General features: G+C 65.6%; 56 protein-coding genes and 2 pseudogenes (1 of these 58 only partly in view). 17 read left to right on the forward strand and 41 right to left on the reverse strand.

Features of this window, described 5'->3' with window-relative positions:
* Positions 1-52 precede the first annotated feature (52 nt).
* From LWC34_RS33500 to rpsB, 6 genes are all read right to left on the reverse strand, one after another.
* Positions 53-1510 carry an IS1380 family transposase gene (locus LWC34_RS33500; RefSeq protein WP_233722402.1) on the reverse strand — a complete coding sequence of 486 codons (1458 nt, stop codon included), beginning with the start codon at positions 1508-1510 and terminating at the stop codon, positions 53-55.
* 100 nt (positions 1511-1610) lie between these two features.
* Positions 1611-2477, reverse strand: coding sequence for a phosphatidate cytidylyltransferase (locus LWC34_RS33505; protein WP_372496678.1), 867 nt, complete (start codon positions 2475-2477; stop codon positions 1611-1613).
* Positions 2478-2489: 12 nt separating this feature from the next.
* Positions 2490-3047: a ribosome recycling factor gene (gene frr, locus LWC34_RS33510; RefSeq protein WP_233729280.1), complete on the reverse strand. Its 558-nt coding sequence runs from the start codon at positions 3045-3047 to the stop codon at positions 2490-2492.
* Positions 3048-3118: 71 nt separating this feature from the next.
* Positions 3119-3862, reverse strand: a complete 744-nt coding sequence (pyrH, locus tag LWC34_RS33515) for a UMP kinase (protein ID WP_308200177.1) — start codon at positions 3860-3862, stop codon at positions 3119-3121.
* A 105-nt stretch (positions 3863-3967) separates the two neighbouring features.
* Positions 3968-4783, reverse strand: coding sequence for a translation elongation factor Ts (tsf, locus tag LWC34_RS33520; protein ID WP_233729281.1), 816 nt, complete (start codon positions 4781-4783; stop codon positions 3968-3970).
* Between the two features lie 78 nt (positions 4784-4861).
* Positions 4862-5689, reverse strand: a complete 828-nt coding sequence (gene rpsB / locus LWC34_RS33525) for a 30S ribosomal protein S2 (RefSeq protein ID WP_233729282.1) — start codon at positions 5687-5689, stop codon at positions 4862-4864.
* A 380-nt stretch (positions 5690-6069) separates the two neighbouring features.
* Here rpsB and LWC34_RS57260 point away from each other — a divergent pair.
* Positions 6070-6477, forward strand: a pseudogene (locus LWC34_RS57260) (peptidoglycan DD-metalloendopeptidase family protein); the annotation flags it as partial.
* A 123-nt stretch (positions 6478-6600) separates the two neighbouring features.
* On the opposite strand, the gene LWC34_RS33535 reads toward LWC34_RS57260, so the two are convergent.
* The 3 genes and pseudogenes from LWC34_RS33535 to LWC34_RS59340 form a co-directional block, all read right to left on the reverse strand.
* Positions 6601-7482 carry a FliA/WhiG family RNA polymerase sigma factor gene (locus tag LWC34_RS33535; protein ID WP_233729283.1) on the reverse strand — a complete coding sequence of 294 codons (882 nt, stop codon included), beginning with the start codon at positions 7480-7482 and terminating at the stop codon, positions 6601-6603.
* 178 nt (positions 7483-7660) lie between these two features.
* Positions 7661-8503, reverse strand: coding sequence for a tyrosine recombinase XerC (locus LWC34_RS33540; protein ID WP_372496745.1), 843 nt, complete (start codon positions 8501-8503; stop codon positions 7661-7663).
* Between the two features lie 581 nt (positions 8504-9084).
* Positions 9085-9184 (reverse strand): annotated as a pseudogene (locus LWC34_RS59340) (site-specific integrase); the annotation flags it as partial.
* A gap of 540 nt (positions 9185-9724) precedes the next feature.
* Here LWC34_RS59340 and LWC34_RS33550 point away from each other — a divergent pair.
* Both LWC34_RS33550 and LWC34_RS33555 read left to right on the forward strand, forming a co-directional pair.
* Complete coding sequence (locus LWC34_RS33550) at positions 9725-10069, forward strand: YciI family protein (RefSeq protein ID WP_233730925.1); 345 nt, start codon at positions 9725-9727, stop codon at positions 10067-10069.
* Positions 10066-11211, forward strand: coding sequence for an RNA polymerase sigma factor (locus tag LWC34_RS33555; protein ID WP_233729284.1), 1146 nt, complete (start codon positions 10066-10068; stop codon positions 11209-11211). Before LWC34_RS33550 ends, LWC34_RS33555 begins: the two co-directional genes overlap by 4 nt.
* A 185-nt stretch (positions 11212-11396) precedes the next feature.
* Here LWC34_RS33555 and LWC34_RS33560 read toward each other — a convergent pair whose 3' ends face one another.
* Positions 11397-12629 carry an IS110 family RNA-guided transposase gene (locus tag LWC34_RS33560; protein ID WP_233723301.1) on the reverse strand — a complete coding sequence of 411 codons (1233 nt, stop codon included), beginning with the start codon at positions 12627-12629 and terminating at the stop codon, positions 11397-11399.
* 204 nt (positions 12630-12833) lie between these two features.
* On the opposite strand from LWC34_RS33560, the gene LWC34_RS33565 reads away from it, so the two are divergent.
* On the forward strand, positions 12834-14018 hold the full coding sequence (locus LWC34_RS33565; protein WP_233729285.1) for a S8 family serine peptidase: 1185 nt from the start codon (positions 12834-12836) through the stop codon (positions 14016-14018).
* A 36-nt stretch (positions 14019-14054) separates the two neighbouring features.
* Positions 14055-14282: a hypothetical protein gene (locus LWC34_RS33570; RefSeq protein WP_233729286.1), complete on the forward strand. Its 228-nt coding sequence runs from the start codon at positions 14055-14057 to the stop codon at positions 14280-14282.
* Between the two features lie 178 nt (positions 14283-14460).
* Here the strand turns inward: LWC34_RS33570 and LWC34_RS33575 are convergent, their stop codons facing one another.
* Positions 14461-15183: a TetR/AcrR family transcriptional regulator gene (locus LWC34_RS33575; protein ID WP_233729287.1), complete on the reverse strand. Its 723-nt coding sequence runs from the start codon at positions 15181-15183 to the stop codon at positions 14461-14463.
* A 95-nt stretch (positions 15184-15278) separates the two neighbouring features.
* On the opposite strand from LWC34_RS33575, the gene LWC34_RS33580 reads away from it, so the two are divergent.
* A complete protein-coding gene (locus LWC34_RS33580; RefSeq protein ID WP_233729288.1) occupies positions 15279-15962 on the forward strand; it encodes an NAD(P)-dependent oxidoreductase in 684 nt (227 codons plus the stop codon).
* A gap of 25 nt (positions 15963-15987) precedes the next feature.
* Here the strand turns inward: LWC34_RS33580 and dprA are convergent, their stop codons facing one another.
* From dprA to LWC34_RS33595, 3 genes are all read right to left on the reverse strand, one after another.
* On the reverse strand, positions 15988-17046 hold the full coding sequence (gene dprA, locus LWC34_RS33585; protein WP_308200178.1) for a DNA-processing protein DprA: 1059 nt from the start codon (positions 17044-17046) through the stop codon (positions 15988-15990).
* Between the two features lie 82 nt (positions 17047-17128).
* On the reverse strand, positions 17129-18643 hold the full coding sequence (locus LWC34_RS33590) for a YifB family Mg chelatase-like AAA ATPase (RefSeq protein WP_233729290.1): 1515 nt from the start codon (positions 18641-18643) through the stop codon (positions 17129-17131).
* Entirely contained in the window at positions 18643-19011 is a 369-nt protein-coding gene (locus LWC34_RS33595) for a YraN family protein (protein WP_233729291.1), read from the reverse strand. Before LWC34_RS33595 ends, LWC34_RS33590 begins: the two co-directional genes overlap by 1 nt.
* Positions 19012-19382: 371 nt before the next feature.
* On the opposite strand from LWC34_RS33595, the gene pcaD reads away from it, so the two are divergent.
* Entirely contained in the window at positions 19383-20144 is a 762-nt protein-coding gene (pcaD, locus tag LWC34_RS33600; protein WP_233729292.1) for a 3-oxoadipate enol-lactonase, read from the forward strand.
* On the opposite strand, the gene LWC34_RS33605 is transcribed toward pcaD, so the two are convergent.
* From LWC34_RS33605 to LWC34_RS33680, 16 genes are all read right to left on the reverse strand, one after another.
* The gene (locus LWC34_RS33605; protein WP_033391514.1) at positions 20141-20461 is read right to left on the reverse strand and encodes a DUF2469 domain-containing protein; all 321 of its coding nucleotides are present in this window, start codon (positions 20459-20461) and stop codon (positions 20141-20143) included. The genes pcaD and LWC34_RS33605 overlap by 4 nt on opposite strands.
* Entirely contained in the window at positions 20458-21174 is a 717-nt protein-coding gene (locus tag LWC34_RS33610; RefSeq protein ID WP_233729293.1) for a ribonuclease HII, read from the reverse strand. Before LWC34_RS33610 ends, LWC34_RS33605 begins: the two co-directional genes overlap by 4 nt.
* A gap of 70 nt (positions 21175-21244) precedes the next feature.
* The gene (gene lepB, locus LWC34_RS33615; RefSeq protein WP_233729294.1) at positions 21245-22225 is read right to left on the reverse strand and encodes a signal peptidase I; all 981 of its coding nucleotides are present in this window, start codon (positions 22223-22225) and stop codon (positions 21245-21247) included.
* Positions 22226-22258: 33 nt separating this feature from the next.
* Entirely contained in the window at positions 22259-22618 is a 360-nt protein-coding gene (gene rplS, locus LWC34_RS33620; RefSeq protein ID WP_233729295.1) for a 50S ribosomal protein L19, read from the reverse strand.
* A gap of 145 nt (positions 22619-22763) precedes the next feature.
* On the reverse strand, positions 22764-23525 hold the full coding sequence (gene trmD, locus LWC34_RS33625) for a tRNA (guanosine(37)-N1)-methyltransferase TrmD (RefSeq protein ID WP_233729296.1): 762 nt from the start codon (positions 23523-23525) through the stop codon (positions 22764-22766).
* Positions 23526-23527: 2 nt separating this feature from the next.
* Complete coding sequence (gene rimM, locus LWC34_RS33630; protein WP_233729297.1) at positions 23528-24037, reverse strand: ribosome maturation factor RimM; 510 nt, start codon at positions 24035-24037, stop codon at positions 23528-23530.
* A gap of 5 nt (positions 24038-24042) precedes the next feature.
* Entirely contained in the window at positions 24043-24282 is a 240-nt protein-coding gene (locus tag LWC34_RS33635; RefSeq protein WP_033391510.1) for an RNA-binding protein, read from the reverse strand.
* A complete protein-coding gene (gene rpsP / locus LWC34_RS33640) occupies positions 24279-24728 on the reverse strand; it encodes a 30S ribosomal protein S16 (RefSeq protein WP_233729298.1) in 450 nt (149 codons plus the stop codon). Before rpsP ends, LWC34_RS33635 begins: the two co-directional genes overlap by 4 nt.
* Positions 24729-24980: 252 nt before the next feature.
* Positions 24981-25706, reverse strand: a complete 726-nt coding sequence (locus tag LWC34_RS33645) for a hypothetical protein (RefSeq protein WP_233729299.1) — start codon at positions 25704-25706, stop codon at positions 24981-24983.
* A gap of 111 nt (positions 25707-25817) precedes the next feature.
* Entirely contained in the window at positions 25818-26564 is a 747-nt protein-coding gene (locus tag LWC34_RS33650) for a LamB/YcsF family protein (protein WP_233729300.1), read from the reverse strand.
* The gene (locus tag LWC34_RS33655) at positions 26564-27301 is read right to left on the reverse strand and encodes a CPBP family intramembrane glutamic endopeptidase (RefSeq protein ID WP_233729301.1); all 738 of its coding nucleotides are present in this window, start codon (positions 27299-27301) and stop codon (positions 26564-26566) included. The genes LWC34_RS33650 and LWC34_RS33655 overlap by 1 nt, the downstream gene beginning before the upstream one ends.
* Positions 27302-27436: 135 nt before the next feature.
* Positions 27437-28510 (reverse strand): amidohydrolase family protein, encoded by a 1074-nt coding sequence (locus LWC34_RS33660; protein ID WP_233729302.1) that lies wholly within the window; start codon positions 28508-28510, stop codon positions 27437-27439.
* On the reverse strand, positions 28507-30054 hold the full coding sequence (gene ffh / locus LWC34_RS33665) for a signal recognition particle protein (protein WP_233729303.1): 1548 nt from the start codon (positions 30052-30054) through the stop codon (positions 28507-28509). The genes LWC34_RS33660 and ffh overlap by 4 nt, the downstream gene beginning before the upstream one ends.
* 551 nt (positions 30055-30605) lie before the next feature.
* Positions 30606-32969 (reverse strand): [protein-PII] uridylyltransferase, encoded by a 2364-nt coding sequence (locus tag LWC34_RS33670; protein ID WP_233729304.1) that lies wholly within the window; start codon positions 32967-32969, stop codon positions 30606-30608.
* On the reverse strand, positions 32966-33304 hold the full coding sequence (locus LWC34_RS33675; protein WP_233729305.1) for a P-II family nitrogen regulator: 339 nt from the start codon (positions 33302-33304) through the stop codon (positions 32966-32968). Before LWC34_RS33675 ends, LWC34_RS33670 begins: the two co-directional genes overlap by 4 nt.
* Positions 33301-34614, reverse strand: a complete 1314-nt coding sequence (locus LWC34_RS33680) for an ammonium transporter (protein WP_235730426.1) — start codon at positions 34612-34614, stop codon at positions 33301-33303. Before LWC34_RS33680 ends, LWC34_RS33675 begins: the two co-directional genes overlap by 4 nt.
* Positions 34615-34860: 246 nt before the next feature.
* Here LWC34_RS33680 and LWC34_RS33685 point away from each other — a divergent pair, with 246 nt between their 5' ends.
* Genes LWC34_RS33685 through LWC34_RS33700 form a run of 4 tightly spaced genes read left to right on the forward strand, consistent with a single transcriptional unit; the run spans position 34861 to position 36978 of the window.
* The gene (locus LWC34_RS33685) at positions 34861-35721 is read left to right on the forward strand and encodes a putative RNA methyltransferase (protein ID WP_233729307.1); all 861 of its coding nucleotides are present in this window, start codon (positions 34861-34863) and stop codon (positions 35719-35721) included.
* Positions 35718-36290 carry a (2Fe-2S)-binding protein gene (locus LWC34_RS33690; RefSeq protein ID WP_233729308.1) on the forward strand — a complete coding sequence of 191 codons (573 nt, stop codon included), beginning with the start codon at positions 35718-35720 and terminating at the stop codon, positions 36288-36290. The genes LWC34_RS33685 and LWC34_RS33690 overlap by 4 nt, the downstream gene beginning before the upstream one ends.
* A 35-nt stretch (positions 36291-36325) precedes the next feature.
* A complete protein-coding gene (locus LWC34_RS33695; RefSeq protein WP_233730926.1) occupies positions 36326-36583 on the forward strand; it encodes a type II toxin-antitoxin system Phd/YefM family antitoxin in 258 nt (85 codons plus the stop codon).
* Positions 36571-36978, forward strand: a complete 408-nt coding sequence (locus LWC34_RS33700; protein ID WP_233729309.1) for a PIN domain-containing protein — start codon at positions 36571-36573, stop codon at positions 36976-36978. Before LWC34_RS33695 ends, LWC34_RS33700 begins: the two co-directional genes overlap by 13 nt.
* Positions 36979-37019: 41 nt before the next feature.
* Here the strand turns inward: LWC34_RS33700 and LWC34_RS33705 are convergent, their stop codons facing one another.
* The 4 genes from LWC34_RS33705 to allB all read right to left on the reverse strand — a co-directional run bounded on the left by LWC34_RS33705 (position 37020) and on the right by allB (position 40505).
* Positions 37020-37238: a hypothetical protein gene (locus tag LWC34_RS33705; RefSeq protein WP_233729310.1), complete on the reverse strand. Its 219-nt coding sequence runs from the start codon at positions 37236-37238 to the stop codon at positions 37020-37022.
* A gap of 53 nt (positions 37239-37291) precedes the next feature.
* A complete protein-coding gene (locus LWC34_RS33710) occupies positions 37292-38077 on the reverse strand; it encodes a DUF1206 domain-containing protein (protein WP_233729311.1) in 786 nt (261 codons plus the stop codon).
* Positions 38078-38202: 125 nt separating this feature from the next.
* Positions 38203-39189: an allantoicase gene (gene alc / locus LWC34_RS33715; protein WP_233729312.1), complete on the reverse strand. Its 987-nt coding sequence runs from the start codon at positions 39187-39189 to the stop codon at positions 38203-38205.
* On the reverse strand, positions 39186-40505 hold the full coding sequence (gene allB, locus LWC34_RS33720; protein WP_233730927.1) for an allantoinase AllB: 1320 nt from the start codon (positions 40503-40505) through the stop codon (positions 39186-39188). The genes alc and allB overlap by 4 nt, the downstream gene beginning before the upstream one ends.
* A 70-nt stretch (positions 40506-40575) precedes the next feature.
* Here allB and uraD point away from each other — a divergent pair, with 70 nt between their 5' ends.
* From uraD to pucL, 3 genes are read left to right on the forward strand one after another with little or no spacing between them, the layout of a single operon-like run.
* Positions 40576-41058: a 2-oxo-4-hydroxy-4-carboxy-5-ureidoimidazoline decarboxylase gene (uraD, locus tag LWC34_RS33725; protein ID WP_308200179.1), complete on the forward strand. Its 483-nt coding sequence runs from the start codon at positions 40576-40578 to the stop codon at positions 41056-41058.
* Between the two features lie 4 nt (positions 41059-41062).
* The gene (gene uraH, locus LWC34_RS33730; protein ID WP_233729313.1) at positions 41063-41362 is read left to right on the forward strand and encodes a hydroxyisourate hydrolase; all 300 of its coding nucleotides are present in this window, start codon (positions 41063-41065) and stop codon (positions 41360-41362) included.
* 1 nt (position 41363) lies between these two features.
* Positions 41364-42236: a factor-independent urate hydroxylase gene (gene pucL / locus LWC34_RS33735; RefSeq protein ID WP_233729314.1), complete on the forward strand. Its 873-nt coding sequence runs from the start codon at positions 41364-41366 to the stop codon at positions 42234-42236.
* A gap of 120 nt (positions 42237-42356) precedes the next feature.
* Here pucL and LWC34_RS33740 read toward each other — a convergent pair whose 3' ends face one another.
* From LWC34_RS33740 to aceB, 6 genes are read right to left on the reverse strand one after another with little or no spacing between them, the layout of a single operon-like run.
* On the reverse strand, positions 42357-42821 hold the full coding sequence (locus LWC34_RS33740; RefSeq protein WP_233729315.1) for a nucleoside deaminase: 465 nt from the start codon (positions 42819-42821) through the stop codon (positions 42357-42359).
* On the reverse strand, positions 42821-45025 hold the full coding sequence (locus tag LWC34_RS33745; RefSeq protein ID WP_233729316.1) for a xanthine dehydrogenase family protein molybdopterin-binding subunit: 2205 nt from the start codon (positions 45023-45025) through the stop codon (positions 42821-42823). Before LWC34_RS33745 ends, LWC34_RS33740 begins: the two co-directional genes overlap by 1 nt.
* On the reverse strand, positions 45022-45480 hold the full coding sequence (locus tag LWC34_RS33750) for a (2Fe-2S)-binding protein (RefSeq protein ID WP_233729317.1): 459 nt from the start codon (positions 45478-45480) through the stop codon (positions 45022-45024). Before LWC34_RS33750 ends, LWC34_RS33745 begins: the two co-directional genes overlap by 4 nt.
* A complete protein-coding gene (locus tag LWC34_RS33755; RefSeq protein ID WP_233729318.1) occupies positions 45480-46334 on the reverse strand; it encodes an FAD binding domain-containing protein in 855 nt (284 codons plus the stop codon). Before LWC34_RS33755 ends, LWC34_RS33750 begins: the two co-directional genes overlap by 1 nt.
* A gap of 27 nt (positions 46335-46361) precedes the next feature.
* Complete coding sequence (locus LWC34_RS33760) at positions 46362-47576, reverse strand: DUF6986 family protein (RefSeq protein ID WP_233729319.1); 1215 nt, start codon at positions 47574-47576, stop codon at positions 46362-46364.
* A complete protein-coding gene (gene aceB / locus LWC34_RS33765) occupies positions 47576-49114 on the reverse strand; it encodes a malate synthase A (RefSeq protein WP_233729320.1) in 1539 nt (512 codons plus the stop codon). The genes LWC34_RS33760 and aceB overlap by 1 nt, the downstream gene beginning before the upstream one ends.
* A 78-nt stretch (positions 49115-49192) precedes the next feature.
* On the opposite strand from aceB, the gene LWC34_RS33770 reads away from it, so the two are divergent.
* From LWC34_RS33770 to LWC34_RS33780, 3 genes are all read left to right on the forward strand, one after another.
* Positions 49193-49957, forward strand: coding sequence for an IclR family transcriptional regulator (locus LWC34_RS33770; protein ID WP_233729321.1), 765 nt, complete (start codon positions 49193-49195; stop codon positions 49955-49957).
* 285 nt (positions 49958-50242) lie between these two features.
* On the forward strand, positions 50243-56386 hold the full coding sequence (locus LWC34_RS33775; protein ID WP_233729322.1) for an RHS repeat domain-containing protein: 6144 nt from the start codon (positions 50243-50245) through the stop codon (positions 56384-56386).
* Positions 56383-56865 carry a hypothetical protein gene (locus LWC34_RS33780; protein ID WP_233729323.1) on the forward strand — a complete coding sequence of 161 codons (483 nt, stop codon included), beginning with the start codon at positions 56383-56385 and terminating at the stop codon, positions 56863-56865. The genes LWC34_RS33775 and LWC34_RS33780 overlap by 4 nt, the downstream gene beginning before the upstream one ends.
* Positions 56866-56925: 60 nt before the next feature.
* Here the strand turns inward: LWC34_RS33780 and LWC34_RS33785 are convergent, their stop codons facing one another.
* Positions 56926-57671: the 3' portion of an RICIN domain-containing protein gene (locus LWC34_RS33785; RefSeq protein WP_233729324.1), read on the reverse strand. The gene runs 2725 nt beyond the window's last position; 746 of the gene's 3471 nt are visible here — the last part of the coding sequence; the start codon falls outside the window, past its right edge; the stop codon is at positions 56926-56928.

Consider the following 57671-nt stretch of genomic DNA (forward strand, 5'->3'; position numbering starts at 1 on the left):
TGGGCGCCGGGTTGGGGGGCGGGCCTTTCAGGTCGAGGGGCAGGGACAGGGGTCATCGAGTTGGTGGTGGCAGGGCCAGCGCTGCCCGGAGGCAGGCGGCGAGAGGGTCGGCCCAGGGCCAGGTTTCCGGGATTTTGATCTTGCGTTTGCGTTGGCCGCGGACGATGCGGGCGGCGGTGTGCAGTAGCCGGTAGCGCAGGGTTTTGGGTTCGGCTTTGGCGAGGGTGCCCTCAAGGCAGAGCAGGCGCAGCCAGGCGAGCAGGTCGATGGCGATGGTGGCGGCCAGACACCAGGCCCGGTTGATCTCGATCTTGGTGGAGGGCAGGTGACCGAGGCCGGTTTGCTTGCCGCAGCGGACGTGGTCCTCGACTCGGGCGTGCGGGCGGTGACGGGCTTCCAGGAACTGGACGGTGGCGCCCGAACCGCTGCCCGGGGTGTTGGTGGCCACCAGTTGGTAGCGCCAGCCGTCGGCTTCTTCGAACAGGGACAACTGTGCGCCGGGGTGGGGTTTCTCACGACGACAGATGATCCGCAGATCGGCCGGCCAGTTCTCCAGTTGGTCCCCGTCGGGGTGGTGACGTAGTAGCGCGGTCAGTTCCACCACGCCGGCTTTGTCCAGCGGCCGAGGATCGCCGTGGTGATCGAGCACTGCCTGCCATGCCTTCGCGGGGACACGGCCGATCGCGGCTCGTTCCCGCGCACCGAGTTCCCAGCCGACGCTGTAGTGCGCCTGCCTGCCTGGCTTGGCGTTCAGCGCGGTGATGTACTTGATGAGACCGTGGGAGGCGCCCGCGCCGTCCACGGTGACTAGAAGGTTCCTTCGATGTTTCGCCGGGATCTGGGCGATCGCGGCGTCGAGGACCTCGAGGTGATCAGCTGTCGTGTTGGATCCGGCGCTTCCTGTGCGCAGCAACAGGGCCAGCGATTCGCCGGTGTTGTCACACATGGCCAGCAGCGGATGATGACCGAAGCTGCCCTTGTAGGTTCCCGCGGCGAGTTGTTTGTCCGAGTGCGCGATCACCAGCGAACCATCCAACCGGACCACCACGGTCGTGCCCAGATCACGGTCGGCCACCCGCGACGGCGGAATCCGGCCGTGCCGTCGCTCGATCAACGACCACACATGCTCGCGGATCCGGGCACGCACACGGGCGATCTTGTTGCGCTGCACCTGACCGACCGCGTCCAACGTGCGCCACAACGTCGGATCTGAGGCGACCGGCCCGAACAGTTCGGCCTGATCGCGCAGGACAGCCAGATCCGACAGGACCCGCCCGCCGTCAGCGATCAACACCGCGGTGTCGGCGAACACCCGGCCACGGTCATGCACCGGCATGAACCCACGCCGCGCCATCGCCCGCGACAAGCCTTCCGTCAACCCGGTGCGGTCGGCCAGCAACCGCACCGCCGCGGTCCCGGCATGACTGACCACGCCACGCCCACCGACTTCTACCGCCAGATCCCGCGACCACCCAGTAACATCCACGTCGAAAGTGCTCCAGAGCTTCATGGGTAAGAACAGGCATTAGCAACCTCATCTTCCCAGCTCAGGAGCACTTTTCCCTGTTCCGACACGGCGCCCGAATCAAGATCGCCATGAATACTCAGGGCTAGCTTGGGACAAACAGGCGCAGCAGCAACCAGGACACCACCGCGGAAGGCAGCAGGGAGTCCATCCGGTCCATCAGGCCACCGTGGCCCGGCAGCAGATTGCCCATGTCCTTGATCCCGAGATCACGCTTGATCAGCGACTCCACCAAGTCGCCGAGCGTCGCGGTGAGCACGATCGCGGCACCGAAAAGCGCGCCCTGCCACCACTGCGCGCCGAGCATCAGGTTCAGCGACAGCCAGCCGCCGACCACACCGGCGATCATCGAACCGGCGAAGCCTTCCCATGACTTCTTCGGACTGATCACCTTTGCCATGGGGTGCTTGCCGAACAGCACACCCGCCGCGTAGCCGCCCGTGTCAGAGGCGACAACCGCGATCAGGAAGCACAGCACGCGCGCGACGCCGTCGTCCGGCACCACGAGCATCGCGGCGAACGACGCGAACATCGGCACGTACGCGGCCGTGAACACCGACGCCGAGACGTCCCGCAGGTAGTCCTCAATGCCACCACGGAAGCGCCACAACAAGCACGCCAGGATCGTCACCACGAACGCCGACACGACGCCGTTGCGCTCGAATGGCCACGCGAGCCAGACCATCGCCTGGCCACCGACGAACACCGGCCAGAACGCAACCTGGATGCCAGCGCTGCGCTTGAGCGCGCTGGACAGTTCGTACGTGGCGACACCGACAGCGATCGCCACGATCCCGATGAAGATCTCCTTCACGGTCACCAGCGAAACGATGACCGCAGCGCCGAGCAGCAACCCGACCCCGATGGCGGCCGGCAGGTTACGGCCGGCCCGGGACTTCTTCGGTTCGTCCCCGGCCGGCTCGCCCTTGTCAGTTTCGGCTGTGCTGCCCATCTCCGTAGTCAACTAGACCTCGAGCAGCTCTGCCTCTTTGTGCTTCACCAGTTCGTCCACCTGGGCGACGTACCGGTCCGTGACGTGCTGCAGCTCCTTCTCGGCGCGTGCCACGTCGTCCTCGCCAGCCTCGCCGTCCTTGGCGATCCGGTGCAGCTCCTCGTTGGCCTTGCGGCGCACGTTGCGGATCGCCACCTTGGCGTCCTCGCCCTTGCCCTTGGCCTGCTTCACCATCTCGCGGCGGCGCTCCTCAGACAGCTGCGGGATGACGATGCGGATGATCGTGCCGTCGTTGCTCGGGTTGACACCGAGGTCCGAGTCCCTGATCGCCTTCTCGATCGCACCGAGCTGGCTGACGTCGTACGGCTTGACGACGGCCATTCTGGCCTCGGGGATGGTGATGCCGGCAAGCTGGTTCAACGGCGTGGGTGAACCGTAGTATTCGACGACGATGCGGGAGAACATGGTCGGGGTTGCCCGGCCGGTGCGCACCGCTGCCAGGTCCTCCTTGGCGTGCGTCACCGCCTTTTCCATTTTCTCCTCGGCGTCGAGAAGTGTCTCGTCGATCACGGCTGCTCCTTGCTCGTGCCGTTCGTGTGACTGCGATTTACCAGCGAACCCGTCAGTACGGACATAACCGCCTATACCGGAACCGTACTCCCGGGCGTGCTCACCAGCGTGCCGATCCTCTCACCACGGACCGCCCGTGCGATGTTGCCCTCGGTCAGCAGATTGAAAACCACGATCGGCATGTTGTTGTCCATGCAGAGGCTGAACGCGGTCGTGTCGGCCACCTGCAGCCCGCGCTCGAGAACCTCGCGGTGCGTGATGTGGTCGAACATGGTCGCGTCCGGGTTGGTCTTCGGGTCGGCCGTGAAGACCCCGTCGACCGCCTTGGCCATCAGCACGACCTCGCAACCGATCTCCAGCGCGCGCTGCGCCGCCGTGGTGTCGGTGGAGAAGTACGGCATGCCGGTACCGCCACCGAAAATGACCACACGGCCCTTCTCGAGGTGACGGATGGCGCGACGCGGGATGTACGCCTCGGCGACCTGGCTCATCGTGATCGCGGTCTGCACCCGCGTCTCGACACCCTCGGCCTGCTCGAGAAAGTCCTGCAGCGCAAGGCAGTTCATCACCGTGCCGAGCATCGCCATGTAGTCGGCACGCGCCCGGTCCATGCCCCGCTGCTGCAACTCGGCGCCACGGAAGAAGTTCCCACCGCCGATCACGATCGCGACCTGGGTGCCCGCGCGGACCACCTCGGCGATCTGCCTTGCCACTGTTTGCACGACATCCGGATCGACTCCGACGGCACCACCGCCGAACATCTCACCACCGAGCTTGAGCAGCACTCTGCGGAACGGCTTGGGGGCTTCGGTCACATCTCCTCCTGCGGCCTTGCATGCGACGGCGGGGCCGCGAGCGTCTCACCGACGCGCCGCGACCCCGCCCATGCTGTCATCGCTCGTTCTACCCGAAATTTCGGGTCAGGCCTGGCCGACCTCGAAGCGGGCGAAGCGGGTGACCGTCACGCCTGCCTCGTCCAGCAGAGCCTTGACGGTCTTCTTGGAGTCGGTGACCGACGGCTGGTCGAGCAGCACGACGTCCTTGAAGAAGCCGTTGACGCGGCCTTCGACGATCTTGGGCAGTGCCGCCTCCGGCTTGCCCTCCTCGCGAGCGGTCTCCTCGGCGATCCGGCGCTCGTTGGCGACCAGGTCCTCGGGCACCTCGTCCCGGTTGACCCACTTGGCTTTCAGCGCAGCGACCTGCATCGCGGCGCCACGAGCGGCCTCCGCGTCGTCACCCTGGTACTCCACCAGCACGCCAACGGCGGGCGGCAGGTCAGCGGAACGCTTGTGCAGGTAGAGCGCGACCGGGCCGTCGAGCACGACAACCCTGGCCAGCTCCAGCTTCTCACCGATCTTGGCCGACAGCGCCTGCACGGCGTCGGCGACCGACTGGCCGTCGAGGTCAGCGGCCTTGAGCACCTCGACGTCGGCGGGCTTGGTGGCCTTGGCGACCTCGAGGATCCGGTTGGCCAGCTCCTGGAACTCGGTGTTCTTGGCGACGAAGTCGGTCTCGCAGCGCAGCTCGACCATCACGCCGCCGTCCGCGACGACGAGGCCGTTCGCGGTGGCGCGCTCGGCGCGCTTGCCTACGTCCTTCGCACCCTTGATGCGGAGGAACTCGACGGCCTTGTCGAAGTCGCCGTCCGACTCCTCGAGGGCCTTCTTACAGTCCATCATTCCGGCGCCGGTGAGCTTACGCAGCCGCGCGACGTCCGCGGCGGTGTAGTTCGCCATCGTGCGTGTTTCCATCCTTGTTCGGGGTGGTGCCCGCTCCCCTTCATGTGGGGAACGGGCACCGTTACGAGAGCTTCGTCAGGAGTCGGTCTTCGCCGGGGCTTCGCCGGCGTCGGCGGTCGCGCTGACCAGCAGGTCGCGCTCCCACTCGGGCAGCGGCTCGGCGGCCGCACCCGGCTCAGGCTTGTCCTCGCCCTCGACCGCGGCACCGTTGCGGCCGGAGCGCGCGATCAGGCCTGCGGCTGCGGCCTCGGCCACAACGCGGGTCAGCAGCGCGGCCGACCGGATGGCGTCGTCGTTGCCCGGGATCGGGTAGTCGACCTCGTCCGGGTCGCAGTTCGTGTCAAGGATGGCCACGACCGGGATGTTGAGCTTGCGGGCCTCGCCGACGGCGATGTGCTCCTTCTTGGTGTCCACGATCCACACGGCGCTGGGCACCTTGGACATGTCGCGGATACCGCCGAGGGTGCGCTCCAGCTTGTCCTTCTCGCGGGTCAGCATCAGGATCTCTTTCTTGGTGAGACCCTGGAAGCCACCGGTCTGCTCCATCGACTCCAGCTCCTTGAGGCGCTGGAGACGCTTGTGCACGGTGGAGAAGTTGGTCAGCATGCCGCCGAGCCAGCGCTGGTTGACGAAGGGCATGCCGACGCGCTGCGCCTGCTCGGCGATGGCCTCCTGCGCCTGCTTCTTCGTGCCGACGAAGAGGATCGACCCACCGTGCGCGACCGTCTCCTTGACGAACTCGTACGCGCGGTCGATGTAGGTCAGCGTCTGCTGCAGGTCAATGATGTAGATGCCGTTGCGCTCGGTGAAGATGAAGCGCTTCATCTTCGGGTTCCAGCGGCGGGTCTGGTGCCCGAAGTGCACGCCGGAATCGAGCAACTGCCTCATGGTGACGACGGCCATGGCCGGATTCGCACCTCTTCTGATCGGGCATACCGGTCTTGTCGTCAAGGCCGGCACGCTAGTCGGTTCTCGCGGCATACCGGGTGGTCTGCCGCCCTGGTGGCAGTACCGGCGCCCGAACCCACTCCTGGAGTGGGACCGACGGGCGTCGTCACCGATCAGATCGACCGGTCGTACTGGCACGCGAAGTCGCCCCGTGAACACACGGGCCGCGTGAGCAGTGTACGCCGCCGAACCGACAAACCATTAACCGCTCTACCCCTTCCCAACCGACTTGTCCACAGCCATCCAGTTACCCACAACTTGATCTTGCCGGGGTGGTTCCCCCTCTGCGATCAAGGCAGCCTTGAACCGTGCGCCTCTTCCTGCAGCTCACCGCCATGATCGTGGCCCTGCTGATCGCCGCCCCTGCGACGGCGGCGGCGCCACTTTCTTCTCGAACGCGCACGCACTTTTCCTGGCCGCTGCCACCGCCGCACCCGGTCGTTCGCCCGTTCATCCCACCGGTCAATCCGTATGGACCGGGCCATCGCGGGGTGGATATCGGAGGCGTCGCCGGGCAGGAGGTGATGGCGGCCGCGGACGGCTTGGTGATCCATGCGGGCGCGGTCGTGGACCGATCCCTTGTCTCGCTCGAGCACTCAGGTGGTCTCCGGACGACCTATGAGCCGGTCACCCCAGCAGTTGCCCGAGGTCAGCGCGTGCGAAGAGGCGATGTGATCGGGCATCTGCTCGACGGCCACTGCCCGGTCGCCTGTTTGCATTGGGGCGCCCGCCGGGGCGAGGACTACCTGAATCCGTTGAGACTGCTGTCGCGCGGCCGGGTCCGTCTGCTGCCGTACTCAGCCGATCCGCCACCGTCCGGCTGGAGTTCGCCCGGCTGGAGTTCGCCCGGCTGGAGTTCGCGCGGTTCAGACGTCGGACTGCTCGACCAGCTTTGCCCGCAGCCGCAGCACTGCCCGGGTGTGCAGCTGACAGACGCGGGACTCGGTGACGCCAAGGACTTTGCCGATCTCGGCGAGGGTCAGGTTTTCGAAGTAGTACAGCGTTACGACGATCCGGTCGCGTTCGTTCAACTGCTCGATCGCTCCGGCGAGCTGTCGACGGTTGTCCAGGTCGACCAGCGTCGCCACTGGGTCTTCGGCGCCCTCGTCCGGCAGCGTCTCGGCGAGCGAAGCGGTGCCCCGGCCCGCGGCAACCAGTTCGTCCAGCGCGACAACGCTCGTGAGCTGCAGCTGGGCGTAGAGTTCGTGCAGGTCCCGGACGCTGATGTCGAGCTCAGCGGCGAGTTCGGCGTCGCTGGGCTGCCGCTGCAGCTTGGCGCCAAGCCGTTCAAGGGCCCGCTCCACCTCACGGGCGCGGCCACGCACCGATCGCGGGACCCAGTCCTGCTGGCGAAGGTCGTCGAGGATGGCGCCGCGGATGCGCTGCATCGCGTAGGTCTCGAACTTCAGGCCGCGTTCCGGCTCGAACTTCTCGATCGCGTCGACAAGCCCGAAGATGCCGGACTGGATGAGGTCACCGACGTCGACGTGGGCGGGAAGACCGGTGCCGACGCGGCCGGCGACGTACTTGACCAGCGGGGCGTAGTGCAGGACGAGCCGGTCGCGCAGCGGCTGGTCACGCTCTTTGCCGTACTCGGTCCAGAGGGCGACGATGCCGGCCTCGACATCGTCGGCGGTGCGATGGTCACCAGGCAGGACACCGTTGGGCTGGCCAATGCCGTAAGGGGTGCTGCCGCGTCCGTTGGTACTCGGTTTCGCGGGCTCGGATTCGGGCTCGGGTACGGCCACGGTACGAGAACCTCTCCCTGCGTTATCCGATCTCGTTGGATCGGGGGTGACCTGATCCAGCCTGGAGCCGCGCGACATGCCGTCCAGCTTAGGAGCTTTCCGTGCTCATCTCGCCCCCTACCGCGTTCAAATTGTCACGGCGAGTCGCGCCGTACCGCTGTCCGGAACACGTTTACCGCTACGACCTGGGATGAGCCTGGTCGTGTACAGCGCGTAGCCGCTCAACTGTCACGTGTGTATACAACTGAGTGGTCGCGAGCGTGGCGTGTCCGAGCAATTCCTGAACGCTCCGGAGATCGGCTCCACCCTCCAGCAGATGCGTGGCGGCCGTATGGCGTAGCCCGTGGGGACCGAGGTCCGGCGCCCCGGGCACCGCCGTGAGCGCGTCATGAACGATCCGCCGAACGCTGCTGGGCTGAAGCCTGCCGCCGCGCGCACCGATGAGAAGAGCCGGTGGCGAGTGCGCGGCGGCAAGCAGAGGCCGCCCATCCGTCAGCCAGTCCCGCACAGCGCGTTGCGCGGGCAAGCCGAAAGGAACGGTCCTTTCCTTGTCACCCTTGCCGATCACTCGCACCACACGAAGATCCATGTCCACGTCGTCAACGTCAAGACCGCAGAGTTCAGAAACTCGAATTCCGGTGGCATACAACAACTCGAGAATGACGAGATCCCGCATTGATACGGGATCTCGTTCCGCGGCCCCGGATTGAGAAGCCCGCATGAGCTCCGCAGCCTGATCCTGACGCAAGACAGAAGGAAGCGTCCGTTGCCGCCGAGGAGCAACCAGCCGAGCCCCAGGATCGGAGGAGAGATACCCCCGCCTATGCGCCCAAGCAGTGAAAGTCCGCGCAGCGGCCGAACGCCTCGCCAACGTAGTCCGCCCAGTCCCAGCAGCCCGCTGAGCAGCAAGCCACCCCCGAATCCCCGCCAAATCAAGCCCCGCATGAACAGGCCTGCCAGACTCCGACTCCCCCAACCCAGACCTGCCAAGCCCGGCCTCTCCCGCCCCGACCGCTCCCAGCGGAAGCTCTCCCCGCTCGGCCACTCCCGACCCGGTCCCCCGCAGTGCAAGTTCCCCCAGCTCAGCGTTCCCTTGCACAGGCACACCCTGCCCAGGACTTCCCAGCTCTGCCCCTCCCAGTCCGGGCTCTCCCGGCTCAGCGTTCCCTGGCACAGCCACACCCTGCCCAGGACTTCCCAGCTCGACCCCTCCCAGCGCGGATTCTCCCAACTCGACCACTCCTGGCTCGGGCCCTCCCAGCGCGAGTTCCCCCAGCTCAACGTTCCCCTGCGCAAGCAGGCCCTGCCCAAGCCTTCTTAGCTCGGGCTCTCCCCGCTCGACCACTCCCGACCCGACCCCTCCCAGCGCGAGTTCCCCCAACCCGACGCTCCCTTGCCCAGGCGCGACCTGCCCAGGCTTTCCTACCGCGTGGGCTCCCAGCTCAGGTTTGCCCAGTTCAGGTTCTCCTGGCGCGGACCTGCCTGCCCCAGCCTCTTCCAGCTCAGCCTTCCCACGCATCGGCTTGCCTGGCATCGCCTTTCCCTGTGCGGATTTCCCTTGCGCAGGCGGCGATCCCGAACCAACAACATCAAGTCCGTACACATGGCCAAGAAGCGAGACCACATCGCCCACATAGGCACGCACAGTGTGCGAAGAAAGCCCCCGCTCAGCCCGAAGATGACGTTCATAGGCGGCCAGCATCTCCTGATCGGAGGCTGGCAATCCGTCCCGAACCTTCAGCAGGTCGACCCGGCGACGAGCAGTCGACGACACAACACACAACGCTGCGCGACCACAGCGACGAGGTCAAGCACCACACCCCCAGCGTGTCGACCCGCCTCCACCGCGCCACGCCCTCACCCACCCGCCCCTCCGATCCCAGCCCACCGTGCAAATCCCAGCCTGTTCCACCGACCCAGCCCAGCATGTCGACCCCAGCCCGCTCCACCGACCCAGCCCACCACGCCACGCCTTCACCCACCCGACCTGCCAACCCCACCCCAGCGTTCCGATCCCAGCCCAGCGTTCCGATCCCAGCCCAACCGGCAGGCGGGGATCATTGTCGGCGAACTCGCGAGCAAAATTTCCTGAAGTCGGGGTCTCTGGGTGTCGAGAATGTGGCGCTGACTCCGTCCCTGGAGCACGAGCGGATGTGCGGCCTCGCGATCGTCAAGGAGAACTACCGTGAAGTACTTGCTGCTGAAGCACTATCGAGGTGGCCCGGCCAGTGACTACGCGCCAATGGACCAGTGGACACCGGCTGAGGTCGACGCGCATGTCCAGTACATGCGCGACTTCGCGGCTCGCTTGGTGGAGACGGGCGAGTTCGTCGACGAACTGGCACTGTCGCCTGAAGGCACGTTCGTTCGGTACGACGGCGAAGGTCGCCCGCCGGTGACCGATGGGCCCTTCGCCGAGACCAAGGACCTCATCGCTGGCGGGATGATCATCGATGTGGAGTCATGGGACCGTGCGCTTGAGTTGGCTGGAGAGTTGTCTGCCGCTCCGGGAGCAGGTGGCGAGCCGGTTCGCGAATGGCTTGAGGTGCGGCCGTTTTACGGCCAGCCGCTCGTGGTGACCGAGTGAACGAGTCGCACCTGCGGGAGCTTGTGCCGACGGTGATGAGTGTTCTCGTCCGGCGCGGGGCTGACTTCGCGTCGGCTGAGGATGCCGTGCAGGAAGCTTTGATCCGGGCGTTGGAGACGTGGTCGGACGATCCTCCGCGCGATCCGAAGGCTTGGTTGGTCACGGTCGCATGGCGCAAGTTTCTCGACGCCACCCGTTCTGAGGCGTCGCGGCGCGGGCGGGAGCTCGCCGTGGACGCTGAGCCTCCGGCCGGTCCTGTGCCTGCCACGGACGACTCGTTGCGGCTCTACTTCCTGTGCACGCATCCCAGTCTTCCGGCGAGTTCGGCCGTTGCCCTCACACTCCGGGCAGTTGGCGGGCTGACAACACGGCAGATCGCGAACGCCTACCTCGTGCCCGAGGCGACCATGGCGCAGCGGATCACTCGGGCCAAGCGGCGGATCGCGGAGTTGCAGCTTGATCAGACCGGCGATCTCGGGACGGTGCTGCGGGTGCTGTACCTCGTGTTCAACGAGGGGTACAGCGGCGACGTCGACCTGGCGGCCGAGGCGATCCGTCTCACGCGCCAACTCGTCGTCCTGACCGATGAGCCTGAGGTCGCGGGTCTGCTCGCGCTCATGCTTCTGCATCATGCTCGTCGTGCGTCTCGTACTGGGCCAGGTGGTCGGTTGGTGCCGCTTGCCGAGCAGGACCGATCGCGTTGGGACACCGGTCTGATCGCCGAAGGGGTGATGATCCTGCAGGCCGCGCTCCTCCGCGATCGGTTGGGCGAATACCAGGCGCAGGCCGCGATCGCCGCTCTGCACGCGGATGCACCGAGCACGTCTGAGACGGACTGGGCGCAGATCGTGGAGTGGTACGACGAACTGCTACTCCTCACCGACAGCCCAGTTGTGCGACTCAACCGTGCGGTGGCCGTCTGCGAAGCCAACGGACCGCAGGCAGGTCTCGCAGAGGTGGCTGACCTGGATCCGAGCTTGCCTCGTTACGCCGCAGTGCTGGCGTACCTGCGCGAACGCATCGGTGACCTTGAGCAAGCCGCCAAGTTGTACGCCGAGGCATCTCGCCTCGCGACAAGCGTTCCAGAGCGGGATCACCTCACGCGCGAAGCGGCCCGCGTACGGCAGTTGTTGCGGGCGTAAGCACCCACAGTGCTCTCTGCTGCATCACGTGTCCCGGCTATCGAGAAATAGCCCGAAAGGACCAACGGCCTGCCCGTTACGTCTCCCTTGATCGTCTCGATCCTGCGTAAACCTGGGGACGGAAATGGAAGAGGGGGATTCCCAATGAAGTTGTCAAGTAGTTGGGAGCTGCGGTGGTGAGGGGGTCACGCTGCCGTTGCGGCGGGGGTTGCTTGGTAGGTGGTGCCGTCGCGCAGCAGTGCCCACAAGACGTTCAGCCGGCGGCGTGCCAGGGCGAGGACGGCCTGGGTGTGTCGTTTGCCTTCGGCTCGTTTGCGGTCGTAGTAGGTCCGCGAGGCGGGGCAACAGCGGATGCTGACCATGGCGGAAAGGTAGAACACGCGCAGCAGGCGTCTGCTGTAGCGGCGGGGGCGGTGCAGGTTGCCGTTGACCCGGCCGGAATCGCGGGGTACTGGTGCGAGTCCGGCGACGCCGGCCAGCCGGTTGGGACTGCCGAAAGCGGTCATGTCGCCGCCGGTGTAGGCGAGGAACTCGGCGGCGAGCTGGATGCCGAAGCCGGGCAGGCTGAGGATCACGTCGGCGTGTTTGTGCTGGCGAAACCGGCTCTCGATCAAGGTGTCGATCTCGCTGATCTCCTCGTCGAGAGTCATCACCCCCTTCGCCAGCCGCGCGACCATCGCGGCGGCCAGGTCTTGTCCGGTGATGGTGGTGTGTTGCGCGTTGGCGGCGTTCAGCGCGGTCTGGGCGACGGTGCTGGGGTTGCGGACTTTTCGGTTGCGCAGCCAGGTTTCCAAGCGGTTGGCACCGATTCGTCGCAATGCCGCAGGGGTTTGGTAGGCGGTCAGCAGCACCAGGGCGGCTTTGGAGGTGCTGTAGTCGAAGGCGCGTTCCAGGGCCGGGAAGTAGTCCAGCAGTTGCGCGCGCAGCCGGTTGATGGTGCGGGTGCGGTCGGCGACCAGATCGGCCCGGCGGCTGGTCAGGATCCGCAGTTCGACGCTGACCGGGTCGCCGGTGTGCACGACGTGCAGATCGTGGCGCATCCGGGCCTGGTCGGCGATCACGGCGGCGTCCTTGGCGTCGGTTTTGCCGTCTCCGCGGTACATGCCGGCCGCGTAGTGGACGGTGCGCCCGGGGATGTAAAGCAACCGCTGGTCGTGGTTGACCAGCAAGGCGATCAGCAACGCCGCCCCGCCGGAGTTGAGATCGACCGCCCAGGTCAGCTCTCCATCCAACTCGTCTGCCAGCGCGGTGACCTCGCCGACCAACTCCAGCAGCGGAGCCTCGTCGTTGGCCACCCGCCGCGACAACAGCCGCTTGCCGGCGGCGTCGATCACCACGCAGTGGTGATGGGTCTTGCCGGCATCGATGCCTGCCCATACTCCGGGCACGAGCGTCACCTTCCTGTTCGTCAGGTTCATGGTCCCAGCAAACGACCACGCCGTCGTGTCCTTACACAGCGATTTGTTCGCGCATCCCAATTAGCGGTCGGGTCGTCGTGGGGTGCTGGGCGGCCAATCCCCCTGGGCCATCCACGGCGGACGCATGGAAGCCATACCCAGCACCCCTGGGTCGTCGGAACCCTACGACCAGCCCCGATCGACACAGGAAGAAGGTAAGGAGGCATGACGAACCCACAAGACGCCGGTCTGACCGGCCGTTATCTGGTCCTGCTCGAAGATGACGCGGTGGCTGCGGGCGCTCGCGCGATGTCACGGGTGGCCGGTCTTCGGATGGCCAGCACGGCCGATTCGGCGGGTGCGTCGGTCACGTCGATGTTCGACGAAGCAGACGGTCTGATCCTGCACGAGCTCGGTGTGGCAGTGGTGACCGCAGCCGAGGATCAGGCGAGCAGGCTCGCCGTCGCAGCGGCTGAGCCCGGCCCGATCGCGACAGTCGAAGCTGAGCGGATCGTGCACGCGATCACGGCCGAAGCTCCGGCGGAACCGACGGCAAGCGCCGACGAAAGCGCCTTCACCTGGGGCTTGCAAGCAGTTCGCGCCGTTGCCTGTCCCCTTGACGCGACCGGTATTCGCGTCGCGGTGCTCGACACCGGTTTCGACGTGAGTCACGCCGACTTCGCCGGACGCAACGTCACAACCGCGTCATTCATCAAGGGCGAGGACGTGCAAGACGGCCATGGCCATGGCACCCACTGCATCGGCACTGCCTGCGGTCCGCGCAAGCCTGCAGCCGGACCTGGCTACGGCGTGGCGTTCAACTCGGACATCTACGCGGGCAAGGTGTTGAGCAATCGCGGCTCCGGCTCCGACGGCGGCATCCTGTCCGGGATCTCGTGGGCGATCGCGAACGGTTGCCGCGTGGTCTCGATGTCCCTTGGCGCGCCGACACAGCCAGGCACACCGCATTCGACAGTGTTCGAGCAGGCCGCCAAGCGCGCGATGAACGCGGGAACCCTCATCATCGCCGCGGCAGGCAACGAAAGTTCCCGCTCGGCTGGCCACATCGCGTCGGTCAGCCACCCTGCGAACTGCCCGTCGATCATGTCGGTCGGCGCCGTGAACGAAGCACAGGCGATCGCGGACTTCTCCTGCGGCACCATGGACGCGATCGGACAGGTCGACATCGTCGCGCCGGGCGAAGACGTCCTGTCGAGCTGGAAGGGCGGCACACACAAGCGACTGCGCGGTACAAGCATGGCCACCCCGCACGTCGCAGGCATCGCAGCGCTGATCTCGGCCCAGTACGACGCCAAGTCGTGGGAGCTGTGGGCACGCCTCGTGCAGACCGCCTCCCGGCTCAAGCTGCCGTCAACCGACGTCGGAGCAGGGCTGGTTCAGGCTCCGTAGGCTAGCGTCAGTCTCCTGGACTGCTAGGAGGCTGACGTGCCCAAGATCATGGTCTCCATCGAGGACGAGAGCATGACCGACATGCCCCGGTTGGTCGAGGACCTGCGCCGGGCAGGCTTGCTGGTCGACGAGGTCTTCGAAGCGCTCGGCACGGTCACCGGCTCGATCGCCCCAGAAGCGGTCGACACCCTGATGGCCGTGCCCGGCGTCGCCGCGGTCGAGTGGCAACGCGACAACTACTGCCCCGCCGACCCCAGCCTGTAGCGGTTTGTCTGAGAACGTTGACGGCAGAGAAAGCGTGAACCGCACAGGCGACGGCGATGATCGCCAGGCCAATCTGGCGACGTCGTGGCCTGTTCAACACCAGTTCACCGGCGTGCGGATGGCGCTCGGCGACCGGCAACTGGTTGCAGTACACCTAAGCAGCTTCTGACGCCGGCCACTAGCTCCGCTTTGCTGAGACTGGGACGGACAAGGCTGCCAGCAGATCGAGCAACTCGGCACGGTAGAGCTTCGCGGGCTGATGGGTCTGGGCTGCCAGGTGGCCGTAGATCTCCAAGGCGACTGGTCCGTGCATCCGCCCCCAAACACGCAGGGAAAGCGCCACGGCAGCGGGCGGTAGACCAGGGAACGACTCCCGAAACACCGCGACCAACGATGGATCGAAGTCCGACCAACGATGGTTCCCGAATGACTGCGTGGCTTCTGCTTCGGGCCATACGGCAGCCACCAGCGCGGCAAGGCCAAGGCACGCGCGCCGTTCAGCCTCGGGCGCGGCACCGTCCCCCGGAGACTGGTAGCCGTTGACTGGGTCGCCATAGATCAGCCGGAACCCTTGCGGATTGGCCACGGCCCATTCACGGAACGCCTCGCCCCAGGCGAGTAGCCGCCCGCCTGCGTCGTCCTCGCGTTTCGAGTCGCGAGCGGCCTCCATCTGATCGACCAGATCGGTGTAGACGTCCGAGATCAGCGTGGTGATCAGGTCGTCGCGCGTGGCGAAGTAGCCGTAGATCGCCCCGGCTGTCATGCCCATTTCCCTGGCGATCGCCCGCAGCGAAATACCGTCCGGTCCGTTGTCGGCCATGAGCTTCAGTGCGATCGCCTTGATCTCACGGGATGTCTCGGCCCGCAGTCGTTCCCGTCTTGTGGACACCGCCTCTTTCACGGTTGACACCGTACAGCGTTGGAATACTACCTGCCGTACAGTTACTATACGGCGTTCAGTTATTGAATGCCGTTCAGACAATCTGGGGCGTACCTGTGCGAATCGGTGTGTTCGGAGCAACCGGCGTGATCGGCCAACGCGTTGTGGCAGAGGCTTTGAGCCGTAACCACGATGTCCGCGCGTTCACTCGCAACCAGTCCAAGATCCCGGCCGACGCGGGTTCGGTGACCTGGCAAGTCGCCGACGTGCTCGACGTCGACAGCATCATCACGGCGATCTCCGGACTCGACGTCGTTGTCAACGCCATCAACGCGGGCGACGACATCCCTGACACCATCGCCAATGCCGACGTATTGCCCAGCGCGGCAAGCGCATTGCTGGCCGCGTTGGACCGGCATCCGTCGACACGGTTGCTCGTTGTCGGCGGCGCGGGCAGTCTTGAGGTGCAGCCCGGCTTGCAGGTTGTCGACGTCGAGGGCTTCGTTGAGCAGTTACCCATCGTTCTCGGCGTCCCGCCCGAGTACGGCAAGGTGGTACTCGCCCACCGCGATGCGTTGAATCTGTACCGTCTGTCCAACCGCGACTGGACGTATCTCAGCCCATCAGCAGCGTTGATCACAGGCGGCGAACGCACGGGCCGTTTCCGCACAGGAACCAACCAACTACTCGTGACGGAAGATGGCACGAGCGACATCTCCGCGGAAGATCTAGCCGTTGCTCTCCTTGACGAAGCCGAGCGCCCGCAGTTCATCCAACGACGCTTTACCGTGGGGTATTGAGCGTTCCTCATGTCACGCCGACCTCCTAGACCTCTGCGTTGGCTCTGCGCCAGCCGGATTCGCATCTGTCGGCGAGGCCGGTGAGTTCCAGTGCGGGCAGTACGGCGCGGACTCTGGGCAAGGGGACGCCGGAGACTTCGGCGATTCGTTCGGCCGAGACCGGGGACCGTAGTTCGAGGGCTTCGTGGACTCTGAGGGATTCTGGGTCAAGGCCGTCGGTGGGTCGTGGGGTGCTGTCCGGCTTGGCTGCCAAGTCGTCACCGAACAATCCGACTGACTCGATGACCTCGGCCACCGAACTCACCGATGTGGCGAGTCCGTTGCGGAGCAAGTCATGGCAGCCCATCGACATCGCGGACGTCACGGGTCCGGGCACAACCATCAGCACTCTTCCGAGCGCGGCTGCCGATGCCGCTGTGTTCCGCGCGCCGCTTCGTTGGCCTGCTTCGACGACCACTGTGCCGGTGCCCAGGGCCGCGATGATTCGGTTGCGGACCAGAAATCTATGGCGGCCCGGTGGTGTTCCCGGTGGGTATTCGGTGATCACTAGTCCTTGGGCCGCGATGCGGTCGATCAGCAGGGTGTGTCCGGATGGATAGGCTCGATCGATGCCACACGCGAGTACAGCTACCGTGCATCCGTTGGCGTTCAGGGCACCCTTGTGCGCGGCGCCGTCGATGCCATAGGCGGCACCGGAAACGACAGTCATCCCGCGACTGGCTAGGCCGTATCCCATTTCGGTAGCGACATGTTCGCCATAGGACGTGGCTGCTCTGGCACCAACAACGGAAACGGCGCGCTGGAACGACTCTTCAATCGGTGCGGTGCCGCGTATCCACAGTCCGAGCGGCGCACTCGCCCACTTCAACCCTCGGGCCGCTGCGTTGGTCAGCGGCAGCAATGGCCATGCTGGCCAGTCCTCGTCTTCGGGTGTCACGAGGCGGGCACCAGCATGTTCACCGGCAGCGAGATCTTCCGCTGCCGTGTCGATATGTCGTCGTGCCGATGTTTCCAACGACACTTGATCCGGCACGTTCCCCGCGCGCACAGCCGCTGCAGCGGCAACAAGGCCGTGCTCAGCCACGAACCTTCTCAACGCACAGGTTGGTGGCTCCGCCACCTTGAGCAAGTATGCACATGCCAGCCGCTGTTCATCTGTCGTCATTTCAGGCCGCCCTTCGATCACGAAACTCCAGCGCCGCCGCGACGTGGTCAGCGTCTGGCCGATCGACTTCAGCCAGGTCCGCCAACGTCCACGCGACGCGCAAACACCGATCAGCACCTCGCCCAGTCAGTACTCCTGAATGGAGCCCTCGGTTGAGAAGTGCAGTTACCTTGCGTGGCAATGCGAATTCACGCCAGAGAGATGGTCCGGGCACCTCGGCGTTGGTTGTCCACCCGTGCTCCGACCAGCGTTGTCGCGCTCGTTCTCGCGCGCGCCACACGCGGGCTCGCACGTGCTCCGTCTTTTCCGGCTCGGCTCCATCCATTGTGGACATCGAGGTGAGCGGTCGCATTCGGACACGCAGGTCGACGCGGTCCATGAACGGGCCAGACAATTTCGCGAAGTACCGGCGCCTTGCAGTGGGCGGACATGAGCATTCGGTCTCCCTTGGCGGTGCGCATGGGCATGGGTTGGTCGCTAGGACGAGCTGAAATCGGGCTGGATACCGCACAACGCCGTCTCTTCGTGCCAGGCGGATCTCGCCTTCTTCCATCGCGGTGCGCAGTGATTCGAGTCTGTCCGGCGCGAACTCACAGGCCTCATCGAGGAAGACAACTCCACGGTGAGCACGGCTGATGCCGCCTGGCTTGGCCAATCCGACTCCACCGCCAACGAGTGCGGCTACGGATGTCGTGTGATGGGGCGCGAAGAATGGCGGTGTCGTGATCAATGGCGACTCAAGCTTCAGCAGGCCAGCGACCGAATGTACGGCCGTGACTTCTAGGGACTGCTCGTGGGTCAGTGGCGGCAGCAAGGCGGGCAGCCTGCGGGCAAGCATGGTCTTTCCTGTTCCTGGTGGGCCGACCATCAGGAGGTGGTGGCCACCGGCCGCGGCTACTTCGAGCGCCCAACGGGCTTCGGGTTGACCGACCACATCGGCGAGGTCAGGCAGGTCGTCGACGGCCGCCGACTCCTGAGATCCTGGTGTTCTCAAGGCGTCATCCTGTCCTCTCAACCAGTCGAGGACGCTTCTGAGCTCGTCGGCTCCGAGTACATCAATACCGGTGACCAACGCTGCTTCGGGCAACGCGTTTGTCGGTACTACCGCACGTTTGACACCTGCGCGGCGTGCCGCCAGCAGGCACGGCAGGACGCCGTGCACATCTCTGACGCGGCCGTCGAGGGCAAGTTCTCCGATCATCACGGTGGTACGGACGAGTTCGGCCGGGACCGCCCGGGCTGCCGCGAGAATGACGCAGGCAAGCGCCAGGTCGTAGCCTGAGCCGTTTTTTCGCACTGCCGCAGGTGAAAGGGCCACGGTGATCTGTTGCTTTGGCCATTCTTCGTCGCTGTTTCGGACGGCTGCGTGGACTCTGTCCTTGGCTTCGTTGAGGGCCGCGTCGGGCAAGCCGACTATGACCATCTTGGACGCGCCTTTTCCTACGTCGGCTTCGATCTCAACCATCCGACCGTCCATTCCGAACAGTGCGACCGACCATGCTTGTGCCAGTGCCATCAGAAGGCTTCCTTGATGTGGGTGATGCGCGGTTTGCTGTGCGGCGGCCAGGTGATGGCCATGATGTCGAAGCGGATTTCGCACCAGGGGATGCGGAATGTGGACAGCCAGATGTGGGTTAGGCGGCGGATGCGTCTGGCTTTGCGGTCGTCGACGGCGTCTTCAGGGTCGCCAAAGCCATCTCCCGCACGGGTTTTGACCTCGCAGACGACCACCATCGAGCCGTCGGTCAGGATCAGGTCGAGTTCGCCTTCTTTGCAGCGCCAGTTGCGGTCCAGCAGAACAAGGCCTTGGCGGGAGAGGTATGCGACCGCGAGGTCTTCTCCTTTGCGGCCCAGTTCATGGTGGGGGTTGGGAGGTTTCGGCACTGGGGGTTTCAAAGTCGATGGCCGGCGTGACTTCGGCACAGACGCCTTCGATGGGGTTGGCGGTGGCACTGATGTCCGTGACTCTGTGGACTGTTGCCGTTTGGTGTTCGGCGCCGTGGTTTCCATTGGTGTCCCCTGTGGTGCGCTGGGTGGTGTGATTCCAGCTTTCCGCCGGGGTGGGGTGGGGTGCCAGGGGTGGGGATGGTGGCTGTGGATAAGCGGTTGGTTGTGTATCGATCGGGAATTTGCGATCTTGGAGGGCGGAGTTTTGTCGCCGGTGTGTGGTAGGCGCTCGTTTGGCGGGTGTCTCGGCAACCGGGATGCCACTAGGGTGGTTGCCCGGACCGGCGAGTGACGGCGAAGGGAGCTCAGTGAAGCCCGTCGAGGTGCATCGGACGATCGAAGGCCCGCAGGACGCCCCCGTCCTCATCCTCTCCGGGTCGATCGGCAGCAATCTCGATATGTGGCTGCCGCAGCGCACCGCTCTCTCCGATGAGTACCGCGTGGTCAGCTATGACCATCGTGGACATGGGAAGTCTCCTGTCCCTGACGGTCCGTACACGATCGCCGACTTAGCCGGCGATGTGATCGCTCTGCTTGACCAGTTGCAGGTTGAGAAGGCTCATTTCTGCGGTTTGTCGCTCGGGGGTGCGGTTGGTCAATGGCTGGGGCGGTATCACCCGCATCGGCTTGACCAGCTTGTGCTTGCTTGTACGTCGTCTTGGTTCGCGCCGGCGGAGGCGTGGGCTGAGCGGGCTGAGAACGTGCGTGCGAAGGGCACGGAGTGGTTGGCTGATTTCACGCTTGGCCGGTGGCTCAGCCCTGGGTTTGCCGATGCTCAGCAGCGTGAGGCTGTTCGCGCGATGGTTACCAGCACGCCCGCTGATGGGTACATCAGCTGCTGCTCCGCGCTAGCCGCGTGGGATTTCGCCGGGGAGCTTCCGGAGATCCCCACGCCTACTTTGGCCATCGCGGGGGCTGAGGATCCGGCCACGCCACCCGATCACCTTCGGGACATCGCCGCCGCTATTCCGCGGAGCAGGCTTGCTGTCCTCGATGGCGCCGCTCACCTCGCCAACGTCGAGCGCCCGGTTGAGTTCAACGACCTGCTCCGGGCTCACCTGCTCGGTTAGGAGCCAAGGCCTTCGTCGGGCAGCCTGAGTTCAGGCTTGTCCAGCTCTTCGACATTCACGTCCTTGAATGTGATCACCCGGACGTTCTTCACGAACCTGGCCGGCCGGTACATGTCCCAGACCCAGGCGTCGGACATGCGTACTTCGAAGTACACCTCGCCGTCCGCGTCCCTGATCTGCACGTCGACCGAATTGGCCAGGTAGAACCGCCGCTCCGTCTCCACAACGTAGGAGAACTGGCCGACGATGTCGCGGTACTCCCGGTAGAGCTGCAGCTCCATCTCGGTCTCGTACTTCTCGAGGTCCTCCGCACTCATCCGACCCGAGCTCCTCCTCGTCCTGATTCCACCTCTTGCCGAGGGGAGCCCCCATTGTGAACCACGTCAGCCGCCGCCACACTCAGTGCCACGCGGCGCGGCGGGCGCAAGCCGTGTTGAATCCCCGCGGACGCCACGTTGGAGTACGACCAACGATGCACGGCACTGGGCCCGTGCTCACCGAGCGCGGCGTGGTGCCTGCCGGTGATGTAGCCCTTGTGCTCGTCGAATCCGTAGGCCGGTAGCTCCTCGTGCAGCTCCCCCATTATCCGGTCCCTTGTCACCTTGGCGAGCACGGACGCGGCTGCGATACACGCCACAGCGAGGTCACCTTTGATCACGGCCATGCTCGGGGCGGTGAAGCCGGACACGCGAAAACCGTCGGTGAGCACGTATCCGGGCTGCATTTTCAGCCACGCCACGGCCCGGCGCATGCCTTCCAGGTTCGCGTAGCCCACGCCACGAGAATCCACCTCATCGGGTGGAATGACGACAACCGCGTAATCCAGCGCACGCTTACGCACGATGTCGAACATCCGGTCGCGCGCGGCCGCGGTCATCAGCTTCGAGTCGGTGAGGTCCTCGAACTTCGCCGCGTCACTGGGTTTCAGCATGCACGAGGCCACCACGAGCGGCCCCGCACACGCACCACGACCGGCCTCGTCGACACCGACGACCGGCCCAAGACCACGACGTTCCAATGCACTCTGCATGGCCCAGGTCCCGCCGTCACGCCGAATGGGAACGCGCGGCGGGCGCAGGCTCAAGGTGACCGGCACTGGGCTACTTCCGCTCGGAGGAACCCTTGAATGACCGGGAGACAGCAAGGCCGACTCGACGCGAAGTCCGCCACACCGGCCACGCCAGCAGCACACCGACGCCGAGCGGGATGCCGTTCTGCCACAGCGGGGCCGACGCCAGCGCCTGCGGGTTGGGGTCGGAGATGCCGCCCCAGCGGTTCGGCGGCAGCACGATCACCTGTGCCTTGCCGATCACGTCGGAGACGGGCACGACGCCCTCGAGCCGGGTGTTGCCCTGCTTGCGCGAGTCGGACGAGTTGTTGCGGTTGTCGCCCTGGACCCACAGCGTGCCCGGCGGAACCGTGACCGGTTCGAACGCCTGGTCGCCGTTGGGGGCGCCGCCTTCCCAGTACACGTACGGCTCGTTGAGGACCTTGTCGTCGACGTAGACCTTGCCGTCGGCGTCGCCGCGAACGGTCTGACCGCCGACCGCGATCACGCGCTTGACGAAGTCCTTCTCGTCCGGCGGGGCGAGGCCGATCACCGAACCGAGCTGCTCGAGAAAACGGACGAACGCGTTTTCCGAGCGGTCACCCGCGAATTCGTTCTGCACCCACGGACCCGGGCCCTTGAAGACGATGACGTCGCCGGGCGCGGGATCGGTGAAGTAATAGGTGACCTTCTCGACCAGGATCCGGTCACCTTGACAGCCTGGGCACCCGTGCAGCGTCTCCTCCATCGAACCCGATGGGATGACGTACACCCGCGCGAGGAACTGCTGGATCAGGAAGACCAGGACAAGAGCCACGACGATGAGGATCGGCAACTCTTTCCAAAAAGACATTTTCTTCTTTTTGGGTTTTTTGCCTGATTCCGACTCATCGACGTCCGCCGGACGTCCGCGCCGAGACTCGTAAATGCCAGGCTCACGCGCTTCGGACTTTTGGGATTCCAGCGGACCGGTGACTTCTTCCGGACGTTCCGGATCATCCTCGGGTGCGTTGGGGTGCACGGGATTAACCACGTCGCCAGGTTACGGCAGAAGGAGCCGGTCGCGTCACACGCCCGAAGGGGTTTCGCGCTTCTCCTTGATCTTGGCGGCCTTGCCACGCAGTTCGCGCAGGTAGTAGAGCTTGGCCCGGCGGACGTCACCGCGCTTGGCGACCTCGATCTTGGCGACGTTCGGGGAATGCACCGGGAAGGTGCGCTCGACGCCGACGCCGTACGAGATCTTGCGAACGGTGAAGGTCTCGCGAACGCCACCGCCCTGGCGGCGGATCACGACGCCCTGGAACTCCTGGACTCGCGAGCGCGAGCCCTCGATGACGCGGACCTGGACCTTGAGGGTGTCGCCCGGCCGGAAGTCCGGGATGTCGGAACGCAGCGACTGGGCGTCCAGTGCATCCAGGGTGTTCATCGGTTGTCCATCCTCGTCATCGGGTGTGTTCTTCGTGTCTCCCGGCAGGCATGGCAACAACCCCTGAGCCAACCTGGGAGAGGGCTTTCTGGCGCGCGTCGGAAACAGGGCCCGACAGCAGCAACCGAGCAAGTATGACAGGTCGTCATGCCGGAGGCGAAATCGCCCCCGTGCGCAGCCGTTCCAGCAGGGCGCGGTCGTGCTTGTCCAGCGCACCTTCTGGCAGGCGTTCAAGCAGGTCAGGGCGACGTTCGAAGGTCCGCTCGATGGCTTTGTCACGGCGCCAGCGGTCGATCGCGGCGTGGTTTCCCGACCGGAGGATGTCCGGTACGGCGAACTCCCGCCAGACCTCGGGCCGGGTGTAGCTGGGTCCCTCGAGCAGGCCGTCGGAGAACGAGTCCTGCTCGGCCGACGCCGGGTTGCCGAGCACGCCAGGAAGCAACCTGGCGACGGCCTCGACCATGACCATGACCGCGACCTCACCACCGACAAGCACGTAGTCGCCGATAGAAACCTCGTCGACAGGCATGCGGCGAGCGGCGTCGTCGATCACGCGTTGGTCGATGCCCTCATAGCGGCCACACGCGAAGACCAGGCGTGACTCCGTGGCATACGAACGCGCCATCACCTGCGTGAACGGTTTGCCCGCAGGCGTTGGCACGACCAACCGGGGCGTATCGCCCGCGCACACGGAATCCAGGGCGTCGCCCCATATCTGAGGCTTCATGACCATGCCCGGACCGCCGCCATACGGACTGTCATCAACTGCTTTGTGCACGTCGTGGGTCCAGTCGCGCAGGTCGTGCACGCGGACGTCCAGCAACCCACGGTCGATGGCTTTGCCGAGCAACGCGGCGCGCAGAGGCGCCAGGTACTCGGGAAAAATCGTGACGACGTCAATGCGCATGATCAGTCCAACAGGCCCTCGGGCGGGTCGAGCACCACGCGGCGCCCGGCAATGTCCACCTCAGGGACGATTTCCCGGACGAACGGGACCAGGACCTCACGTCCATCGACATCCAGCGCGAGCAACTCGCCCGCGGCGCTGTGCACGACTTCGCGGACAGTCCCCACGGGAGACCCGTCTGCGAGCACAGCGGCGAGCCCTTCGAGTTCATGGTCGTAGAACTCGTCGGGATCATCAGTCGGTGGGAGCGCGTCCGTGTCGGCGAGGAGCAAAGCCCCTCGGAGTGCCTCAGCGGCGGTCCGGTCGGGAACCTCGTCGAAGAAGACGAGAAGACGCTCACCGTGTGCTCGTACAGCGGAGAGCGTCAATGGCCGAGACGAACCGTCGCGCAGCCGCGCGGCCACGACCGCACCAGGAGCGAAACGCTGCTCGGGCGAGTCTGTGCGCACTTCCACGGCGAGTTCGCCGCGGATCCCGTGCGCCTTGGCCACGCGGCCGACGACGACATCCATGGGCGCTAGTGGTCGGTGTCCACCACGTCCACGCGGACACCCCGGCCGCCTATCCCGGCCATGACCGTACGCAGGGCGGTGGCGGTCCGCCCACCCCTGCCGATCACCTTGCCGAGATCATCGGGGTGGACGTGGACCTCGAGAGTGCGGCCCCGGCGCGTGGTGACCAGCTCCACCCGGACCTCGTCCGGGTGGTCGACGATCCCGCGCACCAGGTGCTCGAGCGAGTCCGCGAGGAAGCTCACGCGTCTTCCTTGGCGCCCTCATCCGCCTTGGCCTCGTCAGCCTTGGCGTCGGCCTTCTTGTTGCTCTTCTTCTTCGGCGTGGTGGCCTCGGTGACCGGCTCCTCGCCAGCGGCGGCCAGCGCGGCGGCGAACAGCTCCGCCTTGTCCGGCTTGGCTTCCTTGACCTTCAGCGTGCCCTCGGTGCCCGGCAGGCCCTTGAACTTCTGCCAGTCGCCGGTGATCTTGAACAGGTGCTCGACCGGCTCGGTCGGCTGCGCGCCGACACCCAGCCAGTACTGGGCCCGCTCGGAGTTCACCTCGATCAGGCTCGGCTCCTCCTTCGGCGCGTAGCGGCCGATCGTCTCGATGGCCTTGCCACTGCGACGGGTGCGCGAGTCGGCGACGATGATGCGGTAGTACGGCGACCGGATCTTTCCGAGACGCTGCAGCTTGATCTTGACTGCCACGGGTTGTGGTACTCCTCGACGTTCTGGTGCTACGGGTGGAACTCGCTCGACCCGCGTGGGGCACGGGGGCGAGGCCCGAATGGCAGCCATGGCGTGGTGAGAGGGTCCAGCCACAGCGGACAATCAATGATTGTGCCAGACGAGCCACCGCCGCTCACAATCACCCCGGCTCACGCCCGGAACACCCAGCTCAGGACTCGTGAGTGGTTAGGCCGGTTCTAACCGGCCTAACCACTCACGAGTCCTGACCAGTCAGTTTGCTGGGTAAGGGATGGATTTGAAATCCCGGTCCAATTGCTCCGGGGTTCGAGGCAGCCAGGAGTCCCGCAGCGCCCGGACCTTGTCCACAGGCAGCGACGGGTTGGGCGTGTTGGCGCTCGGGTTGGCCACCGACTGCACGGCCCACGCGAACCCGATCGCCGGGTCGATCCGGGCCCACCGGGCCGTGTCGATGCCCAGCACCATCATCGCCCGCACGTACGCATGCCAGCCGTGATAGTTGGTGATCGGCACCATCGTGTGCACCTGCTGCTCAAGAGCCGCCCGGCGCGGGTCGAACAGCACGCCCTCGCCGAACCAGCCGAAAGCGTCCACAAAGCGGGCGCTGTCGGGCGAGTAGTACGTGTCGAACGACGTCAGCTGCAGCGTTGACAGCGTCTGCAGCTCACGCCGGACCGGCCTGGCGAAGTCGGCGTAGGTGCCCGGGTAGCCAGGCTTGGAGCTCAGGTCGAGCCAGACGTCCCTGAACCCGTCGACGAAGTTCGGCACGCCGACGTGCGCCGCGAGGGTCGCGTAGGTGTCCTGGATCTCCTGGGACGCGTTGTAGAAGGCGACCTCGTCGAACTGGTACCACATCTCGTTGGCTCTGCGATCCCCCAGCATTCCGGGCACTGGCGGGAAGTCTGTCGCGGCGGCAGCGGCGACACCGGGCACGAGCAACACGGACGCTGTCAACAAGGACCGCCGGGTGAGCGACATGGGATCTCCTCTGTGAACGAGTGATCCACTTACCCTCGGACCTGCGGAATCCCACCCACCAGGGGACAAGCCCCCGCGATCGGCGGGCAAAGATCCCGGCCGGATCGGGCGTCAGAACGCAGCGAGCGTGACCCCGGCTTCTTCCAGCGCGGCACGGACGGCCTGCGCGTGCTGGACGGCGCCAGGCGTGTCGCCGTGCAGGCACAGGGACTCAACGGAAGACGCGTCGATGACGGTCCCGTCCACAGCGACGATCTGACGGTCCGAAGCCAACCTGACCGCACGCTCGACAACAGCGGCCGTGTCGGTCAGCAACGCGCCTGGCTCACGACGCGACACAAGCGTCCCGGACGGCGTGTACCCACGATCGGCAAACGCCTCACCGACGGTCCGCAGCCCAGCTTCCGAGGCAGCCGCCAAGAACGCCGAACCAGGCAGGCCCAGCACAGGAATGTCGCCCCATGCCTTGACTCCGGCGACAACCGCAGCGGCCTGGTCAACGTGATGAACGACGGTGTTATACAAGGCTCCGTGCGGTTTCACGTACGCCACGCGCGTCCCTTCAGCTGAGGCGAACGCGGACAGGGCACCAATTTGGTACAGCACATCGTCGGCAAGTTCGAGCGGGTCGACGTCGATGAAACGGCGGCCGAACCCGGCGAGGTCCCGATAGGACACTTGCGCACCGATCGCGACCCCGTGGGACGCGGCCAGTTCGCACACCGTTCGCATGGTCCGCGGATCGCCCGCGTGGAAGCCACATGCGACGTTCGCTGACGTCACCACGCCGAGCAAAGCCGCGTCGTCACCCAGTTTCCATACGCCGAAGCCTTCGCCGAGGTCACTGTTGAGATCCATCAGGGCGCCATCACACCAATCGACACGAGCAACACCGTCAACGCGGGCACGAAGTTGTTGACCTGATGAGCCACCACGCTCGCGCCAAGCCGTCCGGTGAACAGCCGCGCGAGCCCGATCGGGATGCCGATCACGATCAGCAACGACGTGCGCAGCGGTTCAAGGTGGCTGACCGCGAACACGACTGTACTCAGGCCGAACACTGTCCACCGGCCCCATTGCAGCCGCTCGAGAGCGCCCCACAGCAGGCCGCGGAAGATGATCTCCTCGCAGATCGGCCCGATCAGCCAGGCGTACAGGAACATCACGATCCCCGCCGCGATCGGCAACGACCGGCTGTCCACCAGCGCGCTGAACGCCGACGTGGCGTTCTCGTCGCCGACGGCCTTCGTCCAGATCATCGCCGCCGCCGTGGTCAGGACAAGGCCGATCAGGCCGAACTTCAGCCCGACCTTGAAGTCTTCCCTGGTGTACGACCACTTCAGGTCGATCCTCGGCCCGTTGCCGCGCAGCCGGGTGATCAGCAGCGCCACCCCGGTCGCGATCAGTACCGGCAGGATCGACCCGATCACGATCGTGGCGACGCTGATCGGCTCGGTCGAGTCGCTCGGTCTCAGTATCGCGCTGATGAACGCGGCCGACAGCAGCAAGACGCCCTCGACGAACAGGAACGCGCCGATTCCCCATCGGTGGCTGTAGTCCGGCACGGGCGGTGGCTCGATCGGTTCCGCAGCCACTGTTTCAGACTCCCGTGGCGGTGGTGGGGTCACGGGCGTCCTCCGGCAGCAGACTCGATGGCGCACTCAGGCAAGTGCGCGGCCTGCTTCGCAGACTACGGCGAGTTTCGGCGTGTCACCGAGTGATTCGGCGTATCAACGCACGATCCGACCACGCAAGACAATCCGAGTGGGTGATCGGAGCACGCTCAGGTCAGTACGCGGATCCGCCGGATAGGCGACGATGTCGGCCGCTGAGCCCTCTTCGATACCCGAATAGCCCAGCCAGCCACGCGCCGCCCACGACCCGGCCGCGAGTGCGTCCGTCCGGCTCATTCCCGTGCTGTGCAAGGCTTCTATCTCATCGACCAAACGGCCGTGATCGATGCCGCCACCCGCGTCGGTGCCCGCGTACACAGGAACGCCTGCCTCGACAGCCATTCGCACGGTGTCGCGCACGGAAGCGTGCAACTGCCGCATATGCGCCGCGTAGATCGGGAACTTCGTCGCACTCGCAGCGAGGTCTGGGAAAAGCTCGATATTGATCAAGGTCGGCACGAGCGCGGCACCGGACGAGGCCATCGTGGCGATGGTGTCCGCAGTCAGACCAGTGCCGTGCTCGATGCAGTCGATTCCGGCCGCGAGCAGGCCAGGGATGGCGTCCTCGCCGAACACGTGCGCGGTCACGCGCGCGCCAGCGTCGTGAGCCACCTTGATGGCCTTGACCAGCACATCGTCGGGCCACAGGGGCGCCAGATCGCCGACCGACCGGTCGATCCAGTCGCCGACGAGCTTCACCCAGCCGTCGCCGTACGCGGCCTGCTCGGCCACGGCGTCCGGCAGCTCCGACGGGTCTTCGAGGTCGACGCCGAGGTACCGGATGTAGCGCTTCGGCCTGCTGATGTGCCTGCCCGCGCGGACAATCCTCGGCAGGTCGAGCCGTTCCTGCAGCGGCCTTGTGTCGATCGGCGCGCCACAGTCACGCACCAGCAAGGCACCGCTGTCACGGTCGATCTCGGCCTGCTCGGCGGCTTCCTCAAGGGTCGGGTTGCCGGACGGTGAGATCCCGATGTGGCAGTGCGCGTCCACCAGGCCAGGCAGCAGGAACCCGCCGTCGACCACGGTCTCGGCCTGCGCAACCGGCGTGAACCGGATCCGGCCGTTGACCACCCACAGGTCACGGGTCTCGTCTCCGGGGAGGACGACTCCCCGCAGGTGCAGCGCGGTCAATTGTCTTTGTTGTTCTTCGGGAACTTCAGCTTCGACGGGTCGAAGCCCGCGGGCAGCTGGTCGAGACCGGCGAGACCGGGCGGCAGTTCGTTGAGGCCGGGCGGCATCTTCGACAGGTCCGGCGCGCCAGCGGGAAAGCCGGGCAGCGCGGGCAGGTTGCCCTTGCCCTTGACCTTGCGGCCCTTCTTGCGGGCGTCCTTCTTCTGTTTGCGGCTCATCCCGCCGCCACCGCCGCCGAAGCCGAACCGGCCGGCCATCTGCTGCATCATCTTGCGGGCGTCGAAGAACCTGTTCACCAGGTCGTTGACCTCAGCGACCCGGACACCGGAGCCGTTGGCGATCCGGGCACGACGGGACGCGTTGATGATCTTGGGGTCGGCCCGCTCCGCCGGTGTCATGCCGCGGATGATCGCCTGTAGCCGGTCGAGGTGCTTGTCGTCGATGTTGGCCGCGGCTTCCTTCATCTGCGCGCCGCCGGGCAGCATGCCGAGCAGGTTGCCGATCGGGCCCATCTTGCGTACCGCGAGCATCTGCTCGAGGAAGTCCTCAAGGGTGAGTTGGCCTGCGGTCAGCTTCTCCGCCGCAGCCTGGGCCTGCTTCTCGTCGAAGACCTGCTGCGCCGACTCGATCAGGCTGAGCACGTCACCCATGCCGAGGATGCGGCTGGCCATCCGGTCGGGGTGGAACGCGTCGAAGTCCTCGAGCTTCTCGCCGTTGGACGCGAACATGATCGGCTGGCCGGTGACCTGGCGGACCGACAGCGCGGCACCACCACGAGCGTCACCGTCGAGCTTGGTGAGCACGACACCGGAGAAACCGACGCCGTCACGGAAGGCCTCGGCCGTGGTGACCGCGTCCTGACCGATCATCGCGTCGACGACGAACAGGATCTCGTCGGGCTCGACCGCGTCACGGATGTCCGCGGCCTGCTTCATCAGCTCTTCGTCGACACCAAGGCGACCGGCGGTGTCGACGATCACCACGTCGTGCTGGGCACGCTTGGCCTCGTCGATCGCGCGACGGGCCACGTCGACGGGGTCACCGACGCCGTTGCCCGGCTCGGGGGCGTAGACCGCGACACCGGCCCGCTCACCGACGACCTGCAGCTGGGTGACCGCGTTCGGCCGCTGGAGGTCACAGGCGACCAGCAGCGGGGCGTGGTTCTGGGTCTTGAGCCAGCGCGCGAGCTTGCCGGCGAGGGTCGTCTTACCGGAACCCTGCAGACCGGCGAGCATGATCACGGTCGGCGGCTGCTTGGCGAACTGCAGCCTGCGGGTCTCCCCGCCGAGGATCGCGATGAGCTCCTCGTTGACGATCTTGACGACCTGCTGCGCGGGGTTGAGCGCCGCGGAAACCTCCGCACCCTTGGCCCGCTCCTTGATCTGCGCGATGAATTCACGCACGACCGGCAGCGCGACGTCGGCCTCCAGCAGCGCGATCCGGATCTCGCGCGCGGTGGAGTCGATGTCCGCGTCAGTCAGTCGCCCCTTGGAACGCAGGTTCTGCAGGACCGATGTGAGCCGGTCGGAAAGGGTGTCGAACACGGGTACGGCACTCCAGGCATGTCGTGGGTATCACCACCAGGGTAGTCGCGCATGGATCCACGTGTGGCAAAGGCCGGTGATCGAGGGGGTGTGGAGGGCATCGCACGGTGCCGGAACGGAGATTTCAGGGTGCCGGAGTGGTGGACACGGTGTGCCGGAACGGTGGACACGGCATGCGGCAACGGTGGACACGGTGTGCCGGAAAGTGCATTTCGGTGTGCCGGAGTGGTGGACACGGTGTGCCGGAACGGTGGACACGGTGTTCGGGAATGGTGGACACGCGGTGGGCTTGGGCGTGCTGCTGTCCTGGGAACGCGGAGAACCGCCCGGTAGGCCCTACCCCTCGATGGGCCAGCCGGGCGGTTCACGGTCCGAGCAAGCACCCGCGTACACGGCCCACCGCCCGGCCCCCGTCCGGGCGGTCTCCCTCCTGCTCCGTGTCCCCTCTCGCACCTGCCTCCTCGTGACAGGGACCAGCCTGCCGCCAGGCGGGGGTGTCGCGGCAGCGTGAAGGCCCCCGAGTAGGGGTGGGTAGGACTACTCAACTGGGTTCAGGTAATGGCCGCCAGGCGGACGGCTTCGGCCAGCTTCTGCCTGCTGGCGCCGGACAATTCGCCGCCGTCGGCCGCCCTGACGCAGAACGAGTCGACGGCCGTGGCACCGAGGGTAGCCGCGCGAGCCCACAGTACGTCGGCGCCACACCGTTCGATAGCTTCCGCGATGCGATACAGCAGCCCGATGCGGTCCGCGGCACGCAGTTCGAGCACGACCGCGCCCGGGTAGTCCTTGCCTGCCTCGTCGTCGAACCACAGCACGCGTGGTTCGGGCGCGTCCTCCGGCTGACCGCCGTAGTCACGTTCTTTGTCCGCCAGCCGTTGTGCCAGCTTGAGCTTGCCGGACAATGCCAGGCCCATCTGCTCACGCAGCAAAGACTCGTTGGGCAACGAGCCGAACCGTGGCGACGCGGTGAACACGTCAACCGCGATACCGGCATACGAGTCGACGCTCGCCGCATGCACTTCCAGGGAGTTCAACGCGAGCACGCCCGCAGCCCTGGACAACAGGCCTGGACGGTCCGGCGCGAAGACCGTGATGGTCACGACCCGACCGGACGCCTCTACGTCAACGTCATGTTTCCCTGACGCGGCAACGGCTTCCGCGCGGGCGCGGTGTGGTGAATCGAGCGGGTCGGGCCCGGGGATCGGCTCGCCCGCCATCGCTTTGCGGCTGTTGGTGACCAGTTCGCCGATCAATGCCGCTTTCCACTCCGTCCACACGCCGGGACCGGTTGCCAGCGAATCGGCTTCGGCCAAGGCGTGCAACAGATCCAGCAGCACCGGGTCGCCGCCGAGGGTTTCGGCGACCCGCAGGATTGTCGCCTCGTCGGTCACGTCACGCCGGGTCGCGGTGTCCGGCAGCAACAAGTGATGCATGACCATCGCGGACAGCGTGTCAACGTCCTGTTTGGACAAGCCGAGCCGCTCGCCGACCTGATTGGCAAGTGCCGCGCCGACTTGGGAGTGGTCGGCACGCCTACCTTTGCCGATGTCGTGCAGCAGCGCACCGAGCAGCAACAGGTCCGGCCGGGCGACCCTGGTGACGAGCCTGCTGGCATGTGCCGTGGTCTGCACGAGATGCCGGTCGACCGTCCATTTGTGGGCTGCGTCCCGTGGAGGAAGGTCGCGCACAGCACCCCACTCCGGGAACAGCCGTGCCCACAAACCGGTGCGGTCCAACGCCTCGATCACGTCGATGAGGCCTTCTCCCGCGCCCAGCAACGCGATCAGTTCGTCACGCGCCTGAACCGGCCATGGGGAACGAGGTTCCGGCGCCGTTTCGGCGAGCTGTTGCAGAGTCGCGGGCGAGATCTGGTTTCCGGTACGCGCGGCTGCCGCGGCCACCCGGAGCAGCAGCGCCGGATCACGGGTCGGCTCGGCATCACGAGCCAGCGTGACCTCATTGCCGTGCAGCACAACGCCTTCGTCGAGTGGTCGACGTTCCGGCCCACGTCTGAGCCTGCTGAGCACTCGCCGAGGTCCTTCGGCAGCGACACTGCGCAAGGCGACATCGAGGGCGTACGCCACGGTCCGGCCAGCGCCGGAAAGCGCGCGGGCCAAGTCGAAACGGTCGCCCTTGTCCAACGCGACGGCCACCTCGTCGGCGTCCTGAGCACGCAGGACATCGTTGGCACGCTTGACGATCCGCCGGAACTCGGTCCTCACGTCCAGCAACAACCGGTGTGCCTGTTCGAGTTCCTCGCTTGGCCGGTCGATCAGCTGGGCCGCGGCCAACGCCCGCAACAAGCCGATGTCCCGCAGGCCGCCACGGCCGTGTTTGAGATCCGGTTCGACCCAGTGGGCCACTTCCCCGCTGCGTTGCCAGCGCACCCGCGCGTCCTCGGCCAGCGCCGGGGCGCGTTTACGGGCGCTGGCCCGCCACCTGTCGCGGGCGGACGCGGCGAGTCGCTCGGCGACCTGCGAGTCCCCTGCGATGAGCCGGACGTCCAGCAGGCCGACCGCGGTCCGCAGGTCGTTGGCGGCGACGTCAAGCGCCTCGCCGACGGTACGGACCGAGTGGTCGAGGCCGATCCCGGAATTCCACAGTGGATACCACAGTTGTTCGGCTAGCTCGGCGACCGCGCCGGTCCGGCCTTCATGAACCAACAGCAGATCGAGGTCGGCGTACGGCACGAGTTCCCTCCTGCCGAGTCCGCCGACCGCGACCAGCGCGACCCCCTGGTCCGCGCCGATTCCGGCTTGCGCGGCGTGCGCGGTCAGCCAGAACTCGTGCAGATCGGTCAGTGCTTCGCGAAGCGCGTCTGGCGTGAGCCGCCGCTGGCCCGCGACCGGTTGCAGCAACCGGTCGCGGGCCTGGACGAGATCAGCCGCAGACGGGGCTTCCCCCGGCGTAATCACAGGGCGTCGGTACCACGTTCCCCGGTTCGCACCCGAACAATGGTGTCCACCGGCGTGACCCAGACCTTGCCGTCACCGATCTTGCCTGTCCTCGCCGCCTCGACGACGGCTTCGACCACCTTGTCGACCGCCGCGTCGTCGGTGAGGACCTCGATGCGCACCTTCTGCACGAAGTCGACCGCGTACTCGGCGCCGCGGTAGACCTCGGTGTGGCCCTTCTGCCTGCCGTAGCCACGGACCTCGCTGACCGTCATACCGAGCACACCCAACTGCTCGAGCGCGGCTTTGACGTCGTCAAGGGTGAACGGCTTGATGATCGCGGTTACGAGTTTCATGCCTTGCTCTCCTCAAGGGAAGCCGCGGAGTGTGCGCCAGTGGGCTTGACGGAGTTGCTCAGGCCACCGCCACCGCCCAAACCACCGAAGTCGTAGGCGCTCTCGGCGTGCAGCGCCTCATCGACACCGGAGACCTCGTCCTCCTTGGACGCCCGGAATCCAATGGTGACCTTGATCAGGAACCCGAGGATAAGGGTGACGACGAAGGAGTACGCCAGAACCGCGCCGGCCGCGACCGCCTGCTTACCCAGCTGGGCGAGGCCGCCACCGTAGAACAGGCCGTCGGCGCCTGCGGAGTTCACCGAAGTGGTGGAGAACAGGCCGACGAGCAACGTGCCGATCAGGCCACCGACCAGGTGCACGCCGACGACGTCGAGCGAATCGTCGAAGCCGAACTTGAACTTCAGGCTCACCGCGAGAGCACACAGCACACCGGCGATGACACCGATGGCCAGCGCGCCGAGCGGGCTGACGAAACCGGCTGCCGGGGTGATCGCGACCAGACCGGCGACCGCGCCGGACGCGGCTCCGAGGGTGGTCGGCTTGCCGTACTTGAACTGCTCGACCAGCAGCCAGCCGATGACCGCGGCGGCGGTGGCGACGGTGGTCGTGGTGAACGCGACAGCGGCGGTCTGGTTGGCGCCCAAGGCCGAACCGGCGTTGAAGCCGTACCAGCCGAACCACAGCAGGCTCGCGCCAAGCAGCACGAACGGCACGTTGTGCGGACGGCCGGTGTCCTTCGGCCAGCCGGTCCGCTTGCCAAGCACGAAGACGAGCGCGAGCGCGGCGGCACCGGCGTTGATGTGCACGGCCGTACCACCGGCGAAGTCCAAAGCCTTGAGCTGGTTGGCGATCCAGCCGCCGATCACCGAGCCGTCGGACGAGGAGAAGGCGAAGACCCAGTGCGCCACCGGGAAGTAGACGATCGTCGCCCACAGCGCCGAGAAGATCGTCCACGCCCAGAACTTGGTCCGGTCGGCGATCGCGCCGGAGATCAGGGCGACGGTGATGATCGCGAACATCAGCTGGAACATCACGAACGCCAGCACCGGGTACTGGTGACCAGCCGGATCCTCAGGAGTGGGCGCGGTACCGGATACGGCACCGATCGTGCCCTCGAGCCCGACGTGGTCGAAGTTGCCGAGCAGGCCGCCGAACGAGTCGTTGCCGAAGGACAACGAGTAGCCGTAGAGCACCCAGAGAACCCCGACCACGCCGAGCGCGATGAAGTTCATCATGAGCATGTTGAGCACGCTCTTCGAGCGGACCATGCCGCCGTAGAAGAACGCGAGCCCTGGTGTCATCAACATGACCAGGGCGGCACTAGCCAGGATCCAGGCTGTGTCTCCTGCGTTCACATCGTCCTCCCGTGCTGTCTTTTGCTCCGGCAGGATCGATAAGCGGTGTTTCCTGAGATGGCACCGCGCGTTTCGCCGCTGTGAACTGTGCGACATGCATTGTTACGAGCGCGTTTCCTCCCTGGTGGACGTCGAATTGTTACCAATCGGACATCCCGCTTTGTCTGCCGGCTCGCCGCTGGATAGCGTCTTAGGACGATGAGCCGAGGTAGGAGCGACGAGAAGGCTGCCCAGCCGGTGGGATTCCCACCGGTAGCGCTGGGCGCGTTGTGCTGCCCGCACTGCCAGTCCCCCTTCAGCCTCGAAGGCCGGGCACTGCGCTGCACGACCGGGCACAATTTCGACCTGGCCCGGCAGGGCTACGTGAACCTGATGGGCGCGGGGGTCGGCGACACCAAGGAGATGGTGGCTGCCCGTGACGAGTTCCTCGCGGCAGGCCACTACGCCCCGCTGGCCCGGCTGGTCGCCCACGAGGCAGCGCGTGACCTGCGGCGAGACGCCCTCGTGGTGGACGCGGGTACCGGTACGGGTTACTACCTTGCGGCGACATTGGCCAGAGCGCACGCGGCAACCGGAATCGGAATGGACACGTCCACGGCCGCCTTGCGCAAGGCGGCCCGCGCGCACCCGGGGATCGGCGCGGTGGCGTGGGACCTGTGGAAGCCGTGGCCGCTGCTGACCGGGTCAGCGGATGTGATCATGAACATCTTCGCGCCGCGGAACCTGATCGAATGCCATCGGGTACTGCGACCGGACGGCACGCTCGTGGTCGTCACGCCGGACTCGACGCACCTGTCGGAGCTGCGGACGTACGTCGACATGCTCGAGGTCGACGCGGACAAACTGACCAGGCTCGACTCGTCGCTGCAGGCCCAGTTCTCGCTGCGGGGACGGCACGACTGCGAGATCGAGCTGACGCTCGAGCCCGAGGACGTGCACCGGGTTGTCCACATGGGACCGAACGCGTATCACGTTCCGCCGCAGGCGTTGGCGGCGATCCAGCGGACTTTGACGGTGACCGCGGCGTTCGTGGTTTCCGTCTACCGTAGGGAACCATGATCGAAGTCCCGGGCACGGCCATCACGGACTCGTCGTGGTTGCGTGCACAGCTTTCCTTATCCACGAGGCGTTATCCCTTGGGTGACAGTGTCGCCTTGGGGGTGCTGTGGTGGTATTCGGCGAGTTCGGTGTTGTTCGGGGCGGTTGTGGAGTCGCGGGATCCCGCTTTGAGCGCGTTGACGTTGGCGCTGGACCCGGAGGGACGCGTTCGCGAGGCCCGTTCGGCGGTCTTTGACGGGGATTTGCCTGCGCGGACCCACGAAATGCTGACCACCGCGATCTCGTCGGTTTCCGCCGTCAGCGGGGCTCGGGAGCGGCAACTGTGGGCGATCGCGGCCGATTCTTTGGCGACGCGGTTGCTGTGGGCGGGCAAGACGGCTCAGGCCGCTGATTTCGCCGCGATGATCGGGCCGGAGTTGCCGCGGCCACGGTATGTCGAGGTCAACGGGCGGGAGTTCGTGCGGCGGGTGTCGTGCTGCTTGATCTACACCGCCGTGGACGAGGCCAAGTGCACGAGCTGCCCACGCCAGAAGCCCGCAGACCGACTAGCCCGGTTGAGCGCGATCTGATTGTCTGATTCTGATACTCTGAACACGTGCGAGAGATGAGTGCTTCCGAGGCGTCCCGCAACTTCTCGGCTTTACTCGACGAGGCGGAACACGGCGAGACGATCGTGGTGACCAGGAACGGTCGTCGCGTCGCGCTTATCGTGCCCGCGCCTCGGGCCAACGGCCGCGCGCTGCGTGACATCGTCCGCCGCTGGAGTACTCACGACGTTTTCGACGACGAGTTCGCCGACAACATCGCCGCCGCCCGGGAAACAGCGTCGGCTGAGCTGGACAAGGACCCATGGCGCGACTGATTCTCGATACAGGTGTGCTTGTCCACGCTGTGCGGGGCCGACTTGACCTCTCTCGCCTCACCGACGAGGACGACGTTTCGATCCCAGCGGTGGTCGTTGCCGAGTACCTGACCGGCGTTCTACAAGATCACAACGAAGCTCGCCGCACCGTTCAACGGGCATTCCTCGACGAAGTGCTCACCGTGGTCCCCATTGAGAACTACGACCCGTTAATCGCACAGCATCATGCTGAGCTCATGGTGCACGTGAGGCAGACCAGTCAACCGCGTGGCGCGCATGATCTGATCATCGCCGCTACTGCCCGAGCAACCGGACGGATCCTGCTCACGACCGACGCCTCGGCCGAATTCGACAAGCTGCCCGAGGTCCAAGCACGCCTCATCACACCCGTGTGAGAAACCGGCGCCGAGCCGGACGAGTGACTCGCCCGGTCTGACTACTTGCCCAGCTTCTTGTAGGCGCCTGCCACGATCAGCTCGGCCCGGTCGCCGCCATCGGTGTCGATGCCCTGGTGCATCGAGTTGTCCACAAGGGTCTTGTAGGCCTCACCCGCCTGGGCCTCGACCGTGTCACTGCCCGGCAAGCTGGCCCCGGCGAACCCGACCGCGCCAGCGGCGAGCAGACCAAGGCTGATCTTCGCGATGATCTTATTCATCTGTGATACCTCCCTGAAGCCGGACGGTATCCAGACGATCTTGTGGTTTTCTTTCAGCCCTTGTGCGCGCGTGCGGCGGCGAAACAGAACACGCCGTACGCGGCGAACCCAAGCGCGGCAACGAACAACAGGATCGAGCCGAAAGTCTGCGCCTGCAACGTCTTCAGTGCGCCGTCCAAGCCTTGCGCCTGCCCAGGATCCGCGTTGATCGCGGCAATGCCCACCAGGAACCCGATGATCCCGTACGCCACGCCTTTGGCGCTGTGGCCGAAAACACCAAGCGGCTCAGCGGGTTTCGGCAGCCGTGCGCGGTCAAGGTCTTCGAGGAACTTCTTCTTCACACCACGCCGAATCGCCGCGACCGCGACACCCAGAATGATCAACGCCAGAATCCCGACCAGGACCCGGCCGAACGGCTGGGCCATCAGTTTCGCCGTCCACTCCTGCGTCGACTGGTTGCTCGAATCACCGCCACCGCTCCCACTGGCCAGCTCGATCGTGTAGATACCGATCGCGGCCGCGACGAAAGCCCTTGAGCCCGCGCCGAACTTACGCAGGAACCGCTGCTTGCCTTCGGCCACCCAGGTGTAGCCCCTGAAGATCATCAGGACCTGCCAGAGGGCGTACGCGAGCAACCCAACCGCCAAGGCCCATAACAGCACTGGCCCGACAGGTGTTTCAGCGAGCTCGCCGACCGCGCCCTTCTGGTCGGTCTGCTCGGATTCGCCGAACACGACCTGGAGGGCGACCCACGCCACGAGCAGGTGCACAACGCCGTAACAGATCATCCCGAACCGGCCGAGAACCTGCGTTGCCTTGTGTGTACGAGCGTCGACCACAACCACCAACTCCCTTCGCCAAGGGATTGACAGTCGTGGCAACGCGCAAACGCCGTGAAGACATCCCTCACCGCATCTAACGCGGCAAGGGCGGTCCTCATGCGTCTAACGCCGCGAGGGTGTCTTCACGGCAACCGGTCCTGCCAGCGGGAAACGAACAGGCCGCGGCCTTCCTCGGTCAGCGAACCCCACAGCCGCAAGCGCGCCATTCCGCCGTCCGGGTAAACATCCAGCCTGGCCTGCGTGGCCTCGTGCTCCTCGGTCACGCGAAACACGTGCCGGGTGTCAGGCTGCAGACGTTCCCGGCTGAGCAGCTCATGCCACTCACCAGAAGCGTCCGCGCAGCTGACGGTGGCCCAGCCGGGCGCGTTTCCCTTGAAATGACTGGTATCCAGCTCAATGAGGCGGATGATTCCCTTGGCCGCGAGGCGAAGCGATACCCAGTCGTTGCCGTCGTCCCTGCGGCGCGCGGTTTCCCAGCCCTCGCCCATCACCGCGGCCGGTCCTGGCGCGATGAGATTGTTCGGCGACGAATAGAACTTGTTGCTGCAGTCCGCTATTTCCGCGCCATTCTCCAGCGCCGCCAGGTCGAGATGGTCGAAGTTCAGCAGCCGAGGGTCGGCGACAGGCGAGCCGTGCACACGCAGCCGCGCCACGCCACCGTCGGGGTAGATCGTCAACCGGACATGTGTGTAGCGGCGGGTATCCGTGACCTCGAACAGGTTCTTCGTGTCGCCTGAGAGCGGCGATTTCGGCAGCACGGTCGTCCACTCGGTCAGCTCCGACGGGCTCGGATAGCCCTCGACACCGCACGCCTCGACGGACGCGAAAGGCGGGTAGTTACCGGTGAAAAACGCCGTGTCGATCACCAGACCCTTGATCACGCCGGGCATGCCGAGCCGGACGATCGCCTGGTCAACGCCCGATTCACGGCGGCGCCGGGTCTCCCAGCCGTCGTAGATCTGTCCTTTGTGGCCGAACGTGTAGGTCTGGAAGACCGGTTCGCTCGCTTTGATCAGGTTCTCGCGTTCGGCGAAGAGCTCGTCGTTCGCCCACACCACCGCGCCGCCGAAGCGGCGGTTCGCCAGGTCAGGACTGTCCTGAAAGCTCACGCATCCTCCCTGCCCAACAGGTCGCCGTGCATCTCCTCACCGGTGACCTTGATACCGCGTAGCCACGTCGACACAACTCGGCCAGCGAGCGGCATGCCGTGATACGCCGTGACGGGGTTGCGGTGGTACAGCTGCTCGGCCTGCACGACAAATGCTTCATCCGGGGCGAACACGCAGAAATCGGCGTCGTAACCGGCCGCGATCTGGCCCTTGTGCTGCATGCCTGCCAGTTCGGCCGGCCGGTGGGCCATCCACTCGGCCACGTCGAACATCGTGAAGCCACGGCGCCGTGCCTGCGTCCACACCGCGGGCAGGCCGACCTGCAGGCCGGCGATCCCGCCCCACGCGTCGCCGAAGTCGCCGGTGTCGAGCCGCTTGAGCTCGACCGTGCTGGGTGAGTGGTCGCTGACGATGAAGTCGATGACGCCGTCCCTGAGCCCCTGCCAGAGGGCCTCGCGGTTGGCCGCGTCGCGGATCGGCGGGCAGCACTTGAACTGTGTCGCGCCGTCCTGGATCTCCTCGGCGACGAACGTGAGGTAGTGCGGGCACGTCTCGACGGTCAGGTCGAGGCCTTCGTCTTTGGCCTCGGCGATCATCGGCAGCGCGCTCGCCGACGCCAGGTGCAGGATGTGCGCCCGCGCGCCGGTCTTGCGGGTCAGCTCGATCACCTTGGCGATCGCGGTGTTCTCGGCTTCGTCCGGGCGGGACGCCAGGAAGTCCGCGTACTTGCGGCCGGTCGGCTTGGTGATCGAGTGCCCGTCCTCTGCGTGCACGATCATCAAGCCGTTGAAGCGGTTCATCACGCCCAACGCGGCCTCGAACTGGGGGAAGCTGAGGTGGCCGAACTCGTCGACGCCGGAGTGCAGCAGGAAGCTCTTGAACCCGAACACACCGGCCTCATGCATGGGCCGCAACTGCTGGAGGTTGCCGGGCACGGCGCCGCCCCAGAAGCCGACGTCGATGTGTAACCGGCCTTCGGCCGTCTTGCGCTTGACTTCCAACGCGTCCACGTCGGTGGTCGGCGGGAGGCTGTTGAGCGGCATGTCGAGCATGGTCGTGATGCCACCGGCCGCGGCGGCGCGGGTGGCGGTCTTGAAGCCTTCCCACTCGGTCCGGCCGGGATCGTTGACGTGCACGTGGGTGTCCACGAGACCGGGAAGCAACACCTGGTTCGCGCCGAGCTCGATCACCCGGTCGGCGTCAAGGGCACTGTTCAACGGTTCGACGGCGACGATGCGCCCATCCCGCACGCCGACAGTCCCCTCGGTGATGCCAGCCGAGGTGATCATCCTGCGGGCCCGGAACACCAGGTCCAGCACCTGCCACCCTCTTTCCGCTTCGTGCTTTTTCGCTTCGTGAAACAGGATCGCGGGCTAGTGTGGGCCCGTGCCTGCCGTCAACCTGCGCCTATTCAACTCCGCCCCCGCCGAAGAGCTTCGGCCGATGCTGAGAGATTGTCTCGCGGTGCCTCGCTGGGCAGACGAGGTGCTCGCCATGCGACCGTTCGCCGACCGTGCGACATTACTGTCCGTGGCCTTCTCCAGGGCAAGCGAGTTGAGCAACGACGAGCTCCACCTGGCAATGGCCGCGCATCCCCGAATAGGCGACCGAGCAAACGGCGACGCTTGGTCACAGGAAGAACAGTCCGGCGTTGACCAGTCCTTGGGATCGCGCCTAGCGGCGGCGAACGCACGGTACGAAGAACGATTCGGGCATATCTACCTCGTGTTCGCTTCGGGAAGGTCGGGCGAAGAGCTCCTTGCGGTGCTGGAGGAGCGTCTGGACAACTCGGCGGCGGACGAGCTGAGGATCGTGAACGGCGAACTGGCCAAGATCGCCCTTCGCCGTTTGGAGCAGTTGGTTGGCTAGCGCGGTGACAACCCACGTCTTGGACGCGGCTCTTGGCCGTCCAGCGGCTGGGGTTCCTGTGCGGCTGGAGTCCGCGGACGGTGTCGTGGCTTCCGGGGTTACGGATTCGGACGGGCGGCTGCGTTCCCTGGGGCCGTCCACGCTGGAGCCTGGGGTGTACCGGCTGGTGTTCGACATCGCGGCCTACCACGGGCCACAGGCGTTCTACCCGACGATCACGATCGAGTTCCGGTTTACCGAAGGGCACTATCACGTGCCGATCCTGCTGAGCCCATTCGCGTATTCGACCTACCGAGGGAGTTGAATTGGCGTACAGCCTGGGGCCGAACCAGTACGGCAAGGCCGAGGTCCGGATGGTCACGGTGAGCCGGGCGGGTTCCGTGCACTCGCTGCAGGACCTGACGGTGAGTACGTCCCTGCGCGGTGACTTGGCGGCCACGCACCTGACTGGCGACAACAGTGACGTCGTGGCAACGGACACGCAGAAGAACACGGTGTTCGCCTTCGCCAAAGAGCAGCCGGTCGGCGAGATCGAGGACTTCGCGCTGCGTCTCGGGCGGCATTTCGTTTCGTCGTTTGACCAGATCACCGGCGCCCGCGTGTTGATCGATTCGCACGGGTGGGACCGGGTCAACGCTCATGCTTTTTCGCGCGGTTCTTCAGAGATACGCACGACGGCTGTGACCGTGTCCGGAGACCAGCACTGGGTGGTCTCGGGTCTGCGGGATCTCGTGGTGTTGAAGACAACCGGCTCCGAGTTCCACGGGTACCCGAGGGACAAGTACACGACTTTGCCGGAGACGACCGACCGGATTCTGGCTACCGCCGTGACGGCTCGGTGGCGCTATCAGGGTTCCGGGATCGATTGGTCTACGAGCTTCTCAGCCATTCGGGACCTGCTGGTCACCACGTTTGCGGAGAAACACAGTTTGTCGCTGCAGCAGACGTTGTACGCGATGGGTGCGGCGGTAATGGAGGCCCGGCCGGAGGTGGCCGAGATCCGGCTGTCCATGCCGAACAAGCACCACTTCGTTGTCGATTTGTCTCCATTTGGACTGGAGAACAACAACGAGGTCTTTTACGCCGCCGACCGGCCGTACGGACTGATCGAGGGCAGCGTGGTCCGGGATGACGCGGAGGATCCAGGCCTGGCCTGGTATACGCTGCCGGAGTTCTAGGGCCAGGTGACGGCAGTCCAAAGGTTCTTCGACCGCTACCTCTGAACCTCGACGCCGCTGGTCAGCCCTCGTGAGTGGTTATCCGTGTTCTAACACTGATAACCACTCACGAGGGGCCTTTTAATACTCGGTGCGGTCGGGCTTGGCCAGCCAGGCGGCGAATGGTTGGAAGTTCTCCTCCGACCGCAGGGCGTACACAGGTAGTGGCCAGGTTTCCCGGGGTTGGTTGAAAAGGTCGTGGAACGCTCGGTCGTCGAAGCCTGCCTTGGCTGCGTCGTCACGGTCGGCGCCGTAAATGACCCGGTCGAGGCGGGCCCAGAGGGACGCTGAGAGGCACAATGGGCACGGCTCGCACGATGAGACGAGGACGCATCCGGTGAGCTTGAAGTCTCCGATTGCCTTGCAGGCGTTGCGGATCGCCACGACTTCGGCGTGCGCGGTCGGGTCGAGGGTTGGTGTGACCTGGTTTGTACCTGTGGCGATGGTTTCGCCGTCACGCACCACGATCGCTCCGAATGGGCCACCGCCGGAGGCGACGTTGTCCGTGGCCAGACGGACCGCCTGGGCCAGCCATTCTTCTTCCATTACATGGTCTCCGTGATGTGTTCTGGCCGGACGGGCACGCGGGACAGCGCCTTGCCGGTTGCGGCGCGGATCGCGGCTACGATGGCCGGGGTTGCCGAGATGGTCGGCGGTTCGCCGACGCCGCGAAGTCCGTACGGCGCATGGGGATCCGGGCGTTCGAGAACGTCGACGACCATCGGCGGCATGTCGAGGACAGTTGGGATCAGATAGTCCGTGAATGACGGGTTGCGGATTTTCCCGTCCGCCAACTGGATCTCCTCCATCACCGCCAACCCGAGGCCTTGCGCTGTGCCGCCGTGGATTTGACCGAGAACGGCTTCCGGGTTGATCGCCTTGCCGACGTCCTGCGCGCACGCCAACTCCACGACCTTGACCAGGCCGAGTTCCACGTCCACGTCGACAACGGCCCGGTGCGCCGCGAACGCGTACTGCACGTGGGCGTTGCCCTGGCCCGTTTCCGCGTCGATCCGGTAGGTCGGGCGGTGCCGCCATTCCACGACCTCGTCAATCACATCCGTGCCAAGCACTTGCGCTAGCGGCAGGTCTGTGTCCCCGAAGCGCTTGTACAAAGCAGTTCGGACAGCTTCGCAGGCAGCTCGCAAAGCGCCGCCGGTGACATAGGTTTGACGCGAGGCGGAGGTTGAGCCAGCGTCGCCGATCGATGTGTCCATTGGTTCGATGGTCACCACGTCAACGCCAAGCTCGGACCGGGTGATCTGCTGAAGGACCGTCACCAAGCCCTGGCCGACCTCGACAGCCGCCGTGTGTACGGAAGCCACGGCTTCCCCGCCGATCACGGACAACCGCACCCGGACTGTCGAATAATCGTCGAAGCTGTCCGAGAAACCCACGTTCTTGATGCCGACTCCGTAACCGACACCACGGACAACGCCCTCGCCATGGGTGGTGTTCGAGACGCCACCTGGCATGTCGGTCAGGTCAGTTCCGTTAAGCGGCATCGGTTTGTCACGGACCAATGTCAGCAGCTCCGCCACCGGCGCGGCCGAGTCGACGAGCTGTCCGGTCGGCATGACGCTGCCTTCACTCATCGCGTTACGCAGCCGTACCTCAACTGGGTCAATGCCAAGTGCGGCAGCCAGTTTGTCCATTTGGGACTCATAAGCGAAAGCCGCTTGCACAGCACCGAAACCACGCATCGCGCCACAAGGCGGGTTGTTGGTGTAGACGCCCCAGCAATCCACGGTCGCGCTCGGAACATCGTACGGACCCACGCCCAAAGTCGCCGCGTTCGCCACAACGGCACCGGTGCTGGAGGCATAAGCGCCACCGTCGAGGTAGATGCGGCACTTGACGTAGACGAGTTTCCCGTCCCGGGTGGCACCGTGTTCGTAGTACATCCGGGCAGGGTGCCGGTGGACGTGCCCGTAGAACGATTCCTCGCGGTTGTAGACCATTTTCACTGGTTTTCCGGTGTGCAACGCCAACATGCACGCATGGACCTGCATCGACAGGTCCTCCCGGCCACCGAACGCGCCACCCACACCGGACAACGTCAGCCGGACCTTGTCCAGCGGCAGCCCCAATGCCACCGCGACCTGACGCTGGTCCACGTGCAGCCACTGGGTCGCGATGAACAGGTCGATCGAGCCGTCCTCCGCTGGCACCGCAAGCCCGGACTCCGGCCCGAGAAAGGCCTGGTCCTGCATGCCGACTTCGTATTCGCCGGTGACCACCACGTCAGCGGTGACGTCCTGTACGCCATGCCGGATCTTCACGTGCCGCACGATGTTCCCGTTGGGGTGCAACGGTTTCGCGCGGCCGTGCGCCGCGTCCTCAGTGTTCACGACCGGCGGCAGAACCTCGTAGGCAACCTCGATGCGTTTGATCGCCCGGCGCGCGGTTTCGGGGTGGTCCGCGGCAACCACAGCCACGGGCTCACCCTGGTAGCGGACCACATCGGCAGCGAGAACAGGCTGATCAGCGTGCTCGAGGCCGTAAATATTGGTTCCCGGTACGTCCGAGTGCGTCAACACCGCGTAGACGCCCGGAACCTTCAAAGCCTCAGTGAGGTCAATGGAAACAATGCGCGCATGCGGATGCGGGCTGCGCAAAGTGGCGCCCCACAACATGTCCTCATGCCACAGATCCGAGGAGTACGCGAACTCACCACGAGTCTTCAAAGCACCGTCGGGCCGTTGAGCGTTCGTGCCGATACCGCCCTGCGTGGCAACTGTCGTAGTCATGACTTGGCCGCCATTCGAACCGCGTCCAGGATCTTCTCGTACCCCGTACAGCGACAGAGGTTTCCAGCCAGGGCCTCGCGAATCTCCGGATCGGACGGCTGCGGAGTCCGCGCTAGCAAGTCATGCGCGGCAACCACCAGACCTGGTGTGCAGAAGCCACATTGGACAGCGCCAGCGTCCACAAAGGCCTGCTGCACGCGGTCGAGCGCGTCTTCAGACCCGAGCCCTTCGACGGTCGTAACGATACGTCCCTCGGCCTGACCGGCGGCGACAAGGCACGAACACACTGGCGTGCCATCCATGTACACCGTGCACGAGCCGCATTCGCCCTGCTCGCATGCGTTCTTGGAACCGGGCAGCCCCATTCGCTCACGCAGCACGTAAAGCAGCGACTCACCGGGCCACACGTCGTCGACCTGGCGCGCTTCGCCGTTCACAGTGAGGTTCACGCGCATCACCGTTCTCCTTCGCGGTACGCGTCCCACGCCCAGCCAAGCGTCCGCCGCGCCAGCACAGCAAGCGCGTGTTTCCGGTACGCGGCACTGCCCCGGACGTCGTCGATCGGTGAAGCCTCCGCCGAAACCAGCTCACCAAAACGTTGTTTGACCGAATCGAGCAACGGCCGAGGCTGAGCGAAATCGAGCTCTCCGGCAAGGAATTCCTCGGCTTGACGCACACGGCGTGGCGTCGGCGCGGCCGAGCCGATCGCGGCACCGACCCGGGAGTCGGAAAGGCTGATGGCGAACGAACACACCGCGATCACCATCGCGTTGCGCGTCCCCACTTTCGCGAACTGCTGCGGACCCGACGCGCGAGGAACCCGGATCGCGGTGATCAGCTCGTCCGGCTCCAAAGCATTGCGTTTCACGCCAAGGTAGAATTCATCAACCGGAATCGACCGGGCGCCACGGACCGAAGCGACTTCCACAACCGCGGAACACGCCAGCAACACCGGATGCGTGTCCCCCGCAGGCGAAGCAGCACCAAGATTGCCGCCGACCGTGCCCCGGTTACGGATCTGCGGCGACCCCACGGTCCGGGACGCGATCGCGAGACCAGGCAAATCGGCCCCAAGCTCGTTGATCAAGCGCGTATAGGGCAACGCAGCACCGATCGTGATCACCGAGCCGTCGCGCGACCAATTGGCCAGTTCGGGCACGCGGGTCAGGTCGAGCAAGGCGGGTGGACGCCGGTGGTCGAAGTTCAGCTCGACCATCACGTCCGTACCGCCCGCGATCGGCACCGCGTCCGGCATGGCCGCTTTCATCTGCAAGGCCTCGCTGAGGCTCTCAGGACGCAGGAAGTCCACGCGTCACCTCCAAGCCCCCAGCTTGCCCTAACTCGTTATCCGCCGGTGATACCCGCGCAGCACGTCCAAGTGAAGTCCAGTCGCCTGGGTGATCTCCTCGGCCGTCGCCGCGCCACAGTCCACGCTACGCAACAATGACGCCGAAAGCGCTTGCGCGGTGGCCGGTTCGTCCAGAATTCCGTCGCTGTCAGCACTGTCGGCGCGCGCCGCGTAAGCGGCCAGTCGCCGAGCGTCACTGTCCAGGCTTTGCCGGTAGTAGCCGAACACAGCGGCATATCGGGAGACCAGCTGGGCAGGATGCATGTCCCATCCCTGGAAGAAACCGTGCTCCAAGGACCGCCTGACCAGTCCGTAGTGGACACGCCACGCCGCCAGCACCTTCGCGGTGTCGCCAACGGGCAACACGTTGCTCGATCCGTCGGACAGCCGCACACCAGTCCCGGCGGCGGACACCTGCATCACGTGCCGCGCGAAATCGGCCGCGTGGTGCGCGAGGTTCTGCTGGGCCGCACCAAGCCCGACAGCCGCTGTGTAGTCGTAGGTGCCGTAGTGCAGGCCGACCACGCGTTGCCCACCGGCCGCGAGAAACGCCGGAATGGCCAGCTTTCCTTCGCTATCCACAATGGACTGGGTGGTCTCCACCTGGATCTCGAAGGTCAACGAACCCGTCGGCCAGCCGAGCCGCTGCTCGAGGATCTCCAGCAACGAGACGAACACCTCGACCTGTTCCGTCGCGGTGACCTTGGGGAACGTGATCACGAAACCGGGCGGCAGGTCGTGCAGCGACTCGAGGAAGATGTCCAGCGTCCGGATGGCACGGTCCCGCAACGCAGGTGTGTCGAACGACTTGATCCGGATGCCGGACGAGAAGGGCGCGATCCCTTCGGCGTGCCAGCGGACCAGGCACCCTGCCGCGTACCGGGCGTCGTCGTCCTCAGTCGTAGGCGCGCCGTAGCCGTCCTCGAAGTCGATCCGCAGGTCCTCGACCGGTTCAGACCGAAGCTTGGCCTTCACCCGGTTGGCGAGGTCCTTGGACAGGTCGAAACCGTGTTCCGCCATGGCCGCAAGCGCTTGCTCGCCCCAGTCACGCGGGGTGCTCGGCCCGACCTGGGAAGCGGGCACGTAACACGTGTGCACCGGTTGGCGCCCGCTGCGGCCGCCCGGGTACCGCGCCGCCCGCCGCTTGTCCACTTCAGACAGACGAGCGGTGAGCGACGCGATCGTGGGTCCGTCGAGGATCATCAATCGATCTTCTCGTAGGCGGGCAGGGTCAGGAAGTCCACGAAGTCGTCGGCCAGTGCGACCTGGTCGAACAGCTCCGCGGCCTCGTCGAGGAACGGCAGCCCGTCAAGTTCCTTGCGCGTCTCGGCGAGGACGTCACGGACAAGCGAAGCCGTCACGGTCGCGCCGGTGTCCAGCACGACGTCGTTACGAACCCACTGCCAGACCTGAGCGCGGGAAATCTCGGCGGTCGCGGCGTCCTCCATGAGGTTGTGGATCGCCGCGGCACCATTGCCGCCCAGCCAGGACGCGATGTACCGAACGCCCACGTCAACCGCCGCGCGAAGCCCAGCCTCAGAAGCACCACCCGGAGTCGCGGCGACATTCAACAGGTCGTCCGCGGTCACCGAGACCTCATCGCGGGTCTTGCCGAGCTGGTTGGGCTCGGAGCCCAAAACGCCGTCGAAGACCTCCTGGCACACCGAGACGAGGTCGGGGTGCGCGACCCACGAGCCGTCGAATCCGTCGCCTGCCTCGCGGCTCTTGTCGTCACGGACCTTGGCCAGCGCCTGTGTGGTGACCTCGGGGTCACGGCGGTTCGGGATGAACGCGGCCATCCCGCCCATCGCGAACGCGCCCCGCTTGTGGCACGTACGCACGAGCAGCTCGGTGTACGAGCGCATGAAAGGCGCCGTCATGGTGACCGAGTTGCGGTCCGGCAGGACAAAGGAAGCACCTGCGTCCCGGAAGTACTTGATCACGCTGAACAGGTAGTCCCAGCGGCCGGCGTTCAACCCCGAGGCGTGGTCACGCAGCTCGTAGAGGATTTCCTCCATCTCGAACGCGGCCGGGATGGTCTCGATCAGCACGGTCGCGCGGACGGTTCCGTGCGGGATGCCCAGCTCACGCTGCGCGTGCGTGAACACGTCGTTCCACAGCCGCGCCTCGAGGTGGCTTTCCATCTTGGGCAGGTAGAAGTACGGCCCGCTGCCGCGGTTCAGCAGCTCCTGCGCGTTGTGGAAGAAGTAGAGGCCGAAGTCGACCAGGGCACCGACGGCCGGTTTGCCGTCGAACTCCAGGTGCCGTTCGTCGAGGTGCCAGCCACGCGGGCGCATCACGATCGTCGCGTGCTTGCCCGGCTTGAGCTTGTACTCCTTGCCCTCTGGCGTGGTCAGCTCGATGGTTTCGCGGACGGCGTCGTACAGGTTGACCTGGCCGCCGACCACGTTGTCCCAGTGCGGGGTGTTGGCGTCTTCCAGGTCGGCAAGCCAGACCTTGGCGCCGGAGTTGAGGGCGTTGATCGCCATCTTGCGCTCGGTCGGGCCGGTGATCTCGACCCTGCGGTCGGTCAGGTCGGCTGGCGCCGGGGCGACGCGCCACTGGGCTGACCTGATTTCAGCGGTCTCGGAGAGGAAGTCCAGACGCCCGGTCCGGGCGGCTTCGGCGCGCCGTTCAGCCCGCTTGGCCAGCAGTTCGTCTCGTCGGGCACCGAACGCGCTGTGCAGGCCGGCCAGGAAGGCATGGGCCTCAGGCGTCAGGATCCGATCAGAATCGGACAAGGGATGACTCCTTTCTTTCTGCGTTACGGACTATAATTTTTGGATAGCGGAACTTCAACGTATGCCAAGGAGGCGGCAGTGGCCCCAGGGAGCAACGGCGGCGTGCAGTCGCTGCAACGCGCCTTCGACCTGCTGGAAGGCCTGGCCGACGCGGGCGGCGAGGCCAGCCTCTCCGAGCTGGCGACGACCTCGGGCCTGCCCATGCCGACCATCCACAGGTTGATCAGAACGCTGGTCACGCTCGGCTATGTCCGGCAGCACCCCAACCGACGCTACGCGCTGGGCTCACGCCTGATCCGGCTGGGCGAGAACGCCGGGCGCCAATTCGGCACGTGGGCGCGCCCGCTGCTGGCCGAACTGGTCGACGAGGTCGGCGAGACCGCGAACCTGGCCGTACTCGAACACGACGAGGTCGTGTACGTCGCCCAGGCGCCGTCCCGGCACTCGATGCGGATGTTCACCGAGGTCGGCCGCCGGTTGTTGCCGCACGGGACCGGAGTCGGCAAGGCGATGCTGTCCCAGATGGCCCAGCAGGACGTGCGTGAGCTGCTCAAGCGCACCGGGATGCCCGCGTACACGCCGAACACGTTCCAGGACCCGGATCTGCTGTTGATGCACCTCGCCGAGGTCGCCAACCGCGGTTACGCCATCGACGAGAGCGAGCAGGAGCTCGGCGTCCGGTGCATCGCCGTGCCCGTCCTGGGGACCCCAAGCCCCGCAGCGGTTTCCATCTCCGGACCGGAGGGCAGGCTGACCAACGAGATCGTCCAGCGGGTCGCGCCGATCGTGCAGCGCGTGGCCGAGGCCATCGCCGAAACGCTGCACGCCCGCAGCACCGGCTGAGTCAAGAAAAGCCCCGAAGTGCGCCCCCGGATTCCGTGGGCGCACTTTTTATATTCGCTATCCAGACAAAGATCACACCGGATTGCACCGAACAGCGTATTGAATCAGGGTTCACACTTTTCACAGGCATCTTGACCTGGGCATCTCACAGCGAATTAACACAAAAACGGGCGTTGTGGAAGCTTTTTGGCACATCGCGCAAACGTGCGTACTTGGCCACGTGAAACACCCGAGAATGATCGCCCTGGGGGTATGCCTTTTTTTACGCTGGAGGGGCACAACCGAATGACACGAAGAAGACACCGCCTCGCCGGGGCGGGGATCGCGTTCGCGATCGTATCGACCCTGGTGACGGTGCTCCCCGAGGTTGCCGTGGCGGCACCCGAAGCCGACTACACGCCACGCACCGACAAATCCATACCCGTCAAAACCGTTCCACCGACGCCCATCGGGCCAGACGCGGCCGAGGAGAAAGCCCTCAAAGGCACGCCGAAGGTCGAGTTCCCCACACCGGCCACGACCGAGATCGGCGCACAGCAACGTGGCGCGTCACCGGGGCCGATCCGCGTGTCCCGCAAGGACAATGCCCGCGCGGCTGCCGACACCACGATTCGGGTCGAGGTCCTGCCCAAGCGCTTGGACGGACCCGCGTTCCGTGTTTCCGGTGCGGAGAACCAAGAACTCGAAGTCGAGGTCGACTACTCCGGCTTCCGCGACGCCTACGGCGGCGACTGGGCCAACCGGCTGAAGCTGGCGATCCTGCCGGACTGTGCCCTCAACACACCTGAAGCCGTTGACTGCCAACCGAAAACCCTGAGCACGCACAACGACGGCTCGGGCACACTGTCAGCGGACGTGACGCCGAGCGCGAACCAGATGTTCGCGGTCACGGCCGGTTCGTCCTCCGGCGCTGGAGACTTGGGCGCCTCGTCGCTGTCTCCGGGTGCCACGTGGTCGTCCGGCGCATCGTCCGGCGACTTCTCGTGGCAGTACGAAATGGACGCTCCGCCCGCACTCGACGGGCCAGAGCCGGAACTGGAGCTCTCGTACTCCTCCGGCTCGGTGGACGCGCACACGTCGGCCACGAACAACCAGCCGAGCTGGGCCGGTGAAGGCTTCGACCTCAACCCGGGCGGCTACATCGAACGCCGGTACGCGAGCTGTTCCACGGACACCAAGGACAGCAACAACACCAAGAAGACCGGCGACCTGTGCTGGCGCACCGACAACGCCACGCTGCAGCTCAACGGCAGCGGTGGCGAGCTTGTCATGGACGACAAGACCAAAGAGTGGCGGCTGCGCAGCGACGACGGGTCGAAGATCGAGCGTCTGTCCGGAAAGGACAATGGCGACAACAACGGCGAAGCCTGGAAGATCACGACCAAGGACGGCACGCAGTACTTCTTCGGCCTGAACAAGCTTCCCGGCTGGACGACGGGCAAGGCGACCACGAACTCCGCGTGGACGGCCCCGGTCTTCGGCAACCACAACGGCGAGGACTGCTACAAGGCAGGCTCGTTCGACACCTCGTGGTGCCAGCAGGCGTGGCGGTGGAACCTCGACTACGTCGTGGATGTCAACGGCAACACGTCGAGCTACTTCTACAAGACCGAGACCAACAACTACGCCCGCAACATGACCGCGACCAAGGTCAGCTCGTACGTGCGGGACGGCTACCTCGAACGCATCGACTACGGCCAGAAGGACGGCGAGGTCTACACCAAACCGGCCATCGGCCAGGTCGCGTTCACCGTGGCTGACCGGTGTATCCCCGGCACCGACTGCGTCACGACCAAGCCAGAGAACTGGCCGGACACCCCGTTGGACCAGCAGTGCACGAGCACGACCAACTGCGCCAACAAGTACACGCCGACGTTCTGGTCGCAGAAGCGGCTGGCGAAGGTCACCACGAAGGTGTGGAACAACACCGCCTACAAGAACGTCGACGAGTGGGCGTTCACGCATTCCTTCCCTGCGCCGGGTGACGGCACCAGGGCGGGCATGTGGCTGGCGTCGATCAAGCGCACCGGCCTTGTCGGCGGCACGGTCGCGTTGCCTGAGGTCAACTTCGACGGCGTGCAGATGTCCAACCGGGTCGACGGGATCGAAGGCATCCCGCCGATGAACTGGTGGCGGCTCAAGGCGATCCGGACCGAGACCGGTGGCGAGATCGCGGTCAACTACATGGCCAAGGAATGTGCCGCGCCGAGCAACCTGCCGGTCGAGGACAACAACGCCAAGCGTTGCCACCCTCTCAAGTGGACACCGGACTCGTTGGACGATCTCGCCAAGGAACGCTTCGACTGGTTCCACAAGTACGTCGTCGCCGACATCACCGAGAAGGACCTGACCACCGGTCTGGCCCCGCAGGTGACCGAGATGAAGTACGTCGGCACCCCGGCATGGCACCACGACGAGGAAGACGGCCTGATCCCGGCCGAACGCAAGTCGTGGTCGCAGTGGCGTGGCTATGACCGCGTCCAGACCATCAAGGGCGGGCAGGAACAGACCGAGACCCTGTTCTTCCGTGGCATGGACGAGGACAAGACGGCTGCCGGCGGCGTGAAGGACGTCAAGGTCGTCGACTCCAACGGTGTCGCGATCGACGACAGCAACGAGCTCGCCGGTGTCGAGCGGGAACGGATCACCTACGACAAGGCCGGTGGCAAGGTCTCCGAGCGGGCCATCACCGACCAGTGGGTGTCCGAGCCGACCGCGACCCGGGTGCGCAGCTGGGGAACCACGCGGTCACGCAAGACCGGTGAAGCCGCGGTCCGGCAGACCGAGGTCCACCCGGACGGCACGCAGTTCAAGTCGGGGACCAACAACGTCTACGACGCGGCCGGCCTGCTGATCCGGACCGAGAACCTGAACGACCTGAACAACCCGAACGACGACACCTGTACCCGGTACAGCTACACGCAGAACCCGCAGACGTACGTCCTGGACGTGGAATACCAGGAGGAAACGGTCCGGGTGGCGTGTGACAAGACGCCGAACCTCCCGGCTGACCTGGTGGATGTCGAGCGGACGTTCTACGACGACAACGACACCCTCGGCGCGCCACCGGCTCGCGGTGAGCCGACACGTCGTGACGAGTTCAACGGCTGGGTCAATGGGGCGCCGAGCTTCAAGACCGTCGCTCGAACGAAGTACGACTCCTACGGCCGTCCAATTGAGGCGTACGACGTCTTCGGCAAGAAGAGCACGATGAAGTACGAGTCCACTGTGGGCGGTGCGCTGACGAAGGTCACGACCACCAATCCACTTGGGCACGTGTCGAGCACCGAGTACGAGCCCGCGTGGGGCGAGCCGACCGCGATCACCGACACCAACAACAAGCGGACCGAGAAGATGTTCGACCCGCTTGGCCGCGTGATCAAGTCGTGGCTGCCAGGCCGGGACCGTACGCAGAGCCCAAGCACCGAGCACAGCTATCTGGTGCGTGCCAACGGGCCCAACGCGGTCATCAACAAGACGCTGCAGCCCGACGGGCAGTACGTCACAGACATCGACCTGCTCGACGGTCAGATGCGTGAACGACAGTCGCAGGACCCGGCACCGGGCGGCGGTCGTGTCATCACCGACACGATCTACGACTCGCGGGGCCTTGAGATCAAGACGAACGGTCCGTACTACAACGACGCTCCGCCCGGCACCGACGTGGTCGCCCCGGACGAGGCGATGTTGCCCGCGCAGACCGTGTTCGAGTACGACGGCGAAGACCGGTTGACCGCGGAGATCTTCAAGGTCGAGGGCGTCGAGAAGTGGCGGACCACGCACTCGTACTCAGGCAGCCGCTACGACGTCGACCCGCCGGACGGCGCCACACCGACCAGCAAGATCATGGACGCCGAGGGCAGGCTCGTCGAGTTGCGCCAGTACAAGGGCAAGTCGCCGAGCGGGGAGTACGACAAGACCACGTACACCTACACCCCGCACGGTCAGCTCGAGAGCGTCACCGACCCGGCTGGCAACGTCTGGCGGCACGAGTACGACCTGCTCGGCCGTGAGGTCAAGACGATCGACCCGGACCGTGGCATCACCGAGTTCACCTACGACGACGGTGACCACGTCGCTACGAAGAAGGACGCCAAGGGCAATGTGCTGGCGTTCGCGTACGACGACATCGGCCGCAACACCGCGATCCACGAGGGTTCGCTGACTGGGCCGAAGCGTGCCGAGTGGACGTTCGACAAGCTGGCGGACGGCACGCTCGTTCCTGGCGTGTCGACCTCGTCGACGCGGTACGTCAACGGTCAGGCGTACACCCAGTCGATCACCGGTGTCGACTCCGGCAACCGGCCGACCGGGTTGAGCCTCACGATCCCTGGGGCAGAAGGGAAACTGGCCGGGACGTACAAGTTCTCGACCACCTACCGGCAGGACGGGGACATCGCGACAGCGACCATGCCCGCCGCTGGTGGGCTGGCCGAGGAGACGCTGACCTACGGCTACAACAGCCTCGGCCTGCCGACCACGTTGACAGGTAAGACGTCGTATGTCACCAACACGACGTACACGCCGTACTCCGAGCCGCTGCAGGTGACGCTGTCCGCGGGTGGCAAGTGGGTCAAGCGTTCCGCCGAGTACGAGGTCGGCACGCGGCGGTTGCTGCGTACCGTGACCGAGCGCGAGACACCTGGCCGGATGGTTGCCAACTCGTCGTTCACCTACGACCCGGCAGGCAACATCACCCGGATCCACAACCAGCCGGGTGCCGACACCGGTGAACCGGCCGACACCCAGTGTTTCCAGCACGACTACCTGCGCCGGATGACCGGTGCGTGGACGCCGCGCGACGGAAACTGTGCCACGCAGCCAAGTTCCGCGGGGCTTGGCGGTCCGGCGCCGTACTGGCACGGGTGGACGTACGACAAAGCTGGCAACCGGACCACCGAGACCAAGGTGGCGCCGGACGGCAAGACGACGTCGAGTACGTACACCTATCCGGAGCCCGGTCAGGCACGTCCGCACGGTGTGCAGAAGGTGACCACGAACGGTCCGCAGGGCACGAAGGTCGACGACTACGGCTACGACGCGAACGGCAACACCACCGCTCGCAAGGGCCAGTCACTGGAATGGGACCTGGAAGGCCAGCTGACCAAGGTCACCGACGGCGCGAAGGTCACGTCGTACGTTTACGACGCCGACGGCGAACGCCTGATCCGTAGGGACGGTAGCGGAACCACGTTGTACCTCGGCACAACCGAGGTCCTGCTCACGCCCGCAGGCGCGGTTCAGGGCACGCGGCACTACATTCACGACGAAGAGACCGTCGCGGTCCGTACCTCGGACGACAAGCTGCATTGGTTGGACCCCAACCACGTCGGCACGGCAGAGCTGTCCATCGACGCGGACACGCAGGAAGTGACGCGGCGGCGGACCGACCCGTTCGGTTCCGTGCGTGGCACCGCTCCTGCGACGTGGCCGGGCCAGCAAGGGTTCGTCGGCGGCACGATCGATGCCGACACTGGGCTGACTCAGCTTGGCGAACGCGCGTACGACCCGTCGACAGGCAAGTTCATCTCGCCCGACCCGGAGATCGACTACTCCGAGCCGCAGCAGATGAACGCCTACGCGTACGGCAACAACAACCCGATCACCTACGCCGACCCGGACGGCCGGTTCTGGGTGATCGTCGCCAGGGTCGTCGCGACCAAGGTGCTTGTGCCCGTGCTGAGGAAGTTCGTGGTACCGGTGCTCAAGCGCGTGATGGTCTGGGTCGGCAAGAAGATCGTCAGCGGTCTCGCGTGGCTCGCCAAGAAGATCGGCATCAAATGGGTGCAGGTCGCCCGCTGGGTGACCGTGATGGTGGTCAAGAAGGTCCGAGTCTGGGTCGCCAAGACCATCAAGACCATCAAGAAATCCAAGGTCTGGAAGGAAGCGAAGAAGAAGGTCGCCAAATGGATCGGCAAGAAGAACGTCCAGCGGATCAAGAAGGCGGTCCAGAAGTTCAAACGGACCTGGAAGAAGATCAAGGAAAAGGTCAAGGAGAAACGCCAGCAACACAAGGAACGCAAACGGCAACGGCAGCAGAAGAAAGAACCACGGCCGGACATCGTCGCGACCGGTAAGAACACCACAGTCGGGCCGCAGGTGAGCGAGAGCCCGAAGCGCTGGGGTAAGGACTACATACGCGACGGCGACGACGTGTTGTCACAGGCCGGGGAGGACAAACCCGCCGGGCACTCCGCGTTCGACAACGAGGAGGCGCTCGCGCGGCACACCAGCGGTGGCGCGATGTGGCGACTGCCCAAGGAAGCGAAGCTGCCGGAGGGCCTCGGTTGGGTGCACGACAACGACCCACCGGGCCACTACACGATCTACGCGACGCGCAGGATGAAGTTCAGCGAGTACAAAGCGAAGATCGAAGGCCTGCCGTGGGAGTATGTGAAGAAGATCAGAAGCACGAGGCCAAGGGGGTGAGCACAGTGGACAAAGCATGGGAGGCGCTGGAACGTGCCACCGCGTCCTATCGTGAGGCCGGTGACGCGGTGCTGGCAGGCGACCCGGTGGAGACATTGCGGGCGATCTTCGCGTCCGGCAACAGCCACCACGCGGCGATCCGGTTGATCGGGGATCGTGCCCCCGAGCGTCCCGAACTGGTGCGGGAGTTCCTGCCCGAACTGTTCGACACCGCGCTCAGCGATTCCCCGATCTCGCAGAGGGCAAGGTACATCCTGGCGGCGTTGCCTCCGGAGGTGCGTAACCCGCACCTGGAAGCAGTGACGGCACGGGAGATAGCGAACCCGGACCCCGACCGCTGGGAAGAGCTGCGCGGGTTGGCGGTGCTGCTCGAACGGGTCGATCGACTCGACCTGCTCGAACAGCTGAAGGACGCCGTCCGGGACTCACCGGAAGAAGCACTCCGCGACATAGCTGAGGACTTCCCCCAGCACAGCTAGCAAAAACCCCTCGTGAGTGGTTATTCGTGTTAGAACACGAATAACCACTCACGAGCTTTTTCAGGGCTCTATTCTTAAGACATACCGCTGGTGTGCGGCCCCTGAGCAGGCCACCTGTGTCACAGCCGTGTTGTTGGCTGTGGATCCGCCCGCGACCGTCACACACTTGTCACTGTGGATGATCCGGGGCTGGACAACGACATCCATCCCGCTGCCGCTCACATAATCCAGTCGGAACTGCTGGTTTGCCTGTGGGGCACCGGTTGGCTCGCACGTCCACTGTCCGATCGCGACGTTGTCCTCGTGCTTCCAGCCTGGGATGTCCAGGCATTTGCCCGCGTCCGTCTTGATCTGGAAGTACGGTGTGCTGCCGATCCGGTCCAGCTCGAACTGCTGATGAGCGGCCGATGCGGCACAGTCCTGCTGCTGGAACGGCCCGCCGTCGGCCACGTTGCCCGCCGGAATCCCGGTGCACTTCTCGCTGTGGCTCGGCTGCAGGCGGTACCTGCGGCCCGGTTCGATGTACACAGCGTCGGCCACGTCAGCGACCTCGCCTTGCCAGTCGGTTCGCTTGTCGGCGAACGTCGTTCCGTTGGAAACAAAGGTGTACATCTGACGCTGACCGTTTCCGGTGTCGTACAGCGATGCGATGTCACCACGGCCGTCGCCATTGAAGTCCCCTGCGGCAAGGGAGGACTTCAGGGAATCGAAAGCCGTGCTCTCCCAGCCGGTCGAAACTGACCATGGGCTGCCCGCGGTAAAGATCTGTACCTGGGTTGACGTCCCGCCTCGGTTGTAGGACGCCA

It is taken from the genome of Kibdelosporangium philippinense, from assembly GCF_021390435.2.
Classification (GTDB): domain Bacteria; phylum Actinomycetota; class Actinomycetes; order Mycobacteriales; family Pseudonocardiaceae; genus Kibdelosporangium; species Kibdelosporangium philippinense.

Coding starts and splice junctions, on each gene's coding strand:
- LWC34_RS33500 (WP_233722402.1), bottom strand. CDS start 1,510: ATGAAGCTCTGGAGCACTTTCGACGTGGATGTTACTGGGTGGTCGCGG.
- LWC34_RS33505 (WP_372496678.1), bottom strand. CDS start 2,477: ATGGGCAGCACAGCCGAAACTGACAAGGGCGAGCCGGCCGGGGACGAA.
- tsf (WP_233729281.1), bottom strand. CDS start 4,783: ATGGCGAACTACACCGCCGCGGACGTCGCGCGGCTGCGTAAGCTCACC.
- rpsB (WP_233729282.1), bottom strand. CDS start 5,689: ATGGCCGTCGTCACCATGAGGCAGTTGCTCGATTCCGGCGTGCACTTC.
- LWC34_RS33550 (WP_233730925.1), top strand. CDS start 9,725: ATGGACCAGTGGACACCGGCTGAGGTCGACGCGCATGTCCAGTACATG.
- LWC34_RS33560 (WP_233723301.1), bottom strand. CDS start 12,629: ATGAACCTGACGAACAGGAAGGTGACGCTCGTGCCCGGAGTATGGGCA.
- LWC34_RS33565 (WP_233729285.1), top strand. CDS start 12,834: ATGACGAACCCACAAGACGCCGGTCTGACCGGCCGTTATCTGGTCCTG.
- LWC34_RS33590 (WP_233729290.1), bottom strand. CDS start 18,643: ATGGCACTGGCACAAGCATGGTCGGTCGCACTGTTCGGAATGGACGGT.
- LWC34_RS33605 (WP_033391514.1), bottom strand. CDS start 20,461: ATGAGTGCGGAGGACCTCGAGAAGTACGAGACCGAGATGGAGCTGCAG.
- LWC34_RS33610 (WP_233729293.1), bottom strand. CDS start 21,174: ATGCAGAGTGCATTGGAACGTCGTGGTCTTGGGCCGGTCGTCGGTGTC.
- rplS (WP_233729295.1), bottom strand. CDS start 22,618: ATGAACACCCTGGATGCACTGGACGCCCAGTCGCTGCGTTCCGACATC.
- trmD (WP_233729296.1), bottom strand. CDS start 23,525: ATGCGCATTGACGTCGTCACGATTTTTCCCGAGTACCTGGCGCCTCTG.
- rimM (WP_233729297.1), bottom strand. CDS start 24,037: ATGGATGTCGTCGTCGGCCGCGTGGCCAAGGCGCACGGGATCCGCGGC.
- LWC34_RS33645 (WP_233729299.1), bottom strand. CDS start 25,706: ATGTCGCTCACCCGGCGGTCCTTGTTGACAGCGTCCGTGTTGCTCGTG.
- LWC34_RS33650 (WP_233729300.1), bottom strand. CDS start 26,564: ATGGATCTCAACAGTGACCTCGGCGAAGGCTTCGGCGTATGGAAACTG.
- LWC34_RS33675 (WP_233729305.1), bottom strand. CDS start 33,304: ATGAAACTCGTAACCGCGATCATCAAGCCGTTCACCCTTGACGACGTC.
- LWC34_RS33680 (WP_235730426.1), bottom strand. CDS start 34,614: ATGTTGATGACACCAGGGCTCGCGTTCTTCTACGGCGGCATGGTCCGC.
- LWC34_RS33685 (WP_233729307.1), top strand. CDS start 34,861: ATGAGCCGAGGTAGGAGCGACGAGAAGGCTGCCCAGCCGGTGGGATTC.
- LWC34_RS33690 (WP_233729308.1), top strand. CDS start 35,718: ATGATCGAAGTCCCGGGCACGGCCATCACGGACTCGTCGTGGTTGCGT.
- LWC34_RS33695 (WP_233730926.1), top strand. CDS start 36,326: ATGAGTGCTTCCGAGGCGTCCCGCAACTTCTCGGCTTTACTCGACGAG.
- LWC34_RS33700 (WP_233729309.1), top strand. CDS start 36,571: ATGGCGCGACTGATTCTCGATACAGGTGTGCTTGTCCACGCTGTGCGG.
- LWC34_RS33705 (WP_233729310.1), bottom strand. CDS start 37,238: ATGAATAAGATCATCGCGAAGATCAGCCTTGGTCTGCTCGCCGCTGGC.
- LWC34_RS33740 (WP_233729315.1), bottom strand. CDS start 42,821: ATGGAAGAAGAATGGCTGGCCCAGGCGGTCCGTCTGGCCACGGACAAC.
- LWC34_RS33745 (WP_233729316.1), bottom strand. CDS start 45,025: ATGACTACGACAGTTGCCACGCAGGGCGGTATCGGCACGAACGCTCAA.
- LWC34_RS33750 (WP_233729317.1), bottom strand. CDS start 45,480: ATGCGCGTGAACCTCACTGTGAACGGCGAAGCGCGCCAGGTCGACGAC.
- LWC34_RS33760 (WP_233729319.1), bottom strand. CDS start 47,576: ATGATCCTCGACGGACCCACGATCGCGTCGCTCACCGCTCGTCTGTCT.
- LWC34_RS33775 (WP_233729322.1), top strand. CDS start 50,243: ATGACACGAAGAAGACACCGCCTCGCCGGGGCGGGGATCGCGTTCGCG.